The organism is Glaciimonas sp. Gout2 (assembly GCF_035018905.1).
In the GTDB taxonomy this organism is placed as follows: domain Bacteria; phylum Pseudomonadota; class Gammaproteobacteria; order Burkholderiales; family Burkholderiaceae_D; genus Glaciimonas.
The window spans coordinates 115,343-173,013 of the sequence record NZ_JASJXA010000005.1; the positions used below are offsets into that span (position 1 = coordinate 115,343).

Sequence of the window (57,671 nt, forward strand, 5' to 3'; positions counted from 1 at the left end):
TAAGGTCTTGGGCGAAAACTGGATGCGTGTTTTTGGTGAAGTCTGGGTCGGCTAGCCGTAGTTAAGTCACTCCCAAAAACATGATCCGATTGAATCGATAACGACCAGAGAAAGCCAAAGATGAAACCTCAATTACCGATAGAAGTCGATGCAGAAACCGGCGTGTGGACGACCGATAACTTGCCGATGCTATACGTGCCGCGCCATTTTTTCACAAATAATCACACCGCCGTTGAAGCCGCGTTGGGTCGCGATAAGTATGCGCAGATTCTTTATGACGCAGGTCATAAGTCAGCGTATTTCTGGTGTGAAAAAGAAGCAAAACAGCATGGCATGAGTGGACTTGAAGTGTATCAACATTACCTCAATCGCCTGTCACAACGCGGTTGGGGGTTGTTTAGTTTCTCTGAAGTTAATGCAGCTGAAGCGACGGCAAAAATCAAGTTGCTCAACTCATCATTTGTTCTCCAGCAGCCTGATGCAGAAGGCAAACTTTGCTACATGTTTGCAGGCTGGTTCTCCGGCGCGATGGATTGGGTATCGGACACTACCGGTCAAAAAATAAAAGCAACCTGTATTGAAACCCAATGTGCTGGTGAGGGTCATGCGCATTGCGAGTTTACGGTCACGGCATTGTTGGCTTAAATAATATCGGCAGCAAAAATTGTTGTGCTGGCTCATTGGTCCTTTAGGAGTTTGAACATTCATCATGCGTTACCCACATCTCTTTTCGCCGCTGACTTTAAACAAGGTGACGCTGCGCAATCGCGTAGTCAGCACCGCACATGCCGAAGTCTATGCGGATGCTGGCGGCTTGCCGGGTGAGCGCTATATTCGCTATTATGAAGAAAAAGCCAAAGGTGGTTTGGGTCTGGCGATTTGCGGCGGCTCCAGTGTCGTGTCGATTGACAGTCCGCAAGGTTGGTGGAAGTCGGTCAACCTGACGACCGATAAAGTCATTGAGCCGTTGGCGCGATTGACTGAAGCGATGCATCGTCACGGTGCCAAGATCATGATTCAAGCGACACATATGGGGCGCCGCAGCTCGTGGCACGGCGAAAGCTGGCCGCATTTGCTGACGCCGTCTGGCATCCGTGAGCCGGTGCATCGTGGTAACGCTAAAATTATCGAGATTGAGGAGATACGTCGTGTCATCGCCGATTTCGCCGCCGCCGCCAGACGCGTCAAGGCCGCAGGCATGGACGGCATTGAAATTTCGGCCGCCCATCAGCAACTGATCGATCAATTCTGGAGTCCACGCGTGAATGTACGCACGGATGAATACGGCGGCAGCCTCGAAAATCGGATGCGTTTTGGCATCGAAGTGCTGACTGCTGTGCGTGAAGCGGTCGGACCGGATTTTTGCGTCGGCATGCGGATGTGTGGCGATGAATTCCACGAAGACGGCATTGATCACGACACCGCCAAACGCATCGCCAAGGCAATGTCAGAAACCGGTTTAATCGACTTTCTTAGCGTAGTGGGTTCTGGTGCTGATACGCACAATACACTGGTCAATTGCATGCCACCAATGGCATTGCCGCCGGAGCCTTTCGTGCACTTGGCGGCCGGAATAAAAACTGTGTCAAAAGTGCCGGTCATGCACGCCCAAAGTATTCGCGATGCCGGTCAGGCCGAACGTATTCTGGCGGCTGGTATGGTTGATCTGGTCGGTATGACGCGTGGCCAGATTGCCGATCCACACATGGTGATCAAGATCCGCGATGGCCGTGAAGATGAGATTAAACAATGCGTCGGTGCTAATTATTGCATTGACCGCCAATATAACGGTCTTGACGTTTTGTGTATTCAGAACGCGGCAACATCGCGTGAAGAAACCATGCCGCATATTATCGCTAAAAGCCGTGGTCCAAAGCGTAAAGTAGTTGTAGTAGGCGCTGGTCCGGCAGGATTAGAAGCCGCGCGGGTGGCACGTGAACGTGGTCATGACGTTGTGCTGTTTGAGCGGTGTGATGCCGTTGGTGGTCAGATCAATCTGGCCGCAAAAGCACCACAGCGTGAACAAATGGCTGGCATTGTGCGCTGGTTCGATATGGAAACCAAGCGACTGGGCGTTGATCGCCGACTTGGCGTGGATGCCGACCAAGCCATGATATTGGCAGAACAACCGGATATCGTCGTTTTAGCGACGGGCGGCAGCAATTTCACCGGACAGGTTCCTGCATGGGGCGTGGCAGACGGATTAGCGGTCAGTTCATGGGATATTTTGAGTGGACGTGTCGCTCCCGGCAAGAACGTGCTGGTGTATGACGGAATCAGCACACACGCAGGGTTCGGGGTGGCCGATTTTCTGGCGAGTCGTGGCAGCCAGGTTGAAATCGTCACGCCCGATGTCAAGATTGCGGACGATACCGGTGGTACGACATTTCCTATTTTTTATCGCCGCTTATATGCGCAAGGCATTATCCCTACGCCTAATTATTGGCTGGATCGTGTCTATGCCGAAGGTGATAAAAAGGTCGCTGTCTTACGGAATGAATACACCGAAATGCAGGAAGAGCGCGTCGTCGATCAGGTCGTCATCGAAAACGGCATCATGCCTAATGATCATTTGTATTGGTCGCTCAAACCACAATCGGCAAACCACGGTCAGACCGACATCAAGAAACTGTATGCAGCCGAGCCACAGCCAGCGCTATCTGAGCCGCTGGGTAACGGACGCTTTCTACTGTTTCGGGTCGGCGACTGCATTTCGATGCATAACATCCATGCAGCGATCTATGATTCGCTGCGCTTGTGTAAAGATTTCTGAGCATGGATTCATCAACATTCATCAGCATGAGCCCGATCGGAAATGGAACGATTGTTCATCTCAATCCAATCATCACTATTCTGTTCTGGATAGCCGTAGTCGGATTGTTATCCGGTCTGACGCGGAGGGCCACGTTGTGGCGCGCTGGCCGCAAGGGTGCAGTCGCGCCGGTGCAATGGATCGGGTTGCTGGCGATTCCTAAGCGTTATTTTGTTGACCTGCATCATGTTGTGGCCCGCGATCCGTATATCGCGCGCACCCACATTGCGACAGCAGGCGGTGCAATTGCGGCCATGGCGCTGGTTGCCATCAATTACGGTTTCATGTTGTATTGGCCGCTCTTAAATGCTGCGATTGCCTTATTTGCTGTGGTGATGTTGGTGGGTGTCATTTTTGTCTGGCATCGTCGCCGCACACCTCCTGCACGACTCTCGCTTGGTGCCTGGAATCGTTTGCCTTGGGTACTTGGTGCGCTAGCTTTGGGTCTATTGCTGATGGGTATTTTGCCGGTTGGTGTGGTATCTGGATTGACGGCAGTGGTGACAGTGTTGCTGCTAGGGTTTGGTGCCTGGAATATGACGGTCGGGATTGGTCGGGGCGGACCGATGAAACATGCGTTGGCAGGTTTGTTGCATCTGGCATTTCACCCACGCCCGGAAAGGTTTCAACAAAAAGCCGCACGCACAGGAATGGCAAAAGTCGGAGTGCCGACCATCGGAGTGCCGACCATCGGAGTGCCGACCACAGCCCTCAAACCTTTGGCATTGAATAAAGGTGAGCTCGGGGTGCGGACACCGCTGGATTTTCGCTGGAACCAGTTGTTAAGTTTTGATGCCTGTGTGCAGTGCGGCAAGTGCGAGGCCGCTTGTCCGGCCTTTGCTGCTGGCCAGCCGTTGAACCCAAAAAAACTGATTCAGGACATGGTGCTCGGCATGGCGGGTGGTAGCGATGCCCATTTTGCGGGTAGTCCTTATCCCGGTATACCTTTGGGTCAGCATCAAGGCGGCCCGCAAAAGGCAATTTTCCCAGGGCTGATCTCACCAGATACGATTTGGTCCTGCACGACCTGCCGCGCTTGCGTTGAAGAGTGTCCGATGCTGATTGAGCATGTAGATGCAGTGGTCGACATGCGCCGTAATCTGACGCTGGAAGACGGCGCGGTACCGGGGAAAGGACCCGAGGTTTTAGCCAATTTGCGTGAAACAGCCACGGCGGGAGGTTTTGATCTCAACGTGCGTTATAACTGGTCCATCGATTTGAACATCACCCAAATTGCTCCCGGCAAATCGGTTGATGTTCTATTGATTGTGGGCGAGGGTGGCTTTGACATGCGCTATCAACGCAGCTTGAGAGCATTGGTCAAAGTGTTGCAAGCTGGCGCTGTGGATTTCGCCATTCTTGGCGCGCTGGAAACAGATACCGGCGATGTGGCCCGACGTCTGGGTGACGAGGCAACCTTTCAGTCGCTCGCCAAACGCCTGATCGGCACGTTATCGACGCTGTCGTTCAAACGCATCGTGACTGCTGATCCGCATGTGATGCATTGCTTGCGCAACGAATATCCGGCGTTTGGCGGACGTTACGAGGTGTTTCATCACACGACGTTCATGGCAGCGTTGGCGAAACAGGGACAAATTACTCCCCGTGTCTCGATCGAAAGCGATCAAAGATTTACGTATCACGATCCTTGCTATCTGGGCCGTTACAACGGTGAGATTGAAGCTCCGCGTGAACTGCTTAAATTGATGGGACTGCCATTGCACGAAATGGAGCGCAACGGCATGCGCGGCCGTTGTTGTGGCGGTGGCGGGGGCGCGCCTTTAACTGACATTCCCGGCAAACAACGGATACCCGACATTCGCATTCATGACGCCCGTGCGGTAAAGGCCGACACCGTAGTGGTGGGTTGCCCAAACTGTACCGCCATGCTGGAAGGCGTCGTCGGACCGCGCCCTGACATCCGTGATATTGCCGAGCTGGTTGCCGCAGCTTTGGAGGCTTAAATGGAATCGACTTTGCATCACGCTATCAAACGGGTAAATCCGCGTCGTCCGTTTACGGTCACAGCCGAGGGATTAAGGCGAATCGTGCTGGGTCTTTCCAGTACCGGTTTAAAAGGCGAAATCGGCGATGTGGTGGATGTTTCGTTGATCGCTAGCGGACAGGCGCATCACCAGGCAAAGCCATTACGTTCCACTCAGTTGGCGACCAAGTCCTTTCTTGCCGTGGCGCATAGTGATCGTGGCGCATTGGATGAGCATGCGCGGCAGGTCATTGCGGCGGCGGCATTATTGGCCGATGCGGTCACTGAAGTTGTGTTGCTGGTCTTTGGTGAATTTAACGATGGCAATGACAGCAACGATGACAGCAACAATGCCAGCGCCATTTTGGGTGTTGACCGTGTCATTGTATTGCCGCAATACGGTAGTCACCTCTTTGCACCGGAACAAGAACTGGCAGCGTTACGCCATCTGATCGATACGCTGCAACCTGAGCATATTTTCATTCCTGATTGCACGCTTTCTGGCGGCGATTTGGGGAGGCGTCTCGGCGCTGCTTTGGCCCAAGCTGGCGATTCGGATGACTTCAATAGCGGCATTGCGACGCATGTCGTCGAGATCAACTCGACCGGATTGGCAACTTATCGCCAGCAACAATCCTTGATGGCACGCCGTAATTTGTCGCGCATCATTATGTTGGCCCCCGATGCGGTCGATACGCGTTTGCCATTTTTGGGGCGTGGCGAACTAGACGAAAAGCGCATCGCTACAGCGAGCGCCGCTGCTGCCGTTTCTGCGCAAGAGTCATCCCGATACCGCGACCACGGCATTAAAGTATTGGCGGCATCTCAAATGGCACTCGATGAAGCAGACTTTATCGTATCGGCAGGGAATGGTGTCGATGACGTCGCGACTTTTAATGGTTTGGCGTCTGTGTTGGAGGCGGCGGTAGGCGCAAGCCGTGTTGCCGTGGATGACGGCAAATTCAGTCGCGACCAACAAATTGGTGCGACCGGAAAAACCGTTAGCGCCAGCGTCTATCTGGCCTTCGGTATCTCGGGTGCGGTCCAGCATCTGCAAGGCATCAAAGATTGTCGTCATGTGATTACGGTCAATCTGGACGCAAGCGCGCCGATGATTAAGCGTGCCGATCTCAGCATTATCGATGATGCGCATGCGGTGATTACGGCTTTGCTGGAACAAGTCAAACAAGCCAGAAATGTTGGGGTCGGCAACATTGCGCTTAGCAATATTAAGGTTCGGACAGGGAGCGCATCATGAGCCTCAAAAAGGGTGCTTTGAAAAGGTTGGCTGTGCTGGTTTCCGTCGGCCGTCATCCGGTCAGCGGCATCGCGCGCTATAGCCGTAATGATGCTGCCGCCATGAGTATGGCGGTCGCATTGGCGCAGTCAACTGCCGCCATCAGCTTGGATATTATTCATGCAGGCAATCCCGACAATGCTGCGTTATCGGATTATCTGGCGCTCGGCGCTAAAACGGTCAAAGTCATTGCATTAGAAGACGATCAGAATATTATTCCGGTGTTGAAACAAGCGCTGGAAAACTACGACCTGATTCTTTGCGGCAGTTGTGCTGAAGGTGGCGAAGCATCGGGCATGGTGCCGTACTTGTTGGCGAGTCAGTTAGGGCTGCCAATCGTCGCTGATGTGTTTGGCATCACACCTGATCCTGCGTCCGCTTCAGATGACGTGAAGACTGACATTATGTTGCAACAGTTTTTGCCCAAAGGGCGTCGTCGGGCAATCGCCGTGACCTTACCGGCACTCTTGACCGTGCATCCATTAGCGCCATCCAATGCGCGATATGCCCACGCTAGCTTGCAAAGTGGTGCTATTGACCGTCATAAAACACGCACACAATTGTCATCTGTGACAAACAACCTTGATCAGCAGCAAGTGTGGCGCTTGTCACCGGCCACCGCCAGACCGTTAAAACTGGTCGCCCAGGAAAAGCGGTCCGGTCATGCCCGAATGTTGTCAGCGACGGTGGCTGAAAGTCGTGGCGGCAGGATGATTCAGGAAGGCAGTGCCAGTGAAAAAGCGCAGGCGATATTGACCTATTTGCGGGAGCATCGCCTTGTCGATTATTAAACTTCAAGCCCGACAGCGCTGTTCTTCAGCGACAGTATTAGTAAGCGTGTTGTTCTAAAAGTGTCATAGATGGAGAAGAAATTGAAAGTATCCAAACAGATTCAAGATTTGATTACCAAACGTCTAAAGGGTCACAGCCTGGACGCGCCTTTTTATCTAAGTCCTGAAATTTTTGACCTTGATATCAAGGAAATTTTTAGCAAGCACTGGATTCAGGTGGCGATTGATCCGGATATTCCGGAGCCGGGCGATTATGTGACGGTCGACATTGGCCGCAACTCTATCGTGATCTTGCGCGACGACGATATGTCGGTACGTGCGCATCACAACGTTTGTCGTCACCGTGGTGCGCGGTTGTGTTCAGAGCATAAAGGGTCCGTGGGCAATCTGGTATGTCCTTACCACCAATGGACCTACAATCTTACCGGAGAACTCATCTATGCCGAACATATGGGCGATCAGTTTAAGCACAGCGAACATCATCTAAAATCGGTACATGTAGAAAATCTGGCAGGATTGATTTTTATCTGTCTGGCCGAAGTGCCGCCACAGGATTTTTCGGTGATGCGCGATGCGATGATGCCGTATCTGCTTCCCCATGGATTGCAAGACTGCAAAATCGCCAAGCAAGTTGACTTGATCGAAGATGCGAATTGGAAACTCACGATGGAAAACAATCGCGAGTGCTATCACTGCGCGACCAACCATCCAGAGTTGACAGCATCGTTATTTGAATACGGTTTCGGCTACCAACCGTCACCGAATAATATTGAACAAGTCGAAGAATTCACGCGTTTGGCTGCGGAACGTAGTGCGCAGTGGGAGAGCGCTAATTTGCCGTCGCAAGAAATTGATCGGCTAGACGATTTGATTACCGGCTTTCGGACGCAACGGTTGCCATTAGATCGTGGGGGCGAATCACAAACATTGGACGGTCGCGTGGCTTCCGGCATTCTGCTAGGCGATTTTGACCGTGCAGATTTGGGTGGCTTGTCATTTTGGACACAACCCAATTCTTGGCATCACTTCATGAGTGACCATATTGTGAGTTTTTCTGTGTTCCCCATTTCGGCTGAAAAAACGCTGGTGCGCACCAAATGGCTCGTTCAAAAAGATGCCCGTGAAGGCATCGATTATCAGCTGGATAACCTGACGGCCGTCTGGAACGCTACCAATGATCAGGACAAGATGTTGGTCGAGTTATCCCAAAAGGGTGCCAATAGTGATGCGTATCAACCGGGGCCGTACTCGCCTTATACAGAAGGATTGGTGGAGAAGTTTTGCAAATGGTATATCGATCGCCTGACCGAATCAATTGATGTAATAGACTCGTCTGATTCGGTTGAGCCGATCACATTCATCAAATCGATCAAATCTTAAAGTATCGCCGGAGCAGGCCATGGAAATGTGTGTGGATAAGCTGACGTCTGTGAAACTAGATTTTCCAGAGGGTGTTATGCAGAAAAATAGTCAGCAAAGAATCAACAGCGAGCGTTTTTGGGATGCGCTACCACCGCCTTGGAATAGCGATATTCAGGAAACGCTGACGTGTATTCAGATACGCGTGGAAACGCATGACGTTAAAAGTTTTATTTTTGCGACGCCAGATAACAGCGGCTTTACGTTCCGACCCGGCCAGTTTATTACATTGGAACTGGAGATTGAGGGCGAAACGATTAACCGTTGCTATACCATCTCTTCGACACCGACACGACCGCATACGTTGTCGATTACCGTGAAGCGCGTTCCTAACGGGTCGGTTTCAAACTGGCTTCACGACAATCTGAAAGCGGGCGACAACGTGCGTGTGTTGGGTGCCGCTGGCGAGTTCACCTGCGTCACTTTTCCTGCCGATAAATATCTGTTTCTATCTGCCGGTTCTGGTATTACGCCATTGATGTCAATGGCGCGTACCCATTTTGATTTGTCGGATGACCGCGACATCACGTTCATTCACAGCGCTCGCACGCCGGACGACATTATCTTTGAACGCGAGTTGGCTTTGATTGCCAGCAGTCAGCAAAATTTCCGTACATGCTTTATTTGTGAGCGTCTGGGCGCACGGCGTGATTGGCATGGCCCGACCGGCATGTTGTCGTTATCCGCATTGACATTGATGGCCCCTGATTTTATGGAGCGTGAAATTTTTGTCTGTGGACCCGCGCCTTATATGAAGGCGGTGCGCAGCATGCTGGACGCCGCGGGATTTGAACGGCAGCATTATCACGAAGAAAGTTTTTCATTCGAAAATCTGCCGGAAGAGGTTCGAGAGGGAGTGTTGGAAGCAGTTCTGGAGGCGCACCAAGAGGCCGCCCCCAATGCCGAATTAGAACTCGCCATATCGCCGCCTTCCACCGAAGTTGCCGCATTGGCTTTGCTGATCAAATCGCCGGAAGTGACGAGTTTTAAAGTCATGTTTCAAAAGAGTGCACGCGAAATAGTCTGCGGCGCGCAGCAACATGTGCTGGAAGCGGCGCGTGCTACCGGCGTCCGGCTTGCCTCTTCGTGCGCGCAGGGAATGTGCGGAACCTGCAAGGTGAAGTTAATTTCAGGGCAGGTCGCGATGCAACACAAGGGCGGCATTCGTCAGCGCGAAATTGATCAGGGAATGGTGCTACTTTGCTGTAGCAAACCATTGACCGATCTTGTGATTGATAAATAATAATCGGTTGATGCAGGCGTTGTTGATGGTGTCACAGGAGATTCATTCTGATTGGTTCTGACTATTCCCGATGTTTGCTGATTTTTAGTGATTCTTTTACGTAGCTTGTGCCTTTGTTGTGTTAAGAACCTAGATCTGCAACGCGTTGGATTATCTATTATTGAACCGCTAAATAGCGTCGTAATTGAGCCAAATTTTGTCGCAAATTGCGTACTTGTGAGCTGTCTGATAGACGATGATTAACATGACGGAAAGTAAATGTTTTTGAAATCTGATTCGTCCAAAAAATTTTATGACGTTATTCATTTCACTTTTAAGAGGCTCTCAATGAAACTGCATTCAAACTCTCTGTTAATCAAGCTGTGTTGGCTGAGCCTCGGTTTAGGAATCACGGCTGTGTCAGGCTTAGCCATTGCAGACACTAAACCGGTTATCAATATTGGCTATGTCCAAGGTTGGTCAGATAGTGTTGCCACCACTTATGTCGCGGCGCAGATAATGCGAAAAAATCTTGGGTATGAGGTCAAGCTGGTGCCTGTTGATGCTGGATTGATGTGGCAAGGCGTGTCGCGGGGAGATCTGGATGCCACCATGTCTGCATGGCTGCCAGCAACACACGGTGCTTATTACGACAAACTCAAAGATAAGGTCGTTGATCTGGGTGTTAATTTTCATGGTGCCAAGATTGGCCTGATTGTGCCGGAATACGTGACGGCAAAAACGGTCGGTGATTTACAGGCACAAAAAGCAGCTTTTGACGGGCGCATCGTCGGAATTGATGCTGGTGCTGGCGTGATGATCAAGACCGAACAGGCAATTAAGGATTACGGGCTGGATTATAAGTTGATGGCAAGTTCGGGCAGTGCAATGACAGCCGAGTTGGACCGCTCCATTCGCGCACACAAGCCGATCGCCGTGACCGGCTGGATTCCGCATTGGATGTTTGCCAAGTACAAATTGAAGTTTCTTGAGGATCCTAAGAACGTGTTTGGTGACGCAGAACATGTAGATAGCGTCGCAAACCCGGGCCTGGCGGCTAAGGCGAAACCGATCAATGATCTGTTAAAGAATTTTTCCTGGAAGCCGGGCGAGATCGATAGCGTGATGTTGGCTGTACAAAACGGTGAAAAGCCAGAAGCTGCTGCAGATAAATGGGTTGCTGCGCATCCTGAGCGTGTGAAGGAATGGTTGCAGGTAGCAAACTAACCTAGGGTCGTTTTGGTCATATTGGGACTTTCTTTTAGCTGTAAATTAACCAGGACGCGTCATCCCTCATCAGGATGGCGCGTTTTGCGTTAGCTTGTCTGAACCACGCAGGTAAAAAAATGGAACGGGTATTTCGGCTAAGCTGAAATTAGAACGTTTTGGTGACGGAGACCAAAAACGTGCTTGCTAACGGATTTGATACTTCTGCCGCTCCCGCAGAATTTAATGCGCCGGTGGTGTAGTGTGCGTAAATTCCATTTTTGGCCCAGCCTTTGGTATAAGCGCCGGTCAGCGTCCAACCGCCATCAAGCACTTTTGACACTGCAATTCGGGTGTCCTGAAAGTTATAGGCTGAAAAATTTTGGACCCGCTCATAACCGTAATGTAATAGCAGGTTGTAGCCGTTACTCAGATCGAAGTTGCCGTTGAGGTCGAGATAACCGGAGCCCTGACTATTTTTGTTATTACCAACGCCCAGCGTCTTGCTGTCATAGCCAAAATAAGTCGGCGTGTAGGTGAGCCAGTATTTAACGTTAAGCCATTTATAGGTGGCCGAGGCAACTGCTTCCCCATAGTTATATTTAGTCTTAGCGAAAGACATTTCTGCGCCGGGATAAAGGTAATAGTAAATCAGGCCGCTATAACTAACATCTCCGACGGTGCCGGAATAGCCGCCATATAAATCCCATTCGACCGTACCGTTTTCAATGAAGTGATCGCTTACGCTTGACATCCAGGTTCCTGCCGACCATCCGCTGGGATGGGTATAGTCGATCCCACCTTGGATGGCTGGCTTGCCCCAGGTTTGCCGGAACCCACGTGACACGTATTGTGAGGCCAGCGTAAGGTTAGCGGTCCAAGGAGATGCGAGAAGCGTTGCTGCTTGCGGCGTATCGGTCGTTACCGGCGCTGTAGTTGTCGGCATAATTGCAGCGCTATTCGGTGCCGTCTGGGCCATTGTCGGAGCTTGATAGCCGCACGCCACGGCAGCGACTACTAAAAATAAAGTCGATTTTGGTGAAATTAAAGAATGAGATGATTTTTTAAGCATAGATAACACTCCGTTATAAATTAGCCCGATGTGATGGTTGCAAAGACGACGGGACCAACCTTCGCATCAACGCGCTAATTATTGCTGCCATGAATCTATTTAAGGGTTGGTAAATACGACCAAAAGTGATGGAATTACGACAGGACATCAGGGCGTCGTTCTGGCCTATTGAGAGGCGGAGCATTGATTGTCTTTTAACGACGGAAGTTGGTCGTTTTTTTAAAGCGATGGCGACTAAAAATAGTGCAATAACGACAATGTTGAAATGTCTATTCGCTGCGCGCAGACAGGTAAACCTGCATTGGTCTTCGCGCGACAGGGGCGCCGTCGTTTTTGATTAAGTGGTTGTCGCAAATTTTCATCCGGCGCAAAACCTTTCTGGCGACTATGGTACTAACTTACAACGCGTCTTGAACGCGCTTTTGATGCGCCGTTAATGCATGGGTTAATCCATGGGTTAATCTATTGTTAACTACAATGTTGAAGCGCTGATTGAATCGGATCAGCTTCAAAAGAATATCGGCGATCGCTCGCCAAAGTAAGTGAAGACAGTACCAAGTGATGACATCTACCGTTGACGAGTACTACAGCGCGGTAGCAGCGAACGATCGATCAGGAGGCAATTGATGAAATCAGGAAAAGTGGTCGTTGACCATCTCTACAAAGTCTTTGGAAACACGCCCGAGATAGCGCTAAGTATGCTTAAAAAAGGATACTCAAAGGATAAGATTTTTGCTGAGACCGGACAAGTGGTCGGTGTACAGGATGTTTCCTTCGAAGTGCAAGAGGGTGAGATTTTCGTACTAATGGGGCTTTCCGGGTCTGGTAAATCAACGTTGATTCGCCTGATAAACCGATTAGTTGATCCGAGCGCGGGCAGTGTTTGGGTAGACGGTCAGGACGTTGCCGCGATGTCTAAAGCGGAACTGATCGATTTGCGCAGACGTGACATGAGCATGGTGTTTCAGTCGTTTGCATTGATGCCGCATCGGACTGTACTGTCGAACGCCGCCTTTGGTCTGGAAGTTGCGGGGATTCCAAAGAAGGATCGTGAACGTCAGGCGATGAAGGTTCTGGAGCAGGTCGGCCTAGCGTCATTTGCCAACAAACTGCCATGCGAGTTATCGGGCGGCATGCAACAACGGGTCGGTTTGGCGCGGGCGCTGTCGGTGAATCCGTCGCTGATGATCATGGATGAAGCATTTTCCGCACTTGATCCTTTGAAGCGTAAAGAGATGCAGGACGTCTTGCTCGAACTACAAAAAGAGCAACGCCGCACGATTATTTTTGTCTCACACGATCTGGAAGAGGCGTTTCGGATCGGTTCTCGTATCGCGATTATGGAAGGCGGGCGTTTGGTGCAGGTCGGTACGGCGCAGGAAATTATCGATAATCCGGCAGAAGAGTATGTACGCGCTTTCTTTGACGGCGTTGATACCAGTCGCTATCTGACCGCCAGCGATCTCATGCAATCAAATACGATACCGTTAATAAAATCCACCGATGAGCTAAAAGTAAATCCCCATTTATATGCAAGCAGCGGGTCCGACTTTGCCTTCGTGGTGGATGACGCACGCAAGGTGAAGGGTATCGTTCCTACACGCGGTTTTGCCGATGCCAGCGGCGTGATGCAGCCGTTGACATTGCAAAAAGTTGAACAGATTCACTATCGCACCTCACTTCGGGTGGTGATGGGGAAATTGATCGCCAGTCCGGTTCCACTTCCTGTAGTCGACGAAAATGGCTGTTATTGCGGCGCGATCAGTCAATCCATGATTCTTCAAGCACTATCCAAACCGGAGGGCTCTCATGTCTGACACTATTCCACTCGGACGTTGGGTCGATCACGGCGTCCACTATATTCTTGACAAACACGGCAACAGTTTTGACGCCTTTGGCAGCGCCATCAGCTGGTTTGCCGAATCCATCGAACATGGTCTGCAAATACTACCGATCTGGGTTTTGGTAGGTTTCTTTATTGTGATGGGTGTGTGGCGGGTTGGCTTCAAGTTTGCACTATTTACGCTAATTGCCTTCCTGGTCATCATTGGTACCGGTTTTTGGGATCAGATGGTGGTGACGTTGGGATTGACCATTTCTGCAACGCTCATTAGTTTAGCGCTCGGCATTCCATTGGGTATATGGGCCGCAAATAGCAAAAGGGTGGCAATGGTTGTGCGTCCGATACTCGATCTGATGCAAACGATGCCCGCATTCGTGTACTTGATTCCAGCGGCGATGATGTTTGGTCTGGGGCGAGTACCAGGTATTATTTCGACCGTCATTTTTGCCATGCCACCAGCCGTTCGTTTAACCGCGCTTGGTATTCGTCATGTCAATAATGAGATTATTGAAGCAGGGCAAGCTTTTGGTTGCACGCCTTGGCAATTGCTCTATAAAGTACAGTTTCCAAATGCTTTGCCATCGATCATGGCAGGAATTAACCAAACGATTATGATGGCGTTATCGATGGTGATTATTGCATCAATGGTCGGTGCGGGTGGATTGGGTAACGATGTGTTGGCGAGTATTCAACGGCTGGATATTGGCCTTGGATTTGAAAGTGGCTTGAGCGTGGTATTGTTGGCGATTATTTTGGATCGGATTACTGAAAGTTTTGGCACCACGCCTGAAGCTGGCAAGGTACAGCGATTCTTTAAGTTGCGCAAAATGTTTAGCAAGCATCGGGCATCTTCGGAAAGCGGCGAGACAGCCGGTGTCCAGTTGACCCAATTGCCATAATAAAAGACTGGGAATTGCTTGAATGCGCGAGGGATTTCCCTCGCGTCCAGATCGGATGTCGGATGGAGATCACATGGCGTCGCAACAAGTACCCGCAATAGTTTTGTCCCAGCCTGCGGCATTAGCCGCTGCTTACAGTCACACTGGCGAATCAAAATTTGGCAACACCACGCATTTTGGTTTTTTGACGCTATCGAATTTTTCCATGATTGCCTTTTCGAGTGCGATCGAAGTTTTACGTATGGCGAACTATATCAGCGGTCAACCACTTTATCGCTGGTCTGTCATCAGCATGGATGGCCGCCCCGTACCGGCCAGCAATGGCTTGCCAGTGTCGCCGACGCAGACTCTGGAACAGGCGGGTATTCCAGACGTTCTGTTTGTCTGTGGCGGTGTCCATATTCATGACGCCGTCAATGAAAAACTATGTGCGCTTCTGTTGAAGCTGGCTCGCAGCCACGTCAAGCTTGGCGGTATATGCACTGGCAGCTATGCGTTGGTCAAAGCCGGATTGATGAACGGTTATCAATGTGCGATTCATTGGGAAAATCTTTCTGCGTTGCGTGAGGAATTTCCTAAAGTCCTCTTCTCTGAAGGATTATTTTCGATTGATCGGGATCGATTGAGTTGCTCCGGTGGCACCGCCCCAATTGACTTAATGCTGCATCTGACCGCCACCAGCTTCGGCAAGACGCTGGCTGCAGAAATTTCAGAGCAATTCATTCTCGAACGAATACGCGATAGCAATTATCAGCAACATATTCCGATTGCGGCGCGCCTGGGATTTAGTCGCAAGGAATTAATTGAAGTGGCGCGCCTGATGGAGTCGCATATCGAGGAGACCTTGTCTTTCGATGAAATCGCGCGATTGGTGGGGCTCTCCCAGCGTCAGTTGCAGCGTATGTTTAAATATTATCTTGATGTCACACCAACGCATTATTATTTGCAACTACGTTTGCGGCGCGCCCGTGAATTGTTGCTTCAGACTGCCATGTCAATCATGAGCGTCACCGTGGCTTGTGGATTTCAATCATCCTGCCACTTCAGTAAAGCGTACCGCAATCAGTTTGGACGATCACCGAGTAGTGAACGTCATTTACATCATCCATTTCTTGCCGCCACCGATCATTTGCTTCCGCGTGAAGAGCTGGATGCTTCGGGCGCCGCCGCAGCATCAAAGGTATTTGACGCAGACAGACAATAGGATGTCGCAATCTATCCACGTCGCACGGGTTGCGGAGTGTAATTTATAGGTATTGCACGGCGGCATACTATTGAAGAGTTAAAGCTGATGTGCGGCAATAAATAATTACTTATGGTGACAAATCCCTGATTGATACACGATGTCTGATCCAGGGCTCTAAGAAACATACTGAATCTTGCGCCGCTACTTGCAATGAATTGCATAAGGCGTTAATCGTTAAATCAAGAAATAGAAAAGCATCTTTTTGTTGCCAGTTTTTATACTCGGCATGCCAGTTCTTTGTTCGGAGAAACGCAATGAAATGTTTTAATCGTAAGGTGATCGCTCGTGTTGCTGCGGTAGGGATGCTTAGCCCCTTGATGTTAACAAATGTAGCATCGGCAAGCGAGGCAAAAGCTTGCCAAAATGTTCGATTTGCCGATGTCGGATGGACCGATATCGCCGCCACAACCGGTTTGGCATCGGTCGTGTATGACGCTTTGGGGTATCACACAACCAAAACCATCGCGTCGGTACCGATCACTTTTGCCGGTATAAAAAATAAGCAGATTGATATATTTTTAGGTTATTGGTCACCAACGATGGACCCGATGATCGCACCATTTTTGAAAGACAATAAGCTTAAAGTTTTGGCCGCCCCGAACCTCACCGGCGCGAAATATACGCTCGCTGTACCGAGTTACGTCTATGACGCTGGTCTAAAAACGTTCGCTGATATCGCAAAGTATTCGAAAGAACTGGACGGAAAAATTTACGGCATCGAACCTGGAAATGATGGCAATGCGGTGATATTGAAAATGCTTGGAAAAAACGAATACAACTTGAAAAGTTTCAAGCTGATTGAATCCAGTGAAGCGGGAATGATGGTCGAACTTGGTCGTGCGGTTAAACAAAAGAAATGGATCGTATTTCTTGGCTGGGAACCGCATCCAATGAACGTTCAACAAAAGATCAACTTTCTAACCGGTGGTGATGATGTGTTTGGACCAAATTATGGTGAAGCCAAAGTTTTTACAGTTCTTCCTGCGGACTATCAGGCGCGTTGTCCCAATGCCGATCAACTAGCCCAAAATTTACACTTTACGACTGACATGGAAAATCAGGTGATGCTACCGATCATGGAAAGAACCGACCCGAAAGAAGCAGCCAAGGCGTGGCTAAAAAAGAATCCTGACGTCCTCAGAAAGTGGTTAATGGGCGTGAAAACGTTTGATGGAAAAGAGGGTTTGCCAGCTGTGAAGGCAGCGCTTGGCTTGTGAGAAATTAATCATTATTTGTTTCCCCTTTCTGTCGCTTGCATTGCCGTTATCAAGAAAAAATATAACGACAAGCGTGGCGGAGAGGGAGGCGGAGAACGCTCCGGAAGAATTGGTCGCCGAATTTTATTTTTTGGCGGTATCAGCGACCCAATTTAACGGAAATATACACTCTGATTTTAATCAGGAGGAGATCATATGTCAGAAAATCGCGGTGTCGTCTATGTCGGTGACGGCAAGGTAGAAGTACATTCCATTCCGTTTCCAAAGCTGGATAATCCCCAAGGTAAGAAAATTGCGCATGGCGTCATTTTAAAAGTTATTTCCACCAATATTTGTGGCTCAGATCAGCATATGGTGCGCGGTCGTACTACCGCACCAACTGGCTTGGTATTGGGACATGAAATTACGGGTGAAGTGATTGAATGCGGTTCGGACGTGGAGACGCTGAAAAAGGGTGATTTGGTATCAGTGCCGTTCAACGTTGCGTGCGGCCGCTGTCGGACATGCAAGGAGCAACACACTGGCGTATGCGAAACAGTCAACCCCGCCCGTGCTGGCGGCGCTTATGGCTACGTCGACATGGGTGGCTGGATTGGCGGTCAGTCAGAATATGTGATGGTGCCGTATGCCGACTTTAACTTATTGCGCTTTCCCGATAAGGATCAGGCAATGTCAAAGATCCGCGATCTGACATGCTTATCTGATATTTTGCCAACCGGTTATCACGGTGCGGTCACTGCGGGTGTTGGTCCCGGTACTACGGTGTACGTGGCCGGGGCGGGGCCGGTCGGCCTTGCCGCGGCAGCTTCTGCACGATTATTAGGCGCAGCGGTAGTGATCGTGGGTGACGTGAATCCTTTGCGTTTAATCCATGCGCGCAATGTCGGTTTTGAAACCGTCGATTTATCGCTCGATGCCACACTCAGCGATCAGATAGAAAAAATTCTTGGAACGCCCGAAGTCGATTGCGCCATTGATTGTGTTGGTTTTGAAGCGCGTGGTCATGGGCATGCTGGTGCACAGGAAGAGGCGCCAGCTACCGTACTCAACTCCTTGATGGAAATCACACGGGTTGCTGGCAAGATTGGTATTCCCGGCTTGTACGTTACTGAAGATCCTGGTGCAACTGATCTGGCCGCTAAAAAAGGCAGTCTTAGCATACGCCTGGGTTTAGGGTGGGCAAAGTCGCATAGCTTTCACACCGGTCAAACGCCAGTAATGAAGTACAACCGGCAATTGATGCAGGCGATCTTATGGGATCGGATCAAGATAGCAGACATTGTCGGTGTTGAAGTCATCACGCTGGATAGTGCTCCAAAAGGCTACGAACAGTTCGATGCAGGTGCTCCGAAAAAGTTTGTCATTGATCCACATAATTTGATCAAACGTGCGGCCTGATGATGGATTGGCGAGATCCGCTCATTAGCAGATAATGTCTTCAGCATCTTTATGCTCCAAAAAAAGAGCTTGATCGACTTGACGTGATCAAGCTCTTTTTGATTGACGGCTTTGTTGATTAAATGATGCGTTTTTTTAAATTAAGTTGTCATGCACGATAAGAGGTTTTTGATGAAAAATACACCGACTTACGGCCTTACTTTGTCCTGTCCAAGCGAGGTTGGTCAGGTCGCTGCCGTCGTCAAATTTTTGGCAGATCGACAGTGTTACATTGCTGAAATTGCAGTCTTTGACGATGATGATTTTCGTACCTTTTTTCTGCGATGTATCTTCCGCGCGCCCGAGGACGAATCTCTTCAGCAGGAGCGTTTACGTGCGGATTATTATGCACATTTATGCGCAGATTTTTCCGTCATAGCGGAACAATTTGGCATGCATTGGCAGATTCACGATATGCACCATCGTCCGAAAGTGGTCGTCATGGTGTCAAAGTTAGATCATTGTCTGGCTGATTTGCTGTTCCGTTGGAAAATGGGCGAGTTACCGATGGATTTCACCGCGATCATATCTAATCACCCCGATCTTGCACCGCTGGCGGCGGCGCACAATATTCCCTTCCATCATTTGCCGGTTACCCAGGAAACCAAGGCAGAGCAAGAGGGTGAAGTGTTAGCGTTGATCGCGGGTTACGGAGCAGAGCTGGTGGTGTTGGCGCGTTATATGCAAATATTTTCAGAGGAAACGAGTGCGACATTGCGTGGCAAGGCGATCAATATTCACCATTCTTTTCTACCCAGCTTTAAAGGCGCTAAACCTTACCATCAGGCATATCAACGCGGCGTCAAGCTCATTGGTGCGACATCTCATTTCATCACCGATGATCTGGATGAAGGCCCGATCATTGAGCAGGCGGTGGAGCGCGTCGACCATACTTATACGCCAGAAAAATTGTTAGCTGTCGGGCGGGATGTGGAGTGTCTGGCATTGTCGCGGGCAGTACAATATTTTATTGAACACAGGTTATTCGTCAATGCCAATCGGACGGTGATTTTGCAGTAGGACCAGTTACGGGTACGCGTGTTTCTTTGGAGTAATCGTTGTTAGTTTTACGGAGCGGATCGGTCAGCAATCAGGGTTGATTTTTTTTATTGAAACAATCTCTGTACGTACGTCGCTACTTCCAGCAGCGTGCCATTTAGGTCTCACGCAAGGAAGATTGCTGGCGGCGCTCTTGCGAGTAAGTCCCGGAAGGCAATGGGAGGCTTTTAACACGCAGAAGCGCATCTCAGTGCATATGTCGGTGGACATACCGCGCAAATATGCATATTTCTCCATTTTTTGTCCACATCGTCCAGATTGTCAAAATCACCGCAAATCACACCAATTACGACATCCGTGTCGGAAAAATACAAACGCCTGTCATCTTTGGAAAATAGTGGTCGTTCCGTTGGATCAAGAATGGGTCAAGGAAAAGCGGACTGCGTAACCGCATCAAACCTAGGCGTTGGTTGAGGTTTGCCAAGGGGCGGCGGTTGTTTCGCCGGGTTTAGACGGTCGTTATTCCAACATATCGTATCTACTTCAAGGGAGTCGTGATGCACGTTCTGGAAAATAGTTTCAATGATTTCTTTTCTACAAGCACGCGATGAGCATTAGCACCTTTGATCTTTTTAAGGTTGGTATCGGGCCATCAAGCTCGCATACCGTCGGGCCGATGATCGCCGCGTCGCGGTTTGCCAGGTATTTGCAACAGAGTGGCTTGTTGGGAGCGGTCAGTGCAATACGCTCCGAGTTATATGGATCGCTTGGTGCAACGGGAAAAGGCCATGGCACCGACAAGGCAGTGTTGCTTGGGCTGGAGGGCTATTTGCCCGATCAGATAGACCCGGATTTTGTCGAGCCGCGCCTTACCGAGATACGTCGGACTAAACAGTTGCTGCTCAACGGTGCGCACCCGATAGCGTTAAGTGAAAAAGAGCATTTACTCTTTTTTCGCCGTGAATCGTTGCCGCAACACCCAAACGGCATGCGCTTTCTGGCCATGGATGCCAGCGGAAAAGTGCTTGCGCAAAAGGAGTATTACTCGGTTGGCGGTGGCTTTGTCGTCAGTCAGGAAGGGCAGCCGATCAATGGCGTGCAGGTGAACGGGCCAGATGTGGCCCATCCGTTTCATTCTGGAGATGACCTGCTGCGGATTTGCAGGGAAAAAGAGTTGACCATCGCGCAATTGATGATGGAAAACGAAAAGTATTGGCGCACCGCAGAGGAAGTGCGCAGCAAGTTGCTTGGTATTTGGGATGTGATGGCTGGTGCGATTAAGCGTGGTTGCGCCACTGATGGCGAGTTGCCCGGACCGATGCGCGTTAAGCGTCGTGCGCATGAGTTATCGCAGCAACTTCGGAATCGCTCTGAAGAGTCACTTAATGATCCGCTCTCGATGCTGGATTGGGTGAATCTGTATGCGATGGCTGTCAATGAAGAAAACGCTGCGGGCGGGCGGATCGTCACGGCACCGACCAATGGTGCGGCAGGCGTCATTCCCGCAGTGTTGCAGTATTACATCAAGTTTGTGCCGGGTGCCAATCTTGATGGCGTGATGACTTTCTTGCTGACGGCCGCCGCGATTGGATTGATCTATAAAGAAAACGCTTCTATCTCAGGTGCAGAAGTTGGCTGTCAGGGCGAAGTCGGTGTTGCCTGTTCGATGGCGGCGGGTGCGCTTGCATCAGTGCAAGGCGGTACGACAGAGCAGATCGAGAACGCAGCCGAAATCGGGATGGAGCACAACCTTGGTATGACCTGTGATCCGGTTGGCGGGCTGGTACAAATCCCTTGCATTGAGCGCAATGCGATGGGCGCGGTCAAGGCCATCAATGCTGCCAGAATGGCGTTACGCGGAAACGGCAAACATTATGTATCGCTAGATAAAGTGATCAAAACCATGATGCAGACCGGTGCTGATATGAAGACCAAATATAAAGAAACATCGCGTGGTGGACTGGCGGTCAACGTGATTGAATGCTGACCAATCGTGATCATCAAGGCTGATTCAGCATACATCATCAAGTTTAAAAATTTTATCCGATCATCCAAACCAGTTATCCATATTTTATACAGCACCCGCATTCTTTTAGGAAAATCATGCGTAATTATTCGATATTCAGTTTGATCCGTAACGGACTTTCTTACCATGAAAACTGGCAGCGGGCCTGGAAAAGCCCTGAGCCAAAAACTGAGTATGACATTGTCATTATTGGTGGCGGCGGTCATGGTCTGGCGACGGCTTATTATCTGGCAAAAGTACACGGTCTGCGCAATATTGCGGTGATCGAAAAAGGCTGGATCGGCGGTGGCAATACGGCTCGTAATACCACCATCGTACGTTCAAATTATTTGTGGGATGAGTCTGCGGGCCTGTATGAAAAAGCCATGCAGTTGTGGGAAGGCCTTTCCGAAGATTTGAACTATAACGTCATGTTCAGCCAGCGTGGCGTGATGAATCTGGCGCATACCTTGCAAGACGTACGCGATACCGATCGTCGGATTAATGCCAATCGTCTTAACGGCGTTGACGCTGAATGGCTGACACCAGCGCAGGTGAAAGAAATCGTTCCGATCATTAACTTGAATAGCCACTATCCAGTACTTGGCGCATCGTTTCAACGGCGTGGTGGTGTGGCGCGCCATGATGCGGTGGCGTGGGGTTATGCACGGGGTGCGGATGCACGCGGCGTCGATATTTTGCAGAACTGCGGCGTGACCGGCATCCGTCGTGAAAACGGTGCGGTGACCGGGGTAGAAACAGTCAAGGGCTTTATCAAGGCTAAAAAAGTAGCGGTAGTGGCCGCGGGTAGTTCCAGTTTGATTGCCAGCATGGCTGGAATCAGATTACCGCTGGAAAGCCATCCGCTGCAAGCGTTGGTATCAGAGCCAATTAAACCAATCATTGATACGGTTGTGATGTCGAACGCCGTCCACGCGTATTTAAGTCAATCCGATAAAGGCGATCTGGTGATCGGCGCGGGGGTCGATCAATACACCGGTTATGGCCAGCGTGGAAGCTATCAAACCATCGAGAGTACGTTGCAGGCAATTGTGGAAATGTTTCCGGTGTTGAGCCGGGTTCGCATGAATCGGCAATGGGGTGGCATTGTGGATGTGTCGCCGGATGCATGCCCGATTATCTCGCTGACCGATATTAAGGGTTTGTACTTTAACTGCGGATGGGGAACCGGCGGCTTTAAAGCCACGCCAGGATCAGGTTGGGTGTTTGCCCACACCATCGCTAACGATAGTCCGCATCCGCTGAATGCACCATTCTCGTTGGATCGCTTTTATACCGGCCATCTGATCGATGAGCATGGCGCTGCAGCGGTTGCACATTAAACGCTTGGCAACAATGCCGACGAGAAGAATAAAGCATACCCCATTATAAAAGACAGATTCTGGAGAAATACCATGTTATTGATCACTTGCCCATGGTGCGGGCCGCGTGCAGAGAGCGAATTTCATTGCGGTGGTGAGGCGGATATTGCGCGCCCTTTAAATACAGAGAATTTAACTGATAAAGAATGGGGCGACTACCTGTTCATGCGCAAAAATCCACGCGGTGTGCACCGTGAACAATGGGTGCATAACCAGGGTTGTCGTCGCTGGTTCATGGCTGAGCGCGATACGGTCACGTATGAAATTTTGGGATATAGCAAGTTTGGTGATGGTGTTGTTCATCAGGGCGCATCTGTTGGTAAAGAAATTGCAGCAGTGGCATCGGTAGCAGCGTCGACTGTGACGTCGACAGCAGCGGGGAGCGCAGTATGAACGCCGTAACCAAGGTGGATAGTAAGTTGGACACCAAGCCATCCATGGAACCAACTAAAAATCAAAGTCATCGTTTGATGGAAGGCGGCAGAATCAATCGCCAACAACCGGTCATGTTTTCCTTTAATGGTAAAACTTATCAAGGGTTTCACGGCGATACGTTGGCGTCCGCGTTACTCGCGAATGGCGTCCATTTTGTTGCACGCAGCTGGAAATATCATCGGCCGCGCGGGATTGTCACCGCCGGTGTTGAGGAGCCGAATGCATTGGTGCAACTCGAAACTGGCGCTTACACGGTCCCGAATGCCCGCGCTACAGAGCTTGAGCTTTACCATGGGCTGACTGCGACCAGCGTCAACGCTAAGCCGAACATCGAAAATGATCGGATGGCGGTGAATCAACTCATTGCGCGTTTTATTCCAGCCGGGTTTTACTACAAAACATTTAAGTGGCCGCGTAGTTGGTGGGGCAAGTATGAGGAAGTGATCCGCGCCGCTGCCGGTTTGGGCAAGGCACCTGCCGAACTGGACCCTGATCGTTACGAGAAAACCTATGCCCATTGCGACGTCTTGATCGCCGGTGGCGGACCTGCGGGTTTGGCTGCCGCCTGGGTCGCTGGCAAATCCGGTGCGCGTGTGATTCTGGTGGATGATCAGGCTGAACTGGGCGGCAGTCTGTTGTCTGGCCCGGCTATCATCGACGGCAAGCCCGCCACGGCGTGGGCGGCACATATTGCAGCAGAATTGCGCAACATGCCGGAGGTGATAGTCCTGACGCGCAGTACGGTGTTTGGCTATCAGGATCACAATCTGTTGACGGTCGCAGAGCGATTGACCGAGCACTTGCCATTGATTTCACGCGGAAAATTACGCGAGCGTCTTTGGAAAGTCAGGGCCAAACATGTGATTCTGGCGACCGGTGCACACGAGCGTCCTATCGTATTTGGCAATAATGATTTGCCGGGCATCATGCTGGCTTCCGCAATTTCGACTTATATCCATCGGTATGGCGTATTGCCGGGTCGCAATGCAGTGATTTTTACGAATAACGATGATGGCTATCAGTCTGCGCTCGATCTAAAAAGCGTCGGTGCGCAAGTCATGGTGATTGATCCGCGTGCCGCCAGTAATAGCAGTTTGCCTGCGTTGGCTAAACGTCACGGCATTACCATCATCAATAACGCGGTAGTGGTTGCGGCCACAGGTGGTCGCCATGTCAAGTCGGTCGAAGTGGCCACGCACGTTGATGGCGTACCGGGAGCGGCGATCAATACGTTCTCCTGCGATCTGATCGGGATGTCAGGCGGTTGGAATCCAGTGCTGCACCTTTTTGCACAATCGGGTGGAAAAGCACAATGGGATAATGGAAAAGCGTGTTTCGTCCCCGGTTCTGCGATGCAAAAGGAAACCAGCGTCGGTGCTGCCAATGGCGATTTTAGGTTGGGTGGTGCGCTGCGTGATGGTGCACTAGCGGCACAACACGCGGTCAATGCGCTATATTTTAATTTATCAGCTATACCAACCTGGAAAGTCGCCGATATTGCGGAAGCGCCGATATTCCCTTTATGGTTGGTGGGAGATCGCACACGCGTCGGACGTGGCCCGAAACAATTTGTCGATTATCAAAATGATGTGTCGGCGGCGGATATTTATCTCGCGGCGCGTGAAGGTTATCACTCGGTCGAGCACGTGAAGCGATATACCGCGCTGGGCTTTGGTACCGATCAGGGTAAGTTGGGCAACATTAACGGAATGGCAATTCTCGCCGAAGTATTAGGCAAGACCATTCCTGAAACCGGCACCACGACTTTCCGCCCAAACTATACGCCGGTCACATTCGGCACTGTGGCTGGACGCGAATTGGGTGATTTTTTGACGCCGATTCGCAAAACTTGCATCCACGAATGGCATGAAGAACAGGGGGCGTTGTTTGAAGATGTCGGCAACTGGAAGCGTCCCTGGTATTACCCGCGCGGTAATGAAAATTTGCATCAGGCGGTGGCGCGGGAATGTCTGTCCGCTCGCAATAGTGTTGGGATATTGGATGCATCGACCCTTGGAAAAATCGATGTGCAAGGCCCCGATGCGATCACATTGCTGAACTGGATGTACACCAATCCGTGGAACAAACTTGAAGTCGGAAAGTGCCGTTATGGTTTGATGCTGGATGAGAACGGTATGGTCTTCGACGATGGCGTTACAGTGCGTCTCGGTGAACAGCATTTTTTGATGAGTACGACAACCGGCGGTGCAGCGCGCGTGCTCGACTGGATGGAGCGCTGGCTGCAAACTGAGTGGCCGGACCTGAAAGTTAATCTGACCTCGGTCACGGATCATTTTGCAACCTTTGCCGTGGTGGGTCCAAAGGCGCGTCAGGTATTGCAAAAAGTGTGCAAAGATATTGATTTTTCGAACGCGGCATTTCCTTTCATGTCGTTTCGCGACGGATCGATTAAGGATGTTGTCACCCGCATTATGCGCATCAGTTTTTCGGGCGAGCTGTCGTATGAAGTCAATGTGCCTGCAAACATGGGGCGGGCCATTTGGGATGCGATTATTGCCGCTGGTGAAGAATTTGATATCACGCCGTACGGCACCGAAACCATGCATGTATTGCGGGCAGAAAAGGGTTACATCATCGTTGGTCAGGATACTGATGGCTCGGTGACGCCGTTTGATCTGGGGATGGGTGGCCTATGCGCAAAATCGAAAGACTTTCTTGGTAAGCGTTCATTGACGCGCTCTGATACCGCGAAGGAAGGACGCAAGCAACTGGTCGGCCTGCTCACGAATGACCCCGCATTTGTATTACCTGAAGGTGGACAAATTCTGGTCGCACCAACGGATGGTAATGCGCCTTCGACCAAGATGATCGGGCATGTCACATCCAGTTATTTTAGCCCGATTTTACAGCGCTCAATTGCCTTTGCGCTGATCAAAGGCGGATTAAGCAAGATGGGCGAGAGCGTTACCGTTCCGACTGCATCGGGTGGTTATGTCAACGCCAAAATTAACAGTCTGGTTTTTTATGATGTAGAAGGAGTTCGTCAACATGTTGAATGATGCCAACCACCTGTCTCAGGATTTCAAACCGCAAGATCTTCGGGCCCCTGCGCCGATAATCAATCTATCAGGTGCATTGAAAATGACGTCGCCACTAGCCAGCGTGGCGGGATTAATGGGACCGCTTTCTTCCGGAACGAATCAGGCCTTTAGCGTTTATGAACGACCGTTTCTGGAGTTAATTAACGTCAAAGGAGAGGCGAACTCTGATGTGTTTCAGGCGGCGATCAAAAAGGCAACCGGCGCAACGTTACCGACAGTACCGAATACCGTTTCGGAAAGCGACGACTACATTATCTATTGGCTCGCTCCCAACGAGTGGTTGATTCAGTCGACCCAACCGCGCGTGCCGGTAATTGATGCTGCACTGGGAAAATTTCTGGCGGGACAATTCGCCTCGGTTGTGGATATTAGCAGTGGCAATACAACCCTTGTCATGATGGGTGAAAAAGTACGTTCCGTTTTGCAGAAAGGTTGTCCACTCGATTTTCATTCAAGGGTTTTTACGGTTGGACAGTGCGCACAAAGTCATTATTTCAAAGCTGGTATCGTGCTGCGACCGCTTGCTAATGGTAATGTCGAAGTGATCATCCGTCGTAGTTTTGCCGATTATTTTGGTCGCATTCTGGTTGATGCCGCCGAGGAGTATGTTTCATGAAAAGTGAACATATTGCCAGCGGCGTGCGTTGGCAAATATTTATCGAAGGGTTACATTTGATGACGTATGTGGGTTTGCATGCGCATGAATATCAGCAGCAGCAAGCAGTCGAATTGGATATAGAAATGTCTTACCGGCCTGGTCGGCAACAAGGACAACAAAGCGATCATGCTGATTCGATTATCGACTATGACCAATACTGCACCTTGTTATCCACGTTTATGCAGGAAAAGCCGCATACATGCTTGCTGGAAACCCTGGCGTCAGAGGTTGCAAGCTTATCGTTTCGTGACTATCCAATGCTGGAAGAGATTAAGGTCGCGATCCATAAACCAAAGATCCGTGCGAATGCAGCGCGGCTTGGTGTATCGGCTTGCTGGACCAGATGGAGTTATGAAACATTACTTATTCAGCAGCCACAAGAGGTTGTCATGAATACATAATGTTGCGTCGCAACAGACTTAATGTTATCAATTAATATAAGAAAAAAATGGTTGGATCAGCGTGTTTTGAATAGGTGGTCTAAGATTTGTTAAGATGCTGCATGTCCGTAAGGCATGCTTTTATAAGAGGCCTGCAATTTGCAGGCCTTTTTGTTTGTGGCACGCATTTTGGTGTGCATTGAGGTGGCCATTGTGGTGTAAGTTGAGGTGGTTAAAAAATTATTCTTTAACGTTTAATTTGTCCACGTTTGGGCTATCATTTCGAGCACAAGAATAATCGCGCCGATCGCCAACGGTTATGGCTAATGGCGCCGTGACGGAGCACCCATTTCGACGTTGACCGTCGTATTGATATATTTTCTTTGAGACATTTTTCACCTATTTTGGAGACATATCATGACTAAAGACAAGACTTTGTCACCCGCCGAACAGGCACTGCGCGAAGATGCGCTTGAGTATCACCGCAGCCCTTCGCGCGGAAAAATTAAGGTTGTTCCGACTAAGCCGTTGTCGAATCAGCGCGATTTGTCGCTGGCTTATTCGCCCGGCGTTGCATACGCCTGTCTGGCGATTGAAGAGAATCCGGAATTGGCGGTTGACTTTACATCGCGCGCTAATTTGGTGGGCGTTATCACTAACGGCACTGCGGTGCTTGGTTTGGGTGACATCGGTCCATTGGCGAGTAAGCCGGTGATGGAAGGTAAGGCGTGTTTGTTTCAAACTTTTGCTGGTATTGATGTGTTTGACATCGAATTGGCAGAACGTGATCCTGACAAACTGGTCGAGATGATCGCTGCGTTGGAACCGACGTTAGGCGGCATCAACCTGGAAGACATCAAGGCGCCAGAATGTTTCTACATTGAAAAAAAACTACGTGAACGGATGAACATTCCGGTGTTTCATGACGACCAACATGGCACCGCAATTATCTCCGCTGCTGCATTGTTAAACGGATTGGAACTGGTTAATAAGAATATCGGCGAGATTAAGCTGGTGGCGTCTGGCGCTGGTGCTGCCGCCATTGCTTGTCTGGACCTGATGGTTGAGCTTGGTGTACAGCGTGAGAATATGTTCGTCTGCGATTCTCGCGGCGTCATACACGATGCGCGCGAAGATAAACTCGATGAATCAAAGCAGCGTTATGTCAGAAAAACTTCAGCCCGGACTTTGGCCGACGCCATTAAAGGTGCGGATGTGTTTTTGGGTTGTTCCGCGGCTGGCGTCTTGACGCCAGAGATGGTCAAGACGATGGGTACGCAGCCGATCATTTTGGCGCTGGCAAATCCGGAGCCGGAAATTCGTCCGGAATTGGCATTAGCTGCACGTCCGGATTGTATTATCGCAACTGGCCGTTCGGATTATCCGAATCAGGTGAATAACGTTTTGTGCTTCCCGTACATCTTTCGTGGCGCGTTGGATTGCGGCGCAACGCGAATTACTGAGGCAATGAAAATCGCTTGTGTACGTGAAATTGCCGATCTGGCGAAAGCCGAGATTAGCGAAGAAGTAGCGAGCGCATACGCAGGGCAAGAACTGCGTTTTGGGCCGGAATACATTATTCCGAAACCTTTTGATTCACGGTTGATTTTGCGTATCGCGCCAGCAGTCGCACGCGCAGCCGAAGAATCCGGTGTGGCCACACGACCAATCAAGGATATGGTCGCCTATCGCCAGTCATTGACACGCTTTGTTACCCATACTGGCATGTTTATGCGTCCAGTCTTTGAAGCTGCGCGTCTTGACCCCCAGCGTATCGTCTATGCCGAGGGTGAGGACGAACGGGTCTTGCGTGCAGTGCAAATCGCGTTGGAAGAAAAATTGGTCCGTCCTATTTTGATCGGCCGTCCGGCTGTGATCGAGGCACGTATCGAGCGCGCCGGTTTGCGGCTTAAAGTCGGCCGGGATTTCGAGCTGGTCAATCCGGAAGACGATGCACGCTTTCGTCAATATTGGGAGGCATACCACGAACTCAAGGCGCGTGATGGCGTCACGCCGGAAATGGCCAAATCCATGCTGCGTCGTTCCAACACGATTATCGCGGCAATGCTGGTCAAACTAGGTGATGCAGACGGTATGTTGTGCGGCTTGGTCGGACGCTTCGATGGTCATCTGGAACATGTTGGCGACATCATTGGTTTGCGTGAAGGCGCGAAAGGCTTTGCCACGCTCAACGGATTAGTGCTGGATCAGCACACGCTCTTCATTGCTGACACCTCCGTCAACGATGATCCGACTGCCGAACAATTAGCGGACATTGCCGCCATGGCGGTTGAAGAAGTACGGCGTTTTGGCGTGCCGCCAAAAGTGGCATTTTTGTCGCATTCAATGTTCGGCTCCAGCACTCGCCCATCGGCTTTGAAGATGCGCGCAGCAAGAAACGTATTCGCCGCGCGCATGCCGGATGTGGAATCCGATGGTGAAATGCACGGCGACGCAGCATTGAGCGCAGATATCCGTGCCCAATATCTGCCAAAATCGACACTGACCGGAAACGCCAATGTGTTGATCATGCCAAATCTGGATTCGGCCAATATCCTGTTCAATGTATTGAAGATGACCGGTGGACAGGGCGTCACAGTTGGCCCGGTATTATTGGGTGCGGCGGCGGCGGTGCATGTTCTGACACCTTCCGCTACCGTACGCAGGGTGGTCAATATGACAGCGTTGGTGGTGGCGAATGCGATCTCTAAAAAGCAGGGTAACTAATGGCGTCGCTTAGTTAATGTGAGCTGGCAAATCTCATAGGTCACAAGATGCTCTCCCCGACGGTTGTTCAGGGAGGGCATTTTTGTTTATAGCGTTAAATTAAAATAGGACGGCATTTGTTAAGTTAAATGTTGTATTTTTATCCTTTATTGTTTTCCTCAGCATAGTCGGCTGTGAGCCTGTTAGAAGTGGATTTTAGGGAGAGCTTTTAACATCTGAACGGGAAAGCTGCACGGTTTTATGCAGATCAATCAAAAAATAGAGAAAGACAAGTCAGGATCGCGGTAATATCGCGAGCACAAGTGGAGCGGTGCATGAGGAAAAGTGCACGAGGAACAGTGCAGCTCAGCAGTTCAGGTGCACACCTTAGGAGCATTTGGCCGAATCGGGATACCCAGACAGCGCGAATACCTCGGATAGTTGCAAAGGAGCAAAGTGAATGAGGTCATTTAACTCAGTCGTGCCTTCCCAGCTTAGCCGGTGATGACATCTAATTTTTAAACGTTTGACTAATGAAAATCTACAAAAGAGGGTTATATGCAAATTAAAGATAAATGTTTTCTCATCAGCGGTGGCGGTTCCGGCCTCGGCGCAGCAACTGCACGCATGATCATTCAAGAAGGCGGGCAGGTTGTTATTGCTGATCTGAATCAGGAAGCTGGTACCGCGTTAGCCAGTGAACTTGGCAGCCGTGCACATTTTGTCGTGACCGACGTTAGCAATGAAGCGAGTGCTCAGGCGGCGGTCAATGCGGCGGTGTCAGTGTTTGGTGGATTGCACGGCTTGGTCAATTGTGCGGGTGTCGCACCGGCTAAAAAAGTACTCGGTAAAGAAGGTCCACACGGTTTCGATGATTTCGCCCGTGTAATTCAGATTAATTTAATCGGCACATTCAATATGCTGCGTTTGGCAGCAGAAGCCATTAGTAAGACTGAACCGAATGCAGACGGTGAACGCGGCGTGATCATCAACACTGCTTCAGTTGCAGCGTTTGACGGTCAGATTGGTCAAGCCGCTTATGCGTCGTCCAAAGGCGGTGTCGTGGCGTTGACGTTGCCGGTGGCACGCGAATTGGCACGTTTTGGTATTCGTGTGATGACTATTGCGCCGGGCATTATGGAAACGCCGATGTTGTTGGGTATGCCAACCGAGGTGCAAGATGCGCTGGGTAAGACAGTACCGTTTCCAGCGCGTATGGGTAAGCCGGCAGAATTTGCCGGGTTGGTAAAAACAATTGTCGAAAACGCTTATCTTAACGGCGAAGTCATTCGTCTAGATGGCGGAATCCGGATGACTGCGAAGTGATACCAGTCGTCAGATAACAAAGATTGAAGCATCAAGGCAGTGCGAAGGAAATGGATAGTCGCATTTGCTTTGATGTCATTAATAAAGACTCTTTATTCGGACACTTGCCCGATATGCGTTGGGCGCCACGCCGATGCCACTTAAATACAATACGCAAAAGATCGGTTTCGGTGTCTGTTGATATTCCCCATTGCAGGCCGGATGCTAAAAAGATTGTCCGTGTGTCTGCCGGATCAAAGATGAGAACAATTTAGGAAAAGGTTTCAAAGCGTGTATCAAAAAATTGGTGCGAGACTCGTTACCAAAGCAACGTTGTAACTGCCGTCCCACCCAAAGTCGCCTGCCGAACTGCGTTTTCCATTGATCCACATATTGCTGCTCCATTTGATGCCGGGTAACATGATTCTGTAAAAAAGCATCTATGCATCTGAAGGCGATCTGGGTGCCATGTAGCGACATGCTCATCCCATTGCCACATAACGGAGAAATCATGCCAGCGGCATCACCTATGAACAATATATGATTTTCTGCCTGGTTTTTTTTCTCAAAACTGATCTGGGAAATAGTAAGAGGCCGCTCATAACAATCCTCCATTGAAGAAAATACCTTTTTTAAAAAAGGGTTCTTTTGCAAGATATTCTTTTCCATGAGCGGAATTGAGTTGCCACTCAAGTGCAAATTTTCAGCCGTGGTCATGTAGCAGAGACAATAACGGTCATCCTCTATTTTCGAAATGCCGCAATACCCATCCTTAAAATTATGCAGGGCAATTACGTCCGCATTGAGATTCGCTCGCACATGGTATTTCACGCCAATATAATTATTCAGTTTCGTCGATTTTTTCAGAGTGAAAGCTCGTTTCCACTTTACATCGAGATTGCTGCGCTTCCCAAACGTTCCGCAGATAACCTTTGCCTGGAAATTTCCTGCAGAGGTCTGAATATGGAATAAAGACTTTTCAAAGGCAATATCCATCACCTTGGTGGCCTCATATAAAACCACCCCGCTGGTCTGTGCGAAGACAGCCAACGCCGCATCTATTTTATGTCTGCTTATGCCAAAGCCCCCAAGCGGCAATTCCTGCTCGATCGAGGCCCCATTGGGTGCCGAGATCAATACCTTCCGAATGATAGGCAGGTTCCAGTCATTGAGAGGCTGCCCTAACTCTTCCAGAAACTCCCAGCTCTCCATGGAGATATATTCCCCACAGACCTTATGAAAAGGATAGGTTTCTTTTTCGAAAAGAGCCACGGAATAGCCCTCTCTGACCAATTGAATAGAAAGAGCCAGGCCGGCCAGCCCTCCGCCCGCGATGGCTACATCATATGGATTGGCATTGTTCGACTCAGAACGTTCAACGTTCATTTTCTGTCCTGCTCACTATCAACCACCGGAACGCCCATTTCCATTGTAGGGTGTAAGGATCGGCGCCAGCCTCAAGCAGTATTTTCTCCCAATCCCTTTGCGTAAAACCCCGCAGGACGGATACCGGGGCATCATTTTTTACCAGATAAGAGCTTGACAACCATCCGGTCAACCACCGTATGGCGTAATACGCTATACGGTGTCGGTGCAAATCGTTGATATACCAGCCGACTCTTGCTTTTCCTCTCATCCACCCTAACATGAACACCAAGTCCTCATCCGTAAAGTGGTGGCAGAACAAAGAAGAAAAAATGATATCCGGCTTTTCTTCACCGAAAAGAACATCTTGGTAATCCGAGTGTATCCACTTTGCATTTTCTCCCTGCCATTTCCCCCGGGCTACTTCTATACAATACGCATTACTATCAATACCGGTTACGCTCACCTCAATCTGCCGCTGCTTGCAGTACTTGCTGAGTACCCTCAGGTTGTCACCGCCACCACAGCCGATCTCGCAAATAGTCACCCGTTTTCTGTTGTTTAATAATTGCTTAAGCCCGGATAGGCTGATAGCGTGACCGCCGAGCCACGTATTGATGAAATCCAGTTCCTGCATAGTCTTTTCAATATCTTTAAAGGCAATCCCGTCACCGTCGAGCAATTCTTTTTGGTAGCTCCGCTTTGAGATATCCATAGATTTTCCTGATCAGGTTAAAAGACAGCTTTTACGCGTTTCTGAATTTATTTTCTCAAAAGCGGCAGTCTACGGATTTTCCAAATTGGGCGACTCTGTTCGATCCACAGCCGTTTGGGATTTTAAATAGCCTGCCGAGAAGCCTTCCATGTCTTTGCAGTTCACAAAAAATAGGCGAGATCGAGCCGGCATGATGGTCTTTATTCCAAAAGAGGCTGCTTAAAAAAATCAAGGGAGCAGTTTTAGCAAAATGTCAGTTATGGCAGTCTTCATCATCGCCTGGAAAAATTGAAACCAGACGCCAACATTTCGTGGGAGTCTGCGCCAGAACGCTATTCCGGCAAATCAGGATTTTCTCATCACAGAACCAAATATTGTCAAACCTGGGCCAAAGGCGAGGGAAACAATGATTTTCCCGCTAGATATAGTTGCATCCTCTACTAAATTTTTCCAAATGTGGGGAAGAGTCGCCGAAGACATATTCCCGCGAGAAAAAAGAATTTCTTGGCTATGTTGAACCTGATCTTCCCTTAATCCGAGCAAAGACTGAACCGAATCAATTATTTTTGGACCTCCAGGATGAATGGCAAAAATACCATTTTGAAAAATTTCTTTTATGGGAAGCTGAGCCTCACTAAGCATTTCAGAAACAAAAGTCAAAACATGCTTGGCTATTTTTTTAGGAACCTCTCTGGAAAGCGTCATTGTCATCCCCCAACTATCAGGTGACCATGTCATCAGTTCTTCTGTGTCTTCAATGATTTCTTCCTTGATCACGATGAGTGCCAAAGTATTCTTCGATTCAGCATCAAATGGCTGCAAAGAATATTTTATATGGCCATCCGCAAAAAGGCTTTGAATCACTATTTGCTCTGGTGAGTGATCAGTAAGATTGACATGGAGACTGCACATTTCTGTATGAACAATGTCGATCGTATTAACGCCCGCTGATGGGGAATTTTTCTTTTTTTGCAATGCCGATAGCAACCCTTCGGCGAGGCGAATACTGGGAATGGAAGCATAACAACCCATATGATAGGCATGGGTGACATTTGTTTTTTTCATCCATCTATTAAGATTTACGAGACTTTGAGCCGGACTCGGTGAAAAGTAGCCGGTACAACTCACATGAATAATATGTTCAGGTGGATGAGACTCTTGAGGGAAAAATCTATGAAAAAGAGAGCGCGATCTTTCTCGGAAAAATTTCGTTCTTTGCCCCATGTCTTTTCCATAAAGGGAAGTTGTAGGAATATCTCCCTGAGGCAAATTCAAGTTGTATAAGCGCAATTCATCCCACTTAATATTTCCTACATCGAGGACATCAAAAGAGCGAGTGGAAATCCGCGATTTTTTACAACCGAAGAGCTCAAAACTCTTGCGCATTTTAGAATTAAGTTGATCCCATGATTCTTTAATTTCTCCATTTTCCTTCGGTGTCCGTAGAGTCTCCACGCGCGCATGGGCAGCCGCCAGCCAACATAAGATATCATCCTGATCATAAGTGGCATGAGGCATGACAACTGTAAAATCAGAAAGTTGAGCAATTATTATGGAAGTTGTGGTCATTCTTCACTCCTCGCTTAAGAAATTAATCTTGAATGCCTGAAACTTAAACTTAAGAAAAATTTTGTCGATTCACTTAATTTTTTGGAGTAGCTATGAACCACGCCTAAGCTTGCTGCTCAAGCCTAGCATCGGAAACTGGAATGTTTTACAGCTTGACTTTCATGCAAACCCAATGAGAATGCAGTTGCCATTTCTGATAGACTTGTCGGCTAGGTAATTATTGCCGTGAATTTTTGATGGTGGCTGAAGGGGGTAAATGAAACGTTATCTCCTTGATAGTGGTGTCTTCTGCTGCGTGGCTTGTGAATTGGCACGTTTTGGTATTCGGGTGATGGCTATTGCGCCTCGCATTATGGAAACGCCGATGTTGTTGGGTATGCCAACCGAAGTGCAAGATGCGCTGGGTAAGACAGTACCGTTTGCAGCGCGTATGGGTAAGCCGGCAGAATTTGCCGGGTTGGTAAACACAATTGTCGAAAACGCTTATCTTAACGGCGAAGTCATTCGTCTAGATGGCGGAATCTGCATGACTGCGAAGTGATGTCAGTCGTCAGATAACAAAGATTGAAGTATCAAGGCAGTGCGTAAGAAAGTGACAGTCGCATTTGCTTTGATGTCTACGAACCATTCACTTAATCAGGACTATTCTTTCTAAAATTCGCCCGATATGCATGAGGTGCTACGCCGAGGCGCTTGTTAAATACAATGCGCATGCGATCAGCATTGCCAAAACCACAATCGTATGCGACCGCCTTCAGCGCGTCATCGGTACTTTCAAGAAAATAGCGGGCCGTATCTACGCGTGCGCGTTCGACAAACTCATGTGGTGTCACGCTTGTCAATTGCAAAAACATACGCGCAAAATGACGTGTGCTCATACCAGCCACTTCGGCGAGTTTTTCGACCGTAAAGCGTTCTCTAATATGCTCCATCACATAGATTTGTACCTTGGCGACTGGCGATGTATCGTCTGTGGGAGCAACGAGGAAAGGACTAAACTGAGATTGACCACCCCGACGCTGAGCAAACACGACCAGGCGCTTTGCTACCGCAAGTGCGATCTTTGGACCGTGATCTTCTGCTACTAATGCCAGCGCACCATCAATCCCTGCCGTCACACCAGCGGAGGTTAGCAGATTTCCATCGCGAATGTATATACGATCAAGTTGAACCCGCGCACGCGGAAATTGTTGCGCTAATTGCGGTGCATTTTGCCAGTGTGTCGTGACATGGCGATCATTGATCAGCCCTGCGTGGCCAAGTGCAAAGGCACCCGTGCATATCGATCCAAAGCGTTCGCAGCGTGAAGCGACATTAATTAACCATGCGATTAGCTGCGAATCTGGTGCGTCAATTGGTAGCTTGGGTCCACCTGCTACTAACGCGGTGTTATAGGGGCCGTTGGCTTCGGCAAACGTTACATCCGCAAGCAAACGCATGCCGTTCGAAGCGCGCACGGCATCCTTGGTTGCGCTTACTAATGTTATCGCATAGCCGTTACCGGGAGAAACGAAATTATTTGCCTCAACAAAAACATCGAGCGGTCCGGCAACATCAAGCGCTTGAACACCAGAAAAAATCGCAATGGCAATAGTTCGCATCGAAGATACCCTTGAGTGAGTCAAATAGCCGGTCGGACGTAGAGCGGCGGCGTCGCGAAATATCGCACTTTCAGATCATTTTGTAGCTGATTGTCGGTGGGGACGCCACGCCACGTCCGAAAGTTTTTTGGCTACCGAACGAAATACTACATGAAATCATAGTATCGGTGATGGCTGGATAAGGCGTGCGGTTGGCTGTGTTCAACGCATGCTCCGCATTGTACCGAAGCATTCTTCCCATTAAAGTGAACTGCATTGCACGCTAGCATTAAGAGAGTCAGGCGCGCAAGGAATGGCCGTCTTCTGCCACATTTGATCGCGTGTAATTGTCACGACTATGGTGTCTTTTGTATCTGTTGTGATGATTGTCGGCCACTTTTTATTTGAACAACGCATTGTCGCTGCCTTGATCAGCGCAGTGCGATCTGGAGAATTTTATGAGTAATTTTATCGCCGGTATCCACGTTCCTGATAGCCGGATGGCGCGGGACGCAACGCAACTGGTTCGAGACACTGAAACGGATTTATTGTTTCATCATTCGACTCGGGTATTTTTATTTGGCGCATTGACTGGAGAGCGCAAAAAGCTGAAGTACGATCCAGAACTGCTTTACATCGGCGCCATGTTCCATGATATGGGGCTCATCGAGACATATAGTAGCAAACATGACCGCTTCGAAGTGGATGGCGCAAACGCCGCACGTGATTTTTTAAAGGGATACGGTATTGGCGAGGCTGATATTGAGCAGGTGTGGGACGCCATCGCATTGCATACTACGCCGGGAATTGCACAATACAAGAAACCTGTTGTGGCACTGGTCACGGCGGGTGTCGAAATGGATGTGCTGGGTTTTGCCTATAGCGATTTTACCGATGCGCAGCGAAACCAGATTGTGCAAGCGCATCCGCGTGGTCTGCATTTTAAAGATAATATTATTGATGCTTTTGCTAAAGGTACCCGTCATAAACCGGAGACAACTTTCGGCAATATCAAGGCCGATGTACTGGCACTTAAAGATCCCACTTATAAACGCATCAATTTTTGTAGCCTGATTCTTAAGTCATCATGGAACGACGATAATCAGAATGGGATTTGCTGCAACAATCCCGGTCATCATAAGAGCGTTTAATCTTCCGACTTTCCATGGCACCCACTTTCTATATTTAGCCCACGCTACTATTACCGTGGTTTCTCATTTACAAGGGATCTGTCTTCCAGGCTATTGAATCGATGGCTTTTGTTGACTAGCGAATGGGTGCAATTTGATCGCTTTGTTGCTGTGGCGGCCCATCAATGATCGTATCAAGCGGATCGGTGTTGTTTCGGCCAGACGATTTCACTTCAATCGGATCAAGTGCGGTGCGTAGGCGCGGTAATGCCTGTGGATAATGAGCGGCGATGAAGGAAATCATTTCTTCACGGATGATGCAACGTAAATCGAAAGCGGTACCAGAATCTTGGGCGCTTGTGAGTAGACGAACTTGCATCGCCCGTTCGTTGACATCTGTTATGTGGAGCACACAGACCCGGCCATCCCATAACGGCGAGGACTTGCAAATGCGTTCAAATTCGACGCGTAATGCTGGTACCGGCACTACAAAATCCAGCCACAAAAAAACGGTGCCGAGAATTGTGGAGGAATTATGTGTCCAGTTTTCAAATGGGTTCTCGATGAACCATTGTAGTGGCACGATCATGCGACGTTCATCCCAGATGCGTATCACAACAAAAGTGCCGGTAATTTCTTCTACGCGTCCCCATTCGCCTTTGACGATGAGAACATCATCGATTCGTATTGGCTGGGAAAACGCTATTTGTAGTCCTGCAATAAAATTACCAAGAACCGGTCGCGCCGCCATACCGGCGACCAACCCAGCCACGCCCGCAGATGCTAACAAGCTTGCGCCAAATTGTTTGGCTCCGGGCAAGGTGAGTAGGACGAAACCAAGTCCGAGCAGGCCAACGATAAAATGTGCGCTGCGCGCCAGTACGCGGGTTTGCGTCAGGATTCGACGCGCCTTTAGATTGTCGATCACGTCGGCTGGGTTGCGATTGACTACGGTGACAGTGACCGCCTTGATGCATTGCATGGCGAGCCAGGTAAGTGCAAGAATGAGGCCGACCGAGGTCAGGTAAGACAAAGGCACTAGCCATGGCGTATCTTCCGGCGCGCCGGTTAGCACTATTCGGATCGCGAATAGCAGCATGCAAATCTGACTCGCACGAAACGCGATGATGGTTGCATTGGTCGTAAACGGTCGATTACCGGCTATACGCCGTAACAGAAAAATTCCTGCGCGATGCAATATTGCGGCAAGTAGGCATGCCACGAAAGCGGTAGTAAGAGCGATCAGACCCGAACGTAATGGTCCCTGATGTATCTCGGACAAAAAGCTGAAATCCATAGGCAAATATTTCCTCCGTACATGAAGCATACAGGAAGGCTCGCCTGACCGGTGTTATCGGGGGCTAAGCGCCTTACTCGCGTATGAGAAAAATGCTATTTTAGCTATGGATGTTTTACGGATTAAAATGAGTTTGGCGATCTGAAGTATGAATGTTGTCTAGCAAATCCGCATAGCGTTTTTAGTGAAGCAGGTGAGCAAATGTCGAGGCCAGTAATCAATTACGATAGCTGTGCCGTTCTTCTCCGGTTGCTCTGACCAGTATAGCAATCTCTTGCGCAATTTTTTGTAACTGAAATTGGCAGTAAAAAGCCGACTGGGAAGTCGGCTTTTGTTTGACTTATAAATTCTGGTTTACCATTAATTCATTCGTCAAATCAGTTCTTCAGCTTATTCGGTCAATTGAAATTAAGCAAAATTCGCTGCAGCAAAATCCCAGTTTGCCAATGCCCAGAATGCTTCCAGGTATTTTGGACGAGCATTGCGGTAGTCGATGTAATACGCGTGTTCCCACACGTCCACTGTGAGCAGTGGTTTTGCATCGGTTGTCAGTGGTGTTGCAGCGTTTGAAGTCGAGACCAGATCCAGCGAGCCGTCAGTCTTTTTGACCAGCCATGCCCAACCGGAACCAAAGGTGCCAACTGCGCATTTGGTCAATTCAACTTTGAAGTTGTCGAACGAACCCCATTTAGCATTGATCGCATCAGCCAGAGCGCCGGTAGGTGCGCCGCCGCCATCTGGGGACAAGCTGTTCCAGTAGAACGTATGGTTCCAGATTTGCGCTGCGTTGTTGAAAACGCCGCCAGAAGATTTCTTGACGATATCTTCTAGTGAGGCGGTTTCGAATTCTGTACCTGGAACCAGATTGTTCAGATTGGTCACATAGGTTTGGTGATGCTTGCCGTAATGGAATTCCAGTGTTTCTTTGGAAATGTGAGGTGCCAATGCATCAAGTTCATACGGGAGGGGTGGGAGTGTGTATGCCATGGTGTGTCCTTTCTAAGTTTTATGGGGCTACTGAGACCCTGTTAGGTCTGTTGTGTTTTGTCCTGCTTTGTGCAAATCAGGGCAACGTTAAATCCGCCTTCAAACCGATTACATAAACCAATTCCGGTACTGCGATGCTTTCCAACCTTTCGTACGGCTCCAGTTTTTACAAGCATCATCTTGCTGACCGTGATCGCTTTATGAAGGGTTTTTGCGCTACCTAACCACAGAGATTCCACAGGTTCAAGGGCGTTATTGTAAAGCGCTTATCTATTCCATGCAGCAATCAGACGAATTCAAATACCTTTATTGCAAAGTCACGCTAGTCGAACGTTGGCTGGACACTATCAATACCGACTTTCGCACTACCTTCTGCCAACTGTATTGTGACGATCTGACGCGGTTGGAGTTCCTTTGGCGCGCGCAAAACGGTGCCTTTTGCATTGGTCACAATGGCGTAACCACGCTCAAGTGTCCGTTGTGGATTTAGCAATTCCAGTTGCGCATTAAGTGCCTTTAGTGCGACCCGGGATTGTTTGTTTTGGTTCGTGAGCGCATGTTCGAGGCGCCGTGTTTGCTCTAGTAAAAGAATTCTTGCGCGGCGCGTGTCCGGTAATTGTGCGGTTAAGCGTGTTCGCAAATGCAGAAGGCTATAGCGCGACTGTCTTAACGGAATAGTAGTGGCGTGCATCAATCGGGTTTGCAGGCTTTGTAATTTCAGGCGCTCATGGCCGATTGTGGTCGCGGGGCTAACCAGTCGACGGGTTAGCCAGTCAAGGGTCTGGCCGGTTTCGCCGAGTTGTCTGCGGACTGCGCGAGTCATATCAGCGGCATTGCTTGCTATTAACGACAGCCAGTCGTTGCGGGGGATTGCTGCCAGTTCGGCGGCAGCCGTCGGGGTCGCTGCACGTACATCGGCAGTGAAATCGGCAATCGTGACATCAGTTTCATGACCGACGCCGGAAATAACCGGCATCGTTGCCGCAGCGATGGCACGGGCGACGCTTTCATCATTGAATGACCAGAGATCTTCAATACTGCCACCGCCGCGGCAGACCAGCAATACCTGGCATTCGTTACGCGATGAGGCGGTGTTGATTGCTTTAGCAATTTTTTCCGCGGCACCTTCGCCTTGAACCGGCGTGGGATAGATGACCACGCGGACATGCGGTGCGCGGCGGGCCAGCGCTGTCAGAATGTCGCGTAGCGCTGCCGCTTGCAGACTGGTAACAACGCCGATACAGGTGACGAACTGTGGGATAGGGCGCTTGCGAACAGGATCGAAAAGACCCTCTGCATTGAGTTTTTCTTTAAGTCGTAAAAATGCTTCGTATAGGTTTCCAGCGCCAGCCCGGCGGATGGCCTCTACATTTAGTTGGTAGTCGCCACGCGGTGCATAGAGCGTGACCAGGGCGCGTACCTCGACCTTATCTCCCTCGCGCGGGGTAAATCCGGCATGTTGCGCACGGCCTTTGAACATGACCGAGCGCACTTGTGCACCGTCATCTTTTAGCGTGAAATACCAATGACCGGAGGCCGCCTTCGTAAAGTTGGATATTTCGCCGGAAACCCACGTTAAGGGGAAACTGCGTTCTAACATACGCGCCACGGCCTGATTGAGGGCGGAGACAGAGAGCACGGGTGCGCTGCCGACGCGACTGTCGGCGGGTGGGGCGAAAAGCATTGAGACCTTCGGTGAGTGGCTTAGTTATTTATTTGCAAAAACACAATGGGATGTCATTCGAATGGCATTTAAATGTGACTTATTATTTGGCTGATTACTATGATTGCGTATTTAAAGCGATGCTACCCACACATTCAAGGCGCTATTGTAGAACGTAAAGCGACGAAAGACGGTCTGGAAGACACTTACTCGTTGTGCTCTTGGTTGCATCGCGAAAGGCCCATGACCAAAATACTGTGATCGATTTTTGCTGCACCTGTACGCAGTGTCTAAATAGTATTCGCAATCAACGACTTAAGTGTGTTGGAAGGTGCTTACACACAAAGTTATCCACATAATCTGTGGAAAAGTCCCGACGTGACGCGCAGGAATGCCTTTTTGGCGAATAATGGTCTGGCTAGCGTACTTTTGGACGAAGTGCGCGGATATTATCCACACCAATAAAAATCATTCTAATCAAGTACTTAACGCGAATCGGCCAGTCTTGTACACAAAGTTACCCACAATTTCTGTGGATAACTAAAAGGCTAAGACACGCTTGTCCTAAGCTTTGCTTTCTATTTTGGCTTCGGTTTCGGTTTTGGATTTGACTCCTGTTCGAGTTTCGGTTTCGGTTGCACCTTTGCTTTTGCTTTTGCTTTTGCATTCGCTTTCTCTTTGGCTTTAACCTGGGCCAGTACTACCCGGTGAACGAAGTGCAACTTGTCCTGCACTGGCGTTGATAATTTGAAAGGATAAGAGTCAGGCGTACCGACACTTCTGTTCAGACTATTCAACACGTAAGTCAACGCAAACCAGTTACCGATTATTTCTTCGAATGAGTCGATTTTTAGAGGTGGCGCACTGATGACCATTTCAGGCTCGGCAGCCTTCGGTGGACTCAGCGATAGTCCGCAGGTGTGAGCGGTTTCGAGTGTATCGATCATGTGTAAGTAATGCGCCCACGTCTCTGCCCAGTCCTCCCACGGATGAGAACTGGCATAGATGCTGATGAAGTTTTTCTCCCAATCAGGCGGCGTGCCATTTTCGTAGTGGAGTTTCAGGCACTCGGCATAATCCTGGCGTTCATCGCCGAATAATTCTCGATAACTGTCTATCCAATCAGTGCCGGCAATCAATCGATCAAAATAGTAATGTCCGCTTTCGTGGCGGAAATGACCTAGCAACGTGCGATAACCTTCGTGCATTTGCTCGCGGGTGCGCTCACGTTCTGACGGATCGGCCTCTATCACGTTAATGGTAATCAAACCGTTATCATGGCCGGTCATCACCGGTTCCTCGCTCAAACCATCCTCTAGAAATTGAAAGGCTAGCCCGCGCTCTTCATCTTGCTGCTTCGTTAGTGGGCGAAGACCCAGCGACCAAAGAGAATAAAGAAGGCGGCGCTTGGCAGACTCCAGCCGTTGCCAAAAAAGATGGTTTTTTTCTTTCAGCAACGAGGGAATGATGACTGTCAACTGGCAAGAGGCGCAAAACTCATTTTCGTCATCTGCATCCAGCATCCAGTTACAGACATGCTGATTGACATAATTGCTACATTGTTTATAGAGGCGTCCGGCATCGGCCGGATTGAGACTGCGCCACTTGTTATCTTCAACTAATTCAAAACTATTGACCGCACGTTGCTCGGGTTGGTATCCGAGGGTGCTTTCACAACTGAAACATAAGGTGTTTTCAAAAAAAACTTGTTGTTTACATTTATCACAATGAAAAGTTTTCATGTTTTTCCTTATTTTTTTGTCAATTTTGTGTTTATCAACCTAAAAACTAAGAATGATATCAACGACCATAAATCACCTCTTTTGAATTACATTTGTATGCATTTTGTCGTTTTGTGTATTAGGGTTAGTAGTTCATTTTATATTATTAAATAACTATCAATGTGCTCTAGTCATGCGGAACGCTGCGGCACACTATTTTATTTTCGTGGGAGTTGGTCTGACGATTTATTTTTGGGTCAGCCAGACATAAAACGACTGTTTATTCACTCCCAGGGCTGGAAATCATGGCATTGCATAAATTGGGGGAGAGGAATACGCCACCCTTGCGTCCGAACTGCGCAGGAATCAAAACTCATTGCTAATCAAGTGCTTAGCCTACTTTAGACTGCTTTGTGCACAAAGTTATCCACAAATTCTGTGGATAAGTAAAAGGAGTGAATATTGATTCCTGGAATAAATAAAGATTACTTACATATCAGCATCAATGCGCTCGCTATGTTCATCAAGTGCATCAATAAAGTTGACGTTATCTGGTATTTGTAGCATCACTAGACAGATAGTGAAAACAGCATTAAATCAATGACTTAATCAAATATCAGTTCGGATATACACAAAGTTATCCACAAAATCTGTGGATAACTATTTTTCTATTGCTGCGCATTAGTGTAAGTCTGTATGTGCGGATACCTCAGTTTTTTATGAACATAGTATTTCCACTGATTTACTTTACATCTGGTTATTTGTAACAAAAAATCCAAACCACTTACCCATTCTGAACAATGGCAAAAAGATGAACCGAATCAACGTGTTAGATTCTTCAAGGCTGAGTTGTTCACAAAGTTGTCCACAAAATCTGTGGAGAACTTTCTTGGTTGCAAATGGGAATATTCTTGAATTAGTTTGCTGCATTGCACTTTTTTAATGCAGGGATAAATAAACCTTTTAAAACAATGATTTAGATTTCTGCACTAGGACTTATCCACAATCTTATTCACAAAAAATGTGTGGAACTTTTCCTGCTCGGGGAATGAAGGAGCTGAATAGAATAAATCAACGATCGATGGGCTTGCTCACTTCGCCTCAACAGTTTACATTCTGCTTCCATTAGACAGACCTGTCTGCGGTCCTCTCAAGGAGTTTCTTTTGTTTGCCATTATTCAAGCTGCAGGCTGGCCGATCTGGCTGTTATTGTGTGCCTCCGTCATCGCTACTGCATTGATCATCGAGCGCTTGGTTTATTTGCGTCGCTCGCGTATTTTGCCACCGCAGTTGTTGCACGAGGTTATCCTGGTTTATCACAACGGGCGCGCTAACGCTGAAGTGATCACCAACCTGGAAAACAATTCCCCACTGGGACGCGTATTGGCTGCGGGTTTACGTAACGTCGATGCACCACGCGATATGATGAAAGAGGCGATCGAAGAAGCGGGGATGGCCACAGCGCATGAGTTGGCGCGGTTTCTGACGACCCTTGGAACGATTGCTTCGCTCGCCCCGCTGATGGGCTTATTCGGCACAGTGGTGGGGATGATTGAAATTTTTGGTGCGACCAATGGTGCGGGTACTGATCCCGCGCAACTGGGTCATGGGATTTCAGTGGCGCTCTACAATACCGCGTTTGGCATAGGTATCGCGATGCCCACGCTGGTTTTTTACCGCCATTTTCGGGCCACGATCGATAGTTTCATTGTCGCTATAGAACAGCAGGCGATCAAGTTTGTCGATATCGTCCATGGCGAACGGAAGTAAGTATTTTTCGACGTATACTGCGCAGCGTCAGACGACGGCATTACAAACGACGGACGAACGGATTGCAGGGTGGAGCAGTATCTGTTCTGGTGCATCATGTGCGGTTTGACGATGCCGCTCACTACGGTTTTGAAAAGTCTATGGGACAAAACGCAGAAATCAATTTCGGTGCGAACTTAGGTGCGAATTTAGGTAAGACCGAAGCAGGAATCAATGCCAGGAGGATCATGTATGAATTTTCGCAAAGGTAGAGCGCGCGAAGAAATTGAAATTAATTTGATTCCGTTCATTGACGTATTGTTGGTTATTGTGATTTTTTTGATGGTCACAACAACTTACAGCAACTTAACCACGCTAAAGATTACGTTACCGACCGCAGATGCAGGCAAGGCGATCGCGGAGCCGTTTCGTATTACAGTGGCGGTGACTGCGCAAGGTCAGTATGCGATAAATAAGGAGCAGGTGTCGTCGAGGGATGCTGAGGCATTAGCGCAGGATTTGAAGACGGCCGCACAAAGCGACCCCAATAAGTCAAAGGAAACGCCCGTGATTGTCATCAACGCGGATGCGATGTCGCCCCATCAAACGGTGATTAATGTGTTGGAGGCAGCGCGTTTAGCTGGTTTTGAGAAAGTGACATTTGCTGCACAGGCAGCCGCCCACAAGTAGTAAAAAGCGTAAAAAGCAGGGATTGCTTGCTTTGTATCATGGCTTGTACGCATGTTGATCGATGTATTTCGATCAAGGTTTTTCGATCAATAGCATTACCTGACGCAGCGTGGTCGTTTATTGATGATAGATACGGTTCCTTCTTTCTGTTCCTATTCTGTTTTTAATGTATTTCTTTTGATTCCTTTTTTATGACAGGTTATTCCATTTGACTCGTAAGCTCTCCACGACCGAATCAGTGCTTACCGCGGCTTGGCAAAGACGGGGTTTGCTGGCGTGCTTGCTATGGCCGTTATCGTTATTATTCTTGTGTATATCGGGATTACGTCGCATTTCGTATGTGATCGGCTTGCGTGCGAGTACGCGCTTGCCGGTTCCGATCATAGTGATTGGAAATATTTACGTCGGTGGTACAGGTAAGACGCCTTTGACCATCTGGCTGGTACAAGCCTTACGGCTGGCGGGATATACGCCTGGCGTGATTTCCCGTGGTTATGGTGTCAATCCCAGTGTTGAAACACGCGTGGTGTCGACGAATTCGGTTGCAGCGGAAGTCGGTGATGAACCCTTGTTGATTGCTCAGCGCGCGCAATGTCCCGTGGTGGTGGGTCGAAATCGGGTTGCAGCGGCGCAAGCATTGTTGCAGGCGCATCCGAAGGTGGATGTGATTTTATCCGACGATGGCTTACAGCATTATCGGTTACAGCGCGACATCGAAATTGTGCTGTTTGATAGCCGCGGACATGGTAATGGTTGGTTATTGCCAGCCGGTCCCTTGCGTGAAACGGCGTCCCGAAGGCGCGACTTTACAGTGGTGAACCTGGGACGAGCGGCAGTTTTGCCGACTTCATTGCCGCGCTCGGCGATCCGTATGCAGTTGATCGGCGAGGTCGCAGAGCGCCTGAGTGATCGCTCGCAGACTTTCCGCATCGCTGATTTTTCGACCAAACTGCCGGCACCTCGGATTCTGGCCGCTGCAGGAATTGGCAATCCTCAACGGTTTTTTAACATGTTGTCCGGCATGGGTTTGGTATTTCACTCCCTGTCGCTGCCGGATCATTACGATTTTTCGACGAATCCTTTTGCTGCACTGGATGCAGAGATCATACTGATCACCGAAAAGGATGCAGTAAAATGTAGTCAAATCAAAACCATCAAAAACGACCCGCGTTTGTGGGTTGTGCCCGTGACCGCGCAGATTGACGTCGCGCTGATACAACAAATTGTGGAGAAACTCCGTGGACACCCAACTGCTTGATATTTTAGTTTGCCCTATCTGTAAAGGGCCTTTGCAGCATGATAAAAAAGCACTAGAACTGATTTGCAACGCCGACAGGCTCGCTTTTCCGATTCGCGACGGCATCCCTATTATGTGGGCGGACCAGGCGCGGGATCTGAATAGTCCAGCTGACCTGGTGGTCTCGGACGGCGCGCCGTCATAGCTGATAGCCGCCCGACTGAATTTAGCTTTTCATTTTATTTAGCTTTTCGTTTGCGTCTGCTGTTGCGTGACTGCTCAGATAGCTTATCAAATAGTCCCTATAAAGATCGCCAATGTCCTTTACTGTCATTATTCCTGCGCGATTAGCATCGACCAGATTGCCAAATAAGCCTTTAGCTGATCTCGGCGGCAAGCCAATGATTGTGCGAGTCGCCGAGCGGGCGGCGCTCTCCGGCGCTGCTCAGGTCATCGTCGCAACTGATCATGTCGACATTTTGATTGCGTGTGAGAAATACGGGGTTGTCGCACGTTTAACGCGTTCTGATCACCCTTCTGGAACGGATCGGATTGCGGAAGTGGCAGCGGGTTTAGGATTGGCGGCAAATGCCGTAGTGGTTAACGTTCAGGGCGATGAGCCGTTAATTGATCCAGAATTGATTGCAGCCACCGCCGCGCAGATTGTAGATGGCGTGCCCATGGCAACGGCAGCGCATGCAATTAATAGTGTCGCGGATGCCTTTAACACGAACGTAGTGAAGGTGGTTGTCAGTAAACATGGTCGTGCGTTGTATTTTTCTCGTGCAACTATTCCCTGGCACCGGGATGGTTTTGCGCAATCGCGACAATCGTTGCCCAGCGACTACGTACCATTACGGCATATCGGGCTGTACGCCTATAGCTACGCGTTTTTACAAACTTATCCGACACTGACGGTGTCGCCATTAGAACAAATTGAAGCGCTGGAACAGCTTCGCGTGTTGTGGCATGGCTTTCCGATTGCGGTCCATATCGCGCAGGACGCACCGGCCGCTGGCGTTGATACACCAGAAGACCTGGAGCGCGTGCGACAATTTTTCAAGGACTAATTTGTTAATGCGTCGCTGACTCAGCGGTTTCTTTATTGGCTAAAGTTGGTCTATGATTTTTCTTTAAATCAGCTATAAACCAGCTTTAAGCCGGTAATGAATCAGAGCAAAACAGTAAAAGAACAGTAATGGCTCGGTAAAATAAGCATCTACAAAACCACGTAACTGCACCGTTAGAGTGCTGTTTGGTAAAATTTTGTGGTAAGTTTCATGCAAAGTTAGCGTGTTATAACAATGGTTGCAAAATGACGCCGCTGCGATTTTCAAAGTAAGTCTAGATATTTAGCATTGAAAGTGTAGAAATGAGCGTCATCAAATAAATTTCAAACTCACCTTAGGACTACATAATATGCGCCTCATCCTTCTAGGAGCGCCCGGTGCCGGTAAGGGCACGCAAGCTACCTTTATAAAAGAACGATTCAACATTCCGCAAATTTCTACCGGTGACATGCTAAGGGCAGCCGTCAAGGCGGGAACACCACTTGGTATCGAAGCAAAAAAAGTGATGGATGCGGGTGGTTTGGTCTCGGACGATATTATTATTGGCCTGGTAAAAGATCGTCTGAAACAAGCGGATTGTGCCAACGGCTATCTGTTTGATGGCTTTCCACGCACAGTACCACAAGCTGATGCGATGAAAGAAGCAGGCGTGGCGATTGACTACGTGCTGGAAATTGATGTGCCGGACGCGGCAATTGTTGAGCGTATGAGTGGCCGACGCGTACATCCTGCTTCTGGTCGCACTTACCATGTCAAGTTCAATCCGCCAAAGGTGGAAGGGATTGATGATGTGACTGGAGAAGAGTTGATCCTCCGTGACGACGACAAAGTAGAAACCGTGCAGAAACGTCTTTTTGTGTATCACGAGCAAACTGAAGTTCTTGTTAAATATTATGGTGACTGGGCTAAGGCAGGAAATCCCGGCGCGCCACAATATCGCAAAATCGTTGGAGTTGGACCTGTTGATCAAATTCGCGACAGTGCCTTCAAGGCATTGGAAGCCTAAAAAAGAGCGGACCATGAGTCCGCTTTTTATATTTCTATGCGCTGTAAAGATTGTAAAGAATTTCACATGTGGTTAGGATAGTAATCAATAACCGTTAGTTTTAGACACGCCAGCCCAGGCCGACTTCTGAAAATAAAAGGGCAACAAAAAGTTTTTCAGTACACATGATTTGTAGATTGATGCGTATCCACCAAAATGGCGGAACGCCTATTTACTTAATGTGGTTGTTTACTTTGTGATGGTTGTCCGTAATAAAACAGGAGGAGTCAACATGGCATCTGGTCTATGGTTTGCGATCGCTTGCGGCATTATTGCTGTGATATATGGAATGGTGTCACGCAGCTGGATTTTAAAGCAAGACCCAGGAAACCCGCGCATGCAGGAAATCGCCGCGGCCATTCAGCAAGGGGCTGCAGCCTACCTGGCTCGCCAATACCGCACCATTGCTATCGTCGGTGTGGTGCTATTCATCATCATCGGATTTATTCCAGGCCTCGGACTGGTCACGGCTCTCGGCTTTCTGGTCGGTGCGCTGTTGTCCGGGGCGTGTGGTTTTATCGGAATGAATGTATCGGTACGTGCCAATGTGCGCACTGCACAAGCCGCCACCAAAGGTTTAAATCAAGCGCTCGATGTGGCATTTCGTGGCGGTGCTATCACTGGAATGTTGGTAGTCGGACTAGGCCTGCTTGGTGTAACGATTTTCTATTTATTGCTGATTACTTTTTTTAGTCGCCCGGATATGTCGCTGCATGATGTCTTAAAGCCGCTCATCGGTCTTGCATTTGGCGCCTCGTTAATTTCTATCTTTGCGCGGTTGGGCGGCGGTATTTTTACCAAAGGAGCAGATGTCGGGGCCGATTTGGTGGGCAAAGTTGAGGCTGGTATACCTGAGGATGATCCACGCAATCCGGCCGTGATTGCGGATAACGTTGGCGACAATGTTGGCGATTGCGCGGGGATGGCGGCAGATTTATTTGAGACTTACGTGGTGACGTTGATTGCAACCATGTTGTTAGGATCATTGCTGATTAAAGGATTTGAATTACAAGCCGTGCTATATCCGCTGATGCTGGGCAGTGTCTCGATTCTGGCTTCCATCGTTGGCTGCTCAATGGTCAAGGTCAAGCCCGGCAAAAAAATTATGTCGGCTTTGTACACGGGTTTGTGGTGGGCGGCGATTCTCAGCCTGATTGGCTTCGCGGTAGTCACTTGGCTACTATTACCGCCTCCGATGGTGTTGCCGATGATGGGTTCTGCACTAATCGGTATCATTCTGACCGGCCTGATGGTCTACATCACGGAATATTACACTGGCACTGATTTCAAACCTGTACGTCATATTGCTGAGGCCTCGACCACCGGTCATGGCACCAATATTATTGCTGGCCTCGGCGTTTCCATGAAGTCAACCGCCTATCCAGTGCTCGCGGTGTGTGTCGCGATTCTTGCGTCTTATTGGCTGGCCGGTTTGTACGGCATTGCGATTGCTGCGACCGCGATGCTGTCAATGGCTGGCATCATCGTTGCGCTTGATGCTTATGGACCGATTACCGATAATGCGGGCGGCATCGCAGAGATGTCGGGCTTGCCGGAATCGGTGCGTGCGATTACTGATCCGCTTGATGCGGTCGGCAATACGACCAAAGCGGTGACCAAAGGCTATGCGATTGGCTCGGCCGGATTGGCGGCGCTCGTGCTGTTTGCTGATTACACCCATGCACTGGATTCGGTCGGTAACAGTACCGCCTTTGAATTATCAAATCCACTTGTGATTGTTGGTTTATTTATTGGTGGACTGATTCCGTACTTATTTGGGGCCATGGCGATGGAAGCGGTCGGTCGGGCTGCTGGCGCTGTAGTGGTCGAAGTGCGTCGACAGTTCCGTGATATTAAAGGAATCATGGATGGTACTGGTAAACCTGAGTACGACAAGGCAGTGGATATGCTGACTTCGTCTGCGATTAAGGAAATGATCGTGCCGTCGCTTCTTCCTGTCGTTGTTCCGATTCTGGTGGGTTTAATATTAGGCCCGGCGGCACTTGGTGGTTTGTTGATGGGGACTATTGTTACGGGGTTGTTTGTCGCCATCTCGATGACGACCGGCGGCGGTGCCTGGGATAACGCCAAAAAATACATCGAGGACGGCAATCACGGTGGCAAAGGTTCGGAGGCGCATAAGGCGGCAGTGACCGGCGATACCGTCGGAGACCCTTATAAAGACACGGCGGGACCGGCAATTAATCCACTCATCAAAATCATCAATATTGTGGCGTTATTACTGGTACCAATTTTGCCGATGGGAGGCGCAAACCTGTTGGGTGGTGCAAGTGCGCCGACCCAAGTTATTGCAGTCGTGGTGACACCTTTGGTCGTAGCGCCCACAGTGAGCGGAAGCAGTGGCGCGGTTGATGGCGGTGCTTCCGCTCATGGTCAGGTAACCGGTACGCTTGCCGCGCCAACCGATGTCACAGTGATTCGTTTTGCCGAGGGCAAAAGCGATGCCCCGTTTGGTGCTGCAGATCAGCTGGCTACTATCATCGCTGCCGCTAAAGCCAGGCCCGACGCCAAGCTGGTCTTGCGAGGGTTTCATGATGCCACTGGTAACTCAGCAAATAACGCCGAGATCGCCAAAGAGCGCGCCATGAGCGTCAAGGCACTGTTGTTAATGGGTGGTGTCACCGAAGACCGGATCATATTGCAAAAACCGGAGAGTACCACCGGTAGTGGCGACAATGCAGAGGCACGGAGAGTGGAGATTAGCATCCAATGATTTTGGCAGTGACTACGCCTCACGATATTGAGGAGGCGCAATCAAATCTTTGGCTATTTGCGCCAAGCAGATAGCACGTTATCGACTCCACAGGATTGCGCAAGTTTTTTATAAAAACCGCTGATCGTAGTGAGATTGTTGTTGGAAGCTTGATTTTCGCTTTTCGCTTCTTGCTTTGGTCTCTCTCTTCTACGTTTGGGTGCATACGTTGTGTGTATGTATCAGCGCGAACATATTTGGGGAATTTCTTGTTTTTGCGGTCCTTTGCAAAAATAATGCGTTGCCCTGTTAAGCTTGGCATCATGACGAACAGAAAAAATGTGGGCCTTATTTTGACCGGAGGCGGAGCGCGTGCAGCTTACCAGGCCGGCGTTCTGGATGCGGTTTCCGCCATTTTGCGTGAGCACGGGTGGGCGTCAAAGCGGAATCCGTTCGATATCATTTGCGGGACTTCAGCAGGTGCTATTAATGCTACTGCGCTGGCGTGTCGGGCGGATAATTTTTCTGAGGGCGTTGATCATCTTCTCCAGGTCTGGAAGCATTTTAGTGTCGAACATGTCTATCGGGCGGATTCGCTTGGCGTGTTACGGTCGGGCGCGCGTTGGCTTTCGTTGCTGTCGTTTGGCTGGTTACTGCGTCAATGGCACGCACATCCACCGAGTTCCTTGCTCGACAATACGCCTTTGGTGACACTGTTACATCGTTCGTTAGATTTAAAGGGGTTGGACGCCGCGTTGACTAACGGGAGTTTGAAAGCGCTGGCGGTAACGGCGTCTTCTTATAGTACGGGTCTGCACACGACCTTTTACCAGAGTGCCCACGAAATTCAATCCTGGACGCGCAGCCAGCGACGTGCGATCAGAGACCAGATCGGTGTCGAACATTTGCTGGCATCGTCTGCGATCCCGTTTATTTTTCCGGCCGTTCCCATTTATTGCGAAGGTCAGCGTGAATATTTTGGAGATGGTTCGATGCGACAACTGGCTCCAATTTCTCCCGCAATTCATCTTGGTGCGAGCAAGGTATTGGTAGTCGGTGCGGGCCGCATGATGCAGCCACCGATGGATGTTCCTCTGTTTCCCCATTACCCTAGTTTGGCGCAAATTGCAGGGCATGCTTTATCGAGTATTTTTCTCGATGGGCTGGCCGTCGATATCGAGCGACTGGAGCGTATTAATCACACGCTGTCATTTCTCACTGAGGAGCAACGCGAGCATACGCCATTGAAGCCCATTGAAATGCTCATTATTTCGCCGTCAGAGCAAATTGATGACATCGCTATTCGTCATATCCGTAGCCTCCCGAAATCAATTCGTGCATTGCTGGGCGGGATAGGTGCAACCGAATTAAGGGGTGCGGCATTGGCTTCCTATTTATTGTTCGAATCAGGTTATACCTGCGAATTAATACAAATGGGGCAAAAGGATACGTATGCACGGCGCGAGGATGTAGTGAATTTTTTTGCCGATCAAGTGTCGAACGATTGATTCGTGCTTAGCCGAATTCGTACCGGCTAAAAAATATCTTTAGCTCTATTCTTGTTTTGTTATTGAAGAACTGTCAGAACTTTTAACCGAAACTGCGCGAGTTGATATTAAGTGTTTTCATTGAGAGGCCCGCGATCGGGCTAAATACAGGGAAAGTGGGCATCAACTTTGTACGGATGGTAGATGCGTGTTGATTGGGTTTCTGCAACAAGTTAATCTCAATAGCTGATTCTTCAGAAATTATTGAAAATATGAAAAATAAAGTAGCTTCAATTTACGCATGCATTTTCGCGATTGTGAGCGCTCGGCGACGACTCCCATTTCTTCAGCAATTTGGTCTCCTGCTAATAGGCTTGTTGTTTTCGGTCCAAGTTTTTGCCCGCAATCCGTTGCTAGTCGATACAATTGCCTTATCGCAACTCCCCGTCGAGGCCCGGCAAACGTTGGTGCTGATCAAGCAGGGTGGACCTTTTTCCTATAGGAAAGATGGCGTCGTGTTTGGAAACTATGAGGGGCTTTTGCCAAAACAAAAGCGTGGTTATTATCATGAGTTCACCGTAAAAACACCGCGAGCAAGGAACCGCGGCGCTCGCCGACTTATCTCTGGTGGAACAGTCAACGCTTCGAGTGAATATTATTATACCGATGACCATTACGCCTCCTTTAAGCGTGTTCAGGAATAGTCAAATATCGATTTCAGTATAAAACTGCAACCCATCATTGCATTTAGTTGAGGGAAAAATGAGTTTGTTTAAAACCGTGCCGCCAAACGTAGTGCAATCTATCCGTGCATTTCGCGTGGCTGAATTACAGACCGAGGCAGTTCGTCTGGGCCAACATTTTCTGTACGCATATTGTGCAGAGGCAATGACCAAACAACAGGTGCTTTCAAAAATTGCACAAGCTTTTTATTTTCCTAAACATTTCGGTAAGAACTTCGATGCACTAGCCGATTGTCTGACAGATCTTGCGCATAAAGCCGGACCGCAGCCAGGTTTTATCATCGTTATAGAGCAATTGCCAAATACACAAAAATTTGACAAAGAGGCCCGTGAAATTTTGCTGGACGTGTTCCGGGATAGTGCGGATTTTTGGGCAGAGAAAAAAGTCGCTTTTCGCGTGTTTTACTCTTTTCAATAACTTGGTTTCAAGACTTATTATTGCATAATAAGCAACCAAAATGCGATTGCAACGCATCCTCGGTTTAGAAATCGCTTTGTCTCTTTCAGACCAAATTTAAGAAGATTTTCTACGTCATTTTGTGCGTCAACGTTCCTAAGCTGCTGCGCAGCGGGTACAATGCGCGCCATGAGAAGCATCGTTATCCTTATTTCTGGACGTGGCAGCAACATGGAAGCCATCGTCCGGGCAGCACAAACTGAGCAATGGCCGGCCAAAATTGCGGCTGTTATAAGCAATCGCGCCGATGCAGGTGGTTTGTCCTTTGCCGCTGCGCACGGTATCCCGACAGCGGTTGTCTCCAATAAAGATTACCCTGACCGCACGTCATTTGACGCTGCGTTGCTAGATGAAATAGACCGGTTTTCACCCGATTTGGTCGTGCTCGCGGGATTTATGCGAATTTTGACTACGCCGTTTGTTCAGCATTATGCAGGTCGGATGCTGAACGTCCATCCGTCCTTATTACCAAGTTTCACCGGGTTGGCAACGCATCTTCAAGCATTGACAATGGGTGTTAAAGTGCATGGCGCAACGGTTCATTTTGTGACTGCTGATCTTGATCATGGGCCGATCGTTCTGCAAGAAGTGGTGCCGGTAATGGACGACGACACTGTGCAATCGTTAGAGGCGCGGATCTTGATACTGGAACATCAAATGTATCCCCGTGCAGTTCGGTGGTTTGTAGAAGGGCGACTCATGATCCAAAATGGACGAGTGTATAAGCGCGGTGACATCGCGCTGGATGGTGATTTGGCGGAATAGTTGCTCACCGTCATTGACCCGAATATGTCACGCATGTAGTCTGGAAACGTAATCTTAAAGACGCTATAAGTATCAGTAATACGTTTGAAGCAAAAAAAGACAAAAAAACAGCACCATAAAAAGAGCAAAAACATAGTAAAAATAGAAGTATCCAAAACAGATAGCAACCTGAAGCGCTGCGCTTCAAACAAAATAATTAGTTTTTATGAAAGATTTAACATGAGATTGCCTCCAGCGATCATCGGTCTTACCGAAGAAGTATTGCGCGAAGTTTTACGATTTACCGGTCCTGCCGACGTTACTTTATCCCGCTATTTTCGCGATCACCCAAAGCTTGGTTCACGTGAACGTGGTGTAATAGCCGAAGCTGTGTATGGTTTATTACGTAACAAATTGGTGTACACCAGTTTTGCCGAATCTGGCAATGGCCCGACTATGCGCAGAATGACTTTGTTAGGTCTGGCTGACGCGGTTGGTGCAGATTCTCTTGGTGGTCTGTCCGAAGAAGAAGCAGAATGGCTAGCGCGGGTGGCTGAAATCGATCGCCGACTGTTGCCAGCGCACATGCGCGCTAATTTACCGGCATGGCTTTATGAAAAACTGGTCGCGCGTGATGGTGAGGAAAATACCTTGTTGCTCGCGGAAGCATTGAATACGCCTGCACCTCTAGATTTAAGGGTCAACTCAGTCAAAGCTGCACGTGATGATGTGATCGCTACGCTAGCGGAGGCACCGATTCTTTGTGAGCCGACACCGTATGCGCCGCTCGGCTTGCGTATTATTAAAAAGCCATCTGTTCAAAATTTGCCCCTATTTAAGAGTGGTGCAATTGAAGTGCAAGATGAGGGAAGTCAGTTGCTGGCCCAAATCGTTGGCGCAAAACGTGGCGAAATGGTTGTGGATTTTTGTGCTGGCGCTGGCGGTAAGACTTTGGCGCTCGGTGCGACTATGCGCAATACGGGACGTTTGTACGCGTTTGACGTTTCTGAAAAGCGTCTGGCAAAGCTAAAGCCAAGGATGGCGCGTAGTGGTTTGTCGAATATCCATCCAGTACTGATTGCGCATGAAAATGACGCAAAGGTAAAGCGTTTGGCTGGCAAAATTGATCGCGTGTTGGTTGATGCACCTTGTAGTGGCTTAGGCACTTTGCGCCGTAATCCTGATGTTAAATGGCGTCAGACGCCAGAAGCGATTATCGAAATGAATGCCAAGCAAACCGCGATTTTGTCGAGCGCTGCACGCTTAGTCAAATCAGGTGGTCGTTTGGTATACGGCACTTGTAGTCTACTTGATGAAGAAAACGAAGCAATTGCAGCGCAGTTCCTGGCTACGCACGAAGATTTTTCATTGCTACCGATGAAGGATGTCTTAGCAGAGCAAAAAATTGCGTTGGAAATGGATGATTATCTGAAGCTGATGCCACATCTGCATCACACAGACGGTTTTTTTGCGGCGGTATTTGTCCGTAAATGACGCCAGGCTCTTTTTGTTTCGTAAAGCTGCGCGAACGGCTGGTTGCCGCCACTATTATCATCACGATGGGACTGGCGGCGGCGCAGGTTCGCGCTTTTGACGCGACACCGCCACGTGAACTGGCGACCGGCACTTTGCAAGCCGCGTTTTCACCTTGGGATGATATTGAGGGTTTGATCACGCAGGAGATCGCGGGCGCTCGCAAACAGGTATTGGTCCAAGCGTATATATTGACGAATCGCCCAATTGCTACGGCATTGATTGCTGCCAGGAAACGTGGGGTAGATGTTCAGATACTGGTCGATGAGCATCAGCTTAAAAAAAATCCTGGAACTCAAGTCGAACGCTTAGTAACTGCTAATATTCCAGTATGGGGCGAGACAAACTATCGGAGTGCCCATAATAAAGTTATCGTAATTGATCCGACGGAAAAAGATGCCACGGTGATAACAGGAAGCTTTAATTTTACCTGGAGCGCTCAGCATAAAAATGCGGAAAACGTCCTTATCGTTCGCGATAATCCAGCGATAGCCGCACGTTACGCAATGAATTGGCAGCGTCACCTTAAGGACGCCAGAAGCCTGCCGGATACGGCTAAGCGTCGCGGTAAAGCCGGTACAAAAACCGTGCGCGACAACACGACAGTCCAACGGTAACACCCTCAGACGCCTATCCTATACAGACCAACACTCCCCATCATCATGTTCGATTTTCTCTCTGATATGGCTGATAGCCTCGCACACAATTTGGCGGCCCCTGGCTTGCTGATGCAGGTCGCAGTGGCCCTCGCTTGCGTCGGACTTGGATGGCTCTGCGCACGGGTATTACGTCGTATTTT

At 49.2% G+C, this 57,671-nt stretch carries 47 protein-coding genes and 1 pseudogene (2 of these 48 running past the window's edge); 39 read left to right on the forward strand and 9 right to left on the reverse strand.

Features of this window, described 5'->3' with window-relative positions:
• The 9 genes from QN379_RS05885 to QN379_RS05925 form a co-directional block, all read left to right on the forward strand.
• A protein-coding gene (locus QN379_RS05885) for a dipeptidase (RefSeq protein ID WP_322237155.1) crosses the window boundary here: on the forward strand, window positions 1-55 show its end. Its footprint begins 917 nt before the window's first position; the window shows 55 of its 972 coding nt (coding positions 918-972); its start codon lies off the left edge, out of view; it ends in the stop codon at window positions 53-55.
• A 65-nt stretch (window positions 56-120) separates the two neighbouring features.
• Window positions 121-645 carry a DUF5943 domain-containing protein gene (locus tag QN379_RS05890; RefSeq protein ID WP_322237157.1) on the forward strand — a complete coding sequence of 175 codons (525 nt, stop codon included), beginning with the start codon at window positions 121-123 and terminating at the stop codon, window positions 643-645.
• 64 nt (window positions 646-709) lie between these two features.
• The gene (locus tag QN379_RS05895; RefSeq protein ID WP_323506228.1) at window positions 710-2,773 is read left to right on the forward strand and encodes an NADH:flavin oxidoreductase; all 2,064 of its coding nucleotides are present in this window, start codon (window positions 710-712) and stop codon (window positions 2,771-2,773) included.
• 26 nt (window positions 2,774-2,799) lie between these two features.
• Complete coding sequence (locus QN379_RS05900; RefSeq protein ID WP_323506245.1) at window positions 2,800-4,776, forward strand: (Fe-S)-binding protein; 1,977 nt, start codon at window positions 2,800-2,802, stop codon at window positions 4,774-4,776.
• Window positions 4,777-6,054: an electron transfer flavoprotein subunit alpha/FixB family protein gene (locus QN379_RS05905; protein WP_323506229.1), complete on the forward strand. Its 1,278-nt coding sequence runs from the start codon at window positions 4,777-4,779 to the stop codon at window positions 6,052-6,054. It begins immediately after the preceding gene.
• Window positions 6,051-6,884, forward strand: a complete 834-nt coding sequence (locus QN379_RS05910) for an electron transfer flavoprotein subunit beta/FixA family protein (RefSeq protein WP_323506230.1) — start codon at window positions 6,051-6,053, stop codon at window positions 6,882-6,884. Before QN379_RS05905 ends, QN379_RS05910 begins: the two co-directional genes overlap by 4 nt.
• An 81-nt stretch (window positions 6,885-6,965) precedes the next feature.
• On the forward strand, window positions 6,966-8,264 hold the full coding sequence (locus QN379_RS05915; RefSeq protein ID WP_322237164.1) for an aromatic ring-hydroxylating dioxygenase subunit alpha: 1,299 nt from the start codon (window positions 6,966-6,968) through the stop codon (window positions 8,262-8,264).
• Between the two features lie 76 nt (window positions 8,265-8,340).
• A complete protein-coding gene (locus QN379_RS05920) occupies window positions 8,341-9,546 on the forward strand; it encodes an FAD-binding oxidoreductase (RefSeq protein ID WP_323506246.1) in 1,206 nt (401 codons plus the stop codon).
• A 327-nt stretch (window positions 9,547-9,873) separates the two neighbouring features.
• Window positions 9,874-10,752, forward strand: a complete 879-nt coding sequence (locus QN379_RS05925; RefSeq protein WP_322237166.1) for a glycine betaine ABC transporter substrate-binding protein — start codon at window positions 9,874-9,876, stop codon at window positions 10,750-10,752.
• 148 nt (window positions 10,753-10,900) lie between these two features.
• On the opposite strand, the gene QN379_RS05930 is transcribed toward QN379_RS05925, so the two are convergent.
• A complete protein-coding gene (locus QN379_RS05930; RefSeq protein ID WP_322237168.1) occupies window positions 10,901-11,803 on the reverse strand; it encodes a TorF family putative porin in 903 nt (300 codons plus the stop codon).
• A gap of 626 nt (window positions 11,804-12,429) precedes the next feature.
• Here QN379_RS05930 and QN379_RS05935 point away from each other — a divergent pair.
• The 14 genes from QN379_RS05935 (at window position 12,430) to QN379_RS06000 (ending at window position 31,398) form a co-directional block, all read left to right on the forward strand.
• The gene (locus QN379_RS05935) at window positions 12,430-13,620 is read left to right on the forward strand and encodes a glycine betaine/L-proline ABC transporter ATP-binding protein (protein WP_322237170.1); all 1,191 of its coding nucleotides are present in this window, start codon (window positions 12,430-12,432) and stop codon (window positions 13,618-13,620) included.
• Window positions 13,613-14,545 carry a choline ABC transporter permease subunit gene (choW, locus tag QN379_RS05940; protein WP_416186819.1) on the forward strand — a complete coding sequence of 311 codons (933 nt, stop codon included), beginning with the start codon at window positions 13,613-13,615 and terminating at the stop codon, window positions 14,543-14,545. Before QN379_RS05935 ends, choW begins: the two co-directional genes overlap by 8 nt.
• 73 nt (window positions 14,546-14,618) lie before the next feature.
• Complete coding sequence (locus tag QN379_RS05945) at window positions 14,619-15,749, forward strand: GlxA family transcriptional regulator (protein ID WP_322237173.1); 1,131 nt, start codon at window positions 14,619-14,621, stop codon at window positions 15,747-15,749.
• A gap of 344 nt (window positions 15,750-16,093) precedes the next feature.
• Window positions 16,094-17,008: a choline ABC transporter substrate-binding protein gene (locus QN379_RS05950; protein WP_323506247.1), complete on the forward strand. Its 915-nt coding sequence runs from the start codon at window positions 16,094-16,096 to the stop codon at window positions 17,006-17,008.
• A 195-nt stretch (window positions 17,009-17,203) separates the two neighbouring features.
• Window positions 17,204-18,406 carry a formaldehyde dehydrogenase, glutathione-independent gene (fdhA, locus tag QN379_RS05955; RefSeq protein ID WP_322237175.1) on the forward strand — a complete coding sequence of 401 codons (1,203 nt, stop codon included), beginning with the start codon at window positions 17,204-17,206 and terminating at the stop codon, window positions 18,404-18,406.
• Window positions 18,407-18,577: 171 nt separating this feature from the next.
• Window positions 18,578-19,465 carry a formyltetrahydrofolate deformylase gene (gene purU / locus QN379_RS05960; RefSeq protein ID WP_322237177.1) on the forward strand — a complete coding sequence of 296 codons (888 nt, stop codon included), beginning with the start codon at window positions 18,578-18,580 and terminating at the stop codon, window positions 19,463-19,465.
• 586 nt (window positions 19,466-20,051) lie between these two features.
• On the forward strand, window positions 20,052-21,431 hold the full coding sequence (locus QN379_RS05965; RefSeq protein ID WP_322237179.1) for an L-serine ammonia-lyase: 1,380 nt from the start codon (window positions 20,052-20,054) through the stop codon (window positions 21,429-21,431).
• A gap of 116 nt (window positions 21,432-21,547) precedes the next feature.
• Window positions 21,548-22,792, forward strand: coding sequence for a sarcosine oxidase subunit beta family protein (locus QN379_RS05970; protein WP_322237182.1), 1,245 nt, complete (start codon window positions 21,548-21,550; stop codon window positions 22,790-22,792).
• A gap of 72 nt (window positions 22,793-22,864) precedes the next feature.
• Window positions 22,865-23,224, forward strand: a complete 360-nt coding sequence (locus QN379_RS05975; RefSeq protein ID WP_322237184.1) for a sarcosine oxidase subunit delta — start codon at window positions 22,865-22,867, stop codon at window positions 23,222-23,224.
• 44 nt (window positions 23,225-23,268) lie between these two features.
• Window positions 23,269-26,286: a sarcosine oxidase subunit alpha family protein gene (locus tag QN379_RS05980; RefSeq protein ID WP_416348528.1), complete on the forward strand. Its 3,018-nt coding sequence runs from the start codon at window positions 23,269-23,271 to the stop codon at window positions 26,284-26,286.
• Window positions 26,276-26,944, forward strand: coding sequence for a sarcosine oxidase subunit gamma (locus QN379_RS05985; RefSeq protein ID WP_323506231.1), 669 nt, complete (start codon window positions 26,276-26,278; stop codon window positions 26,942-26,944). The genes QN379_RS05980 and QN379_RS05985 overlap by 11 nt, the downstream gene beginning before the upstream one ends.
• Window positions 26,941-27,387, forward strand: a complete 447-nt coding sequence (locus QN379_RS05990) for a dihydroneopterin aldolase (RefSeq protein ID WP_322237187.1) — start codon at window positions 26,941-26,943, stop codon at window positions 27,385-27,387. The genes QN379_RS05985 and QN379_RS05990 overlap by 4 nt, the downstream gene beginning before the upstream one ends.
• Before the next feature lie 396 nt (window positions 27,388-27,783).
• Window positions 27,784-30,093: an NADP-dependent malic enzyme gene (locus QN379_RS05995; RefSeq protein ID WP_323506232.1), complete on the forward strand. Its 2,310-nt coding sequence runs from the start codon at window positions 27,784-27,786 to the stop codon at window positions 30,091-30,093.
• A 537-nt stretch (window positions 30,094-30,630) separates the two neighbouring features.
• Window positions 30,631-31,398, forward strand: a complete 768-nt coding sequence (locus tag QN379_RS06000) for an SDR family NAD(P)-dependent oxidoreductase (protein WP_322237192.1) — start codon at window positions 30,631-30,633, stop codon at window positions 31,396-31,398.
• Window positions 31,399-31,602: 204 nt separating this feature from the next.
• Here the strand turns inward: QN379_RS06000 and QN379_RS06005 are convergent, their stop codons facing one another.
• The 3 genes from QN379_RS06005 to QN379_RS06015 all read right to left on the reverse strand — a co-directional run bounded on the left by QN379_RS06005 (window position 31,603) and on the right by QN379_RS06015 (window position 35,026).
• Complete coding sequence (locus QN379_RS06005; RefSeq protein WP_322237194.1) at window positions 31,603-32,763, reverse strand: NAD(P)/FAD-dependent oxidoreductase; 1,161 nt, start codon at window positions 32,761-32,763, stop codon at window positions 31,603-31,605.
• Window positions 32,753-33,457, reverse strand: coding sequence for a methyltransferase domain-containing protein (locus QN379_RS06010; protein ID WP_323506233.1), 705 nt, complete (start codon window positions 33,455-33,457; stop codon window positions 32,753-32,755). Before QN379_RS06010 ends, QN379_RS06005 begins: the two co-directional genes overlap by 11 nt.
• Before the next feature lie 345 nt (window positions 33,458-33,802).
• A complete protein-coding gene (locus tag QN379_RS06015) occupies window positions 33,803-35,026 on the reverse strand; it encodes a 3-oxoacyl-[acyl-carrier-protein] synthase III C-terminal domain-containing protein (protein WP_322237197.1) in 1,224 nt (407 codons plus the stop codon).
• A 295-nt stretch (window positions 35,027-35,321) separates the two neighbouring features.
• Here QN379_RS06015 and QN379_RS06020 point away from each other — a divergent pair.
• A pseudogene (locus QN379_RS06020) lies at window positions 35,322-35,567 on the forward strand (SDR family oxidoreductase); the annotation flags it as partial.
• A 91-nt stretch (window positions 35,568-35,658) separates the two neighbouring features.
• Here QN379_RS06020 and QN379_RS06025 read toward each other — a convergent pair.
• The gene (locus QN379_RS06025; protein WP_322237199.1) at window positions 35,659-36,627 is read right to left on the reverse strand and encodes a GlxA family transcriptional regulator; all 969 of its coding nucleotides are present in this window, start codon (window positions 36,625-36,627) and stop codon (window positions 35,659-35,661) included.
• Window positions 36,628-37,064: 437 nt separating this feature from the next.
• Here QN379_RS06025 and QN379_RS06030 point away from each other — a divergent pair, with 437 nt between their 5' ends.
• Window positions 37,065-37,757, forward strand: coding sequence for an HD domain-containing protein (locus QN379_RS06030; protein ID WP_323506234.1), 693 nt, complete (start codon window positions 37,065-37,067; stop codon window positions 37,755-37,757).
• A gap of 115 nt (window positions 37,758-37,872) precedes the next feature.
• Here the strand turns inward: QN379_RS06030 and QN379_RS06035 are convergent, their stop codons facing one another.
• The 4 genes from QN379_RS06035 to QN379_RS06050 form a co-directional block, all read right to left on the reverse strand.
• Window positions 37,873-39,033, reverse strand: a complete 1,161-nt coding sequence (locus tag QN379_RS06035) for a mechanosensitive ion channel family protein (RefSeq protein WP_323506235.1) — start codon at window positions 39,031-39,033, stop codon at window positions 37,873-37,875.
• A 408-nt stretch (window positions 39,034-39,441) separates the two neighbouring features.
• Window positions 39,442-40,020 carry a superoxide dismutase [Fe] gene (gene sodB / locus QN379_RS06040; protein ID WP_322237203.1) on the reverse strand — a complete coding sequence of 193 codons (579 nt, stop codon included), beginning with the start codon at window positions 40,018-40,020 and terminating at the stop codon, window positions 39,442-39,444.
• A gap of 322 nt (window positions 40,021-40,342) precedes the next feature.
• Window positions 40,343-41,704 (reverse strand): exodeoxyribonuclease VII large subunit, encoded by a 1,362-nt coding sequence (xseA, locus tag QN379_RS06045; RefSeq protein ID WP_323506236.1) that lies wholly within the window; start codon window positions 41,702-41,704, stop codon window positions 40,343-40,345.
• Window positions 41,705-42,261: 557 nt separating this feature from the next.
• The gene (locus QN379_RS06050) at window positions 42,262-43,425 is read right to left on the reverse strand and encodes a putative zinc-binding peptidase (RefSeq protein ID WP_323506237.1); all 1,164 of its coding nucleotides are present in this window, start codon (window positions 43,423-43,425) and stop codon (window positions 42,262-42,264) included.
• Window positions 43,426-44,568: 1,143 nt separating this feature from the next.
• Between QN379_RS06050 and QN379_RS06055 the strand changes: the two genes are divergently transcribed.
• The 14 genes from QN379_RS06055 to QN379_RS06120 form a co-directional block, all read left to right on the forward strand.
• Window positions 44,569-45,174: a MotA/TolQ/ExbB proton channel family protein gene (locus QN379_RS06055; RefSeq protein WP_323506238.1), complete on the forward strand. Its 606-nt coding sequence runs from the start codon at window positions 44,569-44,571 to the stop codon at window positions 45,172-45,174.
• A gap of 231 nt (window positions 45,175-45,405) precedes the next feature.
• A complete protein-coding gene (locus tag QN379_RS06060) occupies window positions 45,406-45,843 on the forward strand; it encodes a biopolymer transporter ExbD (protein ID WP_322237211.1) in 438 nt (145 codons plus the stop codon).
• Between the two features lie 208 nt (window positions 45,844-46,051).
• Window positions 46,052-47,101 (forward strand): tetraacyldisaccharide 4'-kinase, encoded by a 1,050-nt coding sequence (gene lpxK / locus QN379_RS06065; protein ID WP_322237213.1) that lies wholly within the window; start codon window positions 46,052-46,054, stop codon window positions 47,099-47,101.
• Window positions 47,082-47,285 carry a Trm112 family protein gene (locus QN379_RS06070; protein WP_322237215.1) on the forward strand — a complete coding sequence of 68 codons (204 nt, stop codon included), beginning with the start codon at window positions 47,082-47,084 and terminating at the stop codon, window positions 47,283-47,285. The genes lpxK and QN379_RS06070 overlap by 20 nt, the downstream gene beginning before the upstream one ends.
• A 112-nt stretch (window positions 47,286-47,397) precedes the next feature.
• Window positions 47,398-48,150, forward strand: a complete 753-nt coding sequence (kdsB, locus tag QN379_RS06075) for a 3-deoxy-manno-octulosonate cytidylyltransferase (RefSeq protein ID WP_323506239.1) — start codon at window positions 47,398-47,400, stop codon at window positions 48,148-48,150.
• Between the two features lie 349 nt (window positions 48,151-48,499).
• Window positions 48,500-49,156 carry an adenylate kinase gene (gene adk / locus QN379_RS06080; RefSeq protein ID WP_322237219.1) on the forward strand — a complete coding sequence of 219 codons (657 nt, stop codon included), beginning with the start codon at window positions 48,500-48,502 and terminating at the stop codon, window positions 49,154-49,156.
• A gap of 271 nt (window positions 49,157-49,427) precedes the next feature.
• On the forward strand, window positions 49,428-51,929 hold the full coding sequence (locus QN379_RS06085; protein ID WP_323506240.1) for a sodium-translocating pyrophosphatase: 2,502 nt from the start codon (window positions 49,428-49,430) through the stop codon (window positions 51,927-51,929).
• 302 nt (window positions 51,930-52,231) lie between these two features.
• Complete coding sequence (locus QN379_RS06090; protein WP_323506241.1) at window positions 52,232-53,416, forward strand: patatin-like phospholipase family protein; 1,185 nt, start codon at window positions 52,232-52,234, stop codon at window positions 53,414-53,416.
• A 251-nt stretch (window positions 53,417-53,667) separates the two neighbouring features.
• Window positions 53,668-54,099 carry a ribonuclease gene (locus QN379_RS06095; protein ID WP_322237224.1) on the forward strand — a complete coding sequence of 144 codons (432 nt, stop codon included), beginning with the start codon at window positions 53,668-53,670 and terminating at the stop codon, window positions 54,097-54,099.
• 58 nt (window positions 54,100-54,157) lie between these two features.
• The gene (locus QN379_RS06100) at window positions 54,158-54,556 is read left to right on the forward strand and encodes a barstar family protein (protein WP_322237226.1); all 399 of its coding nucleotides are present in this window, start codon (window positions 54,158-54,160) and stop codon (window positions 54,554-54,556) included.
• A gap of 168 nt (window positions 54,557-54,724) precedes the next feature.
• Window positions 54,725-55,360, forward strand: a complete 636-nt coding sequence (purN, locus tag QN379_RS06105; RefSeq protein WP_323506242.1) for a phosphoribosylglycinamide formyltransferase — start codon at window positions 54,725-54,727, stop codon at window positions 55,358-55,360.
• 219 nt (window positions 55,361-55,579) lie between these two features.
• Complete coding sequence (locus tag QN379_RS06110) at window positions 55,580-56,833, forward strand: RsmB/NOP family class I SAM-dependent RNA methyltransferase (protein ID WP_322237229.1); 1,254 nt, start codon at window positions 55,580-55,582, stop codon at window positions 56,831-56,833.
• Window positions 56,830-57,489, forward strand: coding sequence for a phospholipase D family protein (locus QN379_RS06115; protein WP_322237232.1), 660 nt, complete (start codon window positions 56,830-56,832; stop codon window positions 57,487-57,489). The genes QN379_RS06110 and QN379_RS06115 overlap by 4 nt, the downstream gene beginning before the upstream one ends.
• A 45-nt stretch (window positions 57,490-57,534) precedes the next feature.
• Window positions 57,535-57,671: the 5' end (the start) of a mechanosensitive ion channel family protein gene (locus QN379_RS06120; protein WP_323506243.1), read on the forward strand. 1,225 nt of this gene lie beyond the right edge of the window; only the first 137 of its 1,362 coding nucleotides appear in the window; it begins with the start codon at window positions 57,535-57,537; the stop codon falls past the right edge of the window.

Coding starts and splice junctions, on each gene's coding strand:
- QN379_RS05890 (WP_322237157.1), top strand. CDS start 121: ATGAAACCTCAATTACCGATAGAAGTCGATGCAGAAACCGGCGTGTGG.
- QN379_RS05895 (WP_323506228.1), top strand. CDS start 710: ATGCGTTACCCACATCTCTTTTCGCCGCTGACTTTAAACAAGGTGACG.
- QN379_RS05900 (WP_323506245.1), top strand. CDS start 2,800: ATGAGCCCGATCGGAAATGGAACGATTGTTCATCTCAATCCAATCATC.
- QN379_RS05905 (WP_323506229.1), top strand. CDS start 4,777: ATGGAATCGACTTTGCATCACGCTATCAAACGGGTAAATCCGCGTCGT.
- QN379_RS05910 (WP_323506230.1), top strand. CDS start 6,051: ATGAGCCTCAAAAAGGGTGCTTTGAAAAGGTTGGCTGTGCTGGTTTCC.
- QN379_RS05920 (WP_323506246.1), top strand. CDS start 8,341: ATGCAGAAAAATAGTCAGCAAAGAATCAACAGCGAGCGTTTTTGGGAT.
- QN379_RS05925 (WP_322237166.1), top strand. CDS start 9,874: ATGAAACTGCATTCAAACTCTCTGTTAATCAAGCTGTGTTGGCTGAGC.
- QN379_RS05930 (WP_322237168.1), bottom strand. CDS start 11,803: ATGCTTAAAAAATCATCTCATTCTTTAATTTCACCAAAATCGACTTTA.
- QN379_RS05935 (WP_322237170.1), top strand. CDS start 12,430: ATGAAATCAGGAAAAGTGGTCGTTGACCATCTCTACAAAGTCTTTGGA.
- choW (WP_416186819.1), top strand. CDS start 13,613: ATGTCTGACACTATTCCACTCGGACGTTGGGTCGATCACGGCGTCCAC.
- QN379_RS05945 (WP_322237173.1), top strand. CDS start 14,619: ATGGCGTCGCAACAAGTACCCGCAATAGTTTTGTCCCAGCCTGCGGCA.
- QN379_RS05950 (WP_323506247.1), top strand. CDS start 16,094: ATGCTTAGCCCCTTGATGTTAACAAATGTAGCATCGGCAAGCGAGGCA.
- fdhA (WP_322237175.1), top strand. CDS start 17,204: ATGTCAGAAAATCGCGGTGTCGTCTATGTCGGTGACGGCAAGGTAGAA.
- purU (WP_322237177.1), top strand. CDS start 18,578: ATGAAAAATACACCGACTTACGGCCTTACTTTGTCCTGTCCAAGCGAG.
- QN379_RS05965 (WP_322237179.1), top strand. CDS start 20,052: ATGAGCATTAGCACCTTTGATCTTTTTAAGGTTGGTATCGGGCCATCA.
- QN379_RS05970 (WP_322237182.1), top strand. CDS start 21,548: ATGCGTAATTATTCGATATTCAGTTTGATCCGTAACGGACTTTCTTAC.
- QN379_RS05975 (WP_322237184.1), top strand. CDS start 22,865: ATGTTATTGATCACTTGCCCATGGTGCGGGCCGCGTGCAGAGAGCGAA.
- QN379_RS05980 (WP_416348528.1), top strand. CDS start 23,269: ATGGAACCAACTAAAAATCAAAGTCATCGTTTGATGGAAGGCGGCAGA.
- QN379_RS05985 (WP_323506231.1), top strand. CDS start 26,276: ATGTTGAATGATGCCAACCACCTGTCTCAGGATTTCAAACCGCAAGAT.
- QN379_RS05990 (WP_322237187.1), top strand. CDS start 26,941: ATGAAAAGTGAACATATTGCCAGCGGCGTGCGTTGGCAAATATTTATC.
- QN379_RS05995 (WP_323506232.1), top strand. CDS start 27,784: ATGACTAAAGACAAGACTTTGTCACCCGCCGAACAGGCACTGCGCGAA.
- QN379_RS06000 (WP_322237192.1), top strand. CDS start 30,631: ATGCAAATTAAAGATAAATGTTTTCTCATCAGCGGTGGCGGTTCCGGC.
- QN379_RS06005 (WP_322237194.1), bottom strand. CDS start 32,763: ATGAACGTTGAACGTTCTGAGTCGAACAATGCCAATCCATATGATGTA.
- QN379_RS06010 (WP_323506233.1), bottom strand. CDS start 33,457: ATGGATATCTCAAAGCGGAGCTACCAAAAAGAATTGCTCGACGGTGAC.
- QN379_RS06015 (WP_322237197.1), bottom strand. CDS start 35,026: ATGACCACAACTTCCATAATAATTGCTCAACTTTCTGATTTTACAGTT.
- QN379_RS06025 (WP_322237199.1), bottom strand. CDS start 36,627: ATGCGAACTATTGCCATTGCGATTTTTTCTGGTGTTCAAGCGCTTGAT.
- QN379_RS06030 (WP_323506234.1), top strand. CDS start 37,065: ATGAGTAATTTTATCGCCGGTATCCACGTTCCTGATAGCCGGATGGCG.
- QN379_RS06035 (WP_323506235.1), bottom strand. CDS start 39,033: ATGGATTTCAGCTTTTTGTCCGAGATACATCAGGGACCATTACGTTCG.
- sodB (WP_322237203.1), bottom strand. CDS start 40,020: ATGGCATACACACTCCCACCCCTCCCGTATGAACTTGATGCATTGGCA.
- xseA (WP_323506236.1), bottom strand. CDS start 41,704: ATGCTTTTCGCCCCACCCGCCGACAGTCGCGTCGGCAGCGCACCCGTG.
- QN379_RS06050 (WP_323506237.1), bottom strand. CDS start 43,425: ATGAAAACTTTTCATTGTGATAAATGTAAACAACAAGTTTTTTTTGAA.
- QN379_RS06060 (WP_322237211.1), top strand. CDS start 45,406: ATGAATTTTCGCAAAGGTAGAGCGCGCGAAGAAATTGAAATTAATTTG.
- kdsB (WP_323506239.1), top strand. CDS start 47,398: ATGTCCTTTACTGTCATTATTCCTGCGCGATTAGCATCGACCAGATTG.
- adk (WP_322237219.1), top strand. CDS start 48,500: ATGCGCCTCATCCTTCTAGGAGCGCCCGGTGCCGGTAAGGGCACGCAA.
- QN379_RS06085 (WP_323506240.1), top strand. CDS start 49,428: ATGGCATCTGGTCTATGGTTTGCGATCGCTTGCGGCATTATTGCTGTG.
- QN379_RS06090 (WP_323506241.1), top strand. CDS start 52,232: ATGACGAACAGAAAAAATGTGGGCCTTATTTTGACCGGAGGCGGAGCG.
- QN379_RS06095 (WP_322237224.1), top strand. CDS start 53,668: ATGAAAAATAAAGTAGCTTCAATTTACGCATGCATTTTCGCGATTGTG.
- QN379_RS06100 (WP_322237226.1), top strand. CDS start 54,158: ATGAGTTTGTTTAAAACCGTGCCGCCAAACGTAGTGCAATCTATCCGT.
- purN (WP_323506242.1), top strand. CDS start 54,725: ATGAGAAGCATCGTTATCCTTATTTCTGGACGTGGCAGCAACATGGAA.
- QN379_RS06110 (WP_322237229.1), top strand. CDS start 55,580: ATGAGATTGCCTCCAGCGATCATCGGTCTTACCGAAGAAGTATTGCGC.
- QN379_RS06115 (WP_322237232.1), top strand. CDS start 56,830: ATGACGCCAGGCTCTTTTTGTTTCGTAAAGCTGCGCGAACGGCTGGTT.